At 38.7% G+C, this 57671-nt stretch carries 53 protein-coding genes and 8 pseudogenes (1 of these 61 running past the window's edge); 43 read left to right on the top strand and 18 right to left on the bottom strand.

All coding sequences use genetic code 11. The annotated features are described in order from the left end of the window. Positions 1-893, top strand: a pseudogene (locus tag AWH49_RS10655) (IS4 family transposase) (its annotated part extends 213 nt beyond the left edge of the window); the annotation flags it as partial. A gap of 240 nt (positions 894-1133) precedes the next feature. On the opposite strand, the pseudogene AWH49_RS19210 reads toward AWH49_RS10655, so the two are convergent. Then, positions 1134-1586 (bottom strand): annotated as a pseudogene (locus AWH49_RS19210) (Tn3 family transposase); the annotation flags it as partial. Positions 1587-1598: 12 nt separating this feature from the next. Then, positions 1599-2102 carry an RrF2 family transcriptional regulator gene (locus tag AWH49_RS10645; protein WP_063965680.1) on the bottom strand — a complete coding sequence of 168 codons (504 nt, stop codon included), beginning with the start codon at positions 2100-2102 and terminating at the stop codon, positions 1599-1601. A gap of 222 nt (positions 2103-2324) precedes the next feature. On the opposite strand from AWH49_RS10645, the gene AWH49_RS10640 reads away from it, so the two are divergent. The 10 genes and pseudogenes from AWH49_RS10640 (at position 2325) to AWH49_RS19205 (ending at position 10712) form a co-directional block, all read left to right on the top strand. Continuing rightward, complete coding sequence (locus tag AWH49_RS10640) at positions 2325-2768, top strand: carboxymuconolactone decarboxylase family protein (protein WP_063965679.1); 444 nt, start codon at positions 2325-2327, stop codon at positions 2766-2768. 243 nt (positions 2769-3011) lie between these two features. Then, complete coding sequence (locus tag AWH49_RS10635) at positions 3012-3251, top strand: pirin family protein (RefSeq protein WP_063965678.1); 240 nt, start codon at positions 3012-3014, stop codon at positions 3249-3251. After that, positions 3248-4168, top strand: a complete 921-nt coding sequence (locus tag AWH49_RS10630) for an EamA family transporter (protein WP_063965677.1) — start codon at positions 3248-3250, stop codon at positions 4166-4168. The genes AWH49_RS10635 and AWH49_RS10630 overlap by 4 nt, the downstream gene beginning before the upstream one ends. Before the next feature lie 721 nt (positions 4169-4889). Next, complete coding sequence (locus tag AWH49_RS10620) at positions 4890-5345, top strand: carboxymuconolactone decarboxylase family protein (protein WP_063965693.1); 456 nt, start codon at positions 4890-4892, stop codon at positions 5343-5345. 75 nt (positions 5346-5420) lie between these two features. After that, positions 5421-6134, top strand: coding sequence for a YjjG family noncanonical pyrimidine nucleotidase (locus AWH49_RS10615; RefSeq protein WP_063965675.1), 714 nt, complete (start codon positions 5421-5423; stop codon positions 6132-6134). Between the two features lie 243 nt (positions 6135-6377). Then, positions 6378-6917, top strand: a pseudogene (locus AWH49_RS10610) (IS3 family transposase); the annotation flags it as partial. Positions 6918-7008: 91 nt separating this feature from the next. Then, complete coding sequence (locus tag AWH49_RS10605) at positions 7009-7572, top strand: TetR/AcrR family transcriptional regulator (protein WP_063965674.1); 564 nt, start codon at positions 7009-7011, stop codon at positions 7570-7572. Between the two features lie 208 nt (positions 7573-7780). After that, positions 7781-8959 (top strand): MFS transporter, encoded by a 1179-nt coding sequence (locus AWH49_RS10600; protein WP_063965673.1) that lies wholly within the window; start codon positions 7781-7783, stop codon positions 8957-8959. 77 nt (positions 8960-9036) lie between these two features. Beyond that, entirely contained in the window at positions 9037-9849 is an 813-nt protein-coding gene (locus AWH49_RS10595; protein WP_063965672.1) for an SDR family NAD(P)-dependent oxidoreductase, read from the top strand. A 156-nt stretch (positions 9850-10005) separates the two neighbouring features. Continuing rightward, positions 10006-10712: pseudogene (locus tag AWH49_RS19205) on the top strand (IS6 family transposase). A gap of 691 nt (positions 10713-11403) precedes the next feature. Here the strand turns inward: AWH49_RS19205 and AWH49_RS10585 are convergent. From AWH49_RS10585 to AWH49_RS10570, 4 genes are all read right to left on the bottom strand, one after another. Then, positions 11404-12003: an NADPH-dependent FMN reductase gene (locus tag AWH49_RS10585; protein WP_063965671.1), complete on the bottom strand. Its 600-nt coding sequence runs from the start codon at positions 12001-12003 to the stop codon at positions 11404-11406. A 186-nt stretch (positions 12004-12189) separates the two neighbouring features. Beyond that, positions 12190-12639 carry a MarR family winged helix-turn-helix transcriptional regulator gene (locus AWH49_RS10580; protein WP_063965670.1) on the bottom strand — a complete coding sequence of 150 codons (450 nt, stop codon included), beginning with the start codon at positions 12637-12639 and terminating at the stop codon, positions 12190-12192. 65 nt (positions 12640-12704) lie between these two features. After that, the gene (locus AWH49_RS10575) at positions 12705-12926 is read right to left on the bottom strand and encodes a hypothetical protein (RefSeq protein WP_063965669.1); all 222 of its coding nucleotides are present in this window, start codon (positions 12924-12926) and stop codon (positions 12705-12707) included. Between the two features lie 294 nt (positions 12927-13220). Beyond that, positions 13221-13577 carry a DoxX family protein gene (locus tag AWH49_RS10570; protein ID WP_063965668.1) on the bottom strand — a complete coding sequence of 119 codons (357 nt, stop codon included), beginning with the start codon at positions 13575-13577 and terminating at the stop codon, positions 13221-13223. Positions 13578-13888: 311 nt separating this feature from the next. Between AWH49_RS10570 and AWH49_RS10565 the strand changes: the two genes are divergently transcribed. The 5 genes from AWH49_RS10565 to AWH49_RS10545 all read left to right on the top strand — a co-directional run bounded on the left by AWH49_RS10565 (position 13889) and on the right by AWH49_RS10545 (position 17192). Beyond that, positions 13889-14068, top strand: a complete 180-nt coding sequence (locus tag AWH49_RS10565; protein ID WP_063965667.1) for an NUDIX domain-containing protein — start codon at positions 13889-13891, stop codon at positions 14066-14068. Positions 14069-14154: 86 nt separating this feature from the next. Continuing rightward, positions 14155-15078: a LysR family transcriptional regulator gene (locus AWH49_RS10560; RefSeq protein ID WP_034298530.1), complete on the top strand. Its 924-nt coding sequence runs from the start codon at positions 14155-14157 to the stop codon at positions 15076-15078. Positions 15079-15194: 116 nt separating this feature from the next. Further along, positions 15195-15833 (top strand): HD domain-containing protein, encoded by a 639-nt coding sequence (locus AWH49_RS10555; RefSeq protein ID WP_063965666.1) that lies wholly within the window; start codon positions 15195-15197, stop codon positions 15831-15833. Positions 15834-16248: 415 nt separating this feature from the next. Further along, positions 16249-16380, top strand: coding sequence for a sporulation histidine kinase inhibitor Sda (sda, locus tag AWH49_RS19200; protein WP_244886804.1), 132 nt, complete (start codon positions 16249-16251; stop codon positions 16378-16380). A gap of 623 nt (positions 16381-17003) precedes the next feature. After that, positions 17004-17192 carry a hypothetical protein gene (locus tag AWH49_RS10545; protein WP_063965665.1) on the top strand — a complete coding sequence of 63 codons (189 nt, stop codon included), beginning with the start codon at positions 17004-17006 and terminating at the stop codon, positions 17190-17192. A gap of 8 nt (positions 17193-17200) precedes the next feature. Here AWH49_RS10545 and AWH49_RS10540 read toward each other — a convergent pair whose 3' ends face one another. Genes AWH49_RS10540 through AWH49_RS10530 form a run of 3 tightly spaced genes read right to left on the bottom strand, consistent with a single transcriptional unit; the run spans position 17201 to position 21072 of the window. Beyond that, entirely contained in the window at positions 17201-18283 is a 1083-nt protein-coding gene (locus AWH49_RS10540) for a GerAB/ArcD/ProY family transporter (RefSeq protein ID WP_063965664.1), read from the bottom strand. Between the two features lie 24 nt (positions 18284-18307). Next, positions 18308-19468, bottom strand: coding sequence for a Ger(x)C family spore germination protein (locus AWH49_RS10535; protein WP_063965663.1), 1161 nt, complete (start codon positions 19466-19468; stop codon positions 18308-18310). After that, positions 19465-21072, bottom strand: a complete 1608-nt coding sequence (locus AWH49_RS10530) for a spore germination protein (protein WP_063965662.1) — start codon at positions 21070-21072, stop codon at positions 19465-19467. The genes AWH49_RS10535 and AWH49_RS10530 overlap by 4 nt, the downstream gene beginning before the upstream one ends. Before the next feature lie 1217 nt (positions 21073-22289). Between AWH49_RS10530 and AWH49_RS10525 the strand changes: the two genes are divergently transcribed. From AWH49_RS10525 to AWH49_RS20740, 12 genes and pseudogenes are all read left to right on the top strand, one after another. Further along, positions 22290-23111 (top strand): urease accessory protein UreD, encoded by an 822-nt coding sequence (locus AWH49_RS10525; RefSeq protein ID WP_063965661.1) that lies wholly within the window; start codon positions 22290-22292, stop codon positions 23109-23111. Beyond that, a complete protein-coding gene (locus AWH49_RS20020) occupies positions 23098-23511 on the top strand; it encodes an urease accessory UreF family protein (RefSeq protein ID WP_082862780.1) in 414 nt (137 codons plus the stop codon). The genes AWH49_RS10525 and AWH49_RS20020 overlap by 14 nt, the downstream gene beginning before the upstream one ends. A 136-nt stretch (positions 23512-23647) precedes the next feature. Next, on the top strand, positions 23648-24193 hold the full coding sequence (locus tag AWH49_RS10515; RefSeq protein WP_063965659.1) for an urease accessory protein UreF: 546 nt from the start codon (positions 23648-23650) through the stop codon (positions 24191-24193). Between the two features lie 27 nt (positions 24194-24220). Beyond that, positions 24221-24622, top strand: a complete 402-nt coding sequence (ureA, locus tag AWH49_RS10510; protein ID WP_063965658.1) for an urease subunit gamma — start codon at positions 24221-24223, stop codon at positions 24620-24622. 19 nt (positions 24623-24641) lie between these two features. Beyond that, a complete protein-coding gene (gene ureB, locus AWH49_RS20970) occupies positions 24642-25025 on the top strand; it encodes an urease subunit beta (protein WP_063965657.1) in 384 nt (127 codons plus the stop codon). Between the two features lie 245 nt (positions 25026-25270). Further along, the gene (locus AWH49_RS19190) at positions 25271-25444 is read left to right on the top strand and encodes a Spo0E family sporulation regulatory protein-aspartic acid phosphatase (RefSeq protein WP_018393314.1); all 174 of its coding nucleotides are present in this window, start codon (positions 25271-25273) and stop codon (positions 25442-25444) included. 358 nt (positions 25445-25802) lie between these two features. Then, entirely contained in the window at positions 25803-27521 is a 1719-nt protein-coding gene (gene ureC / locus AWH49_RS10500; protein ID WP_425305706.1) for an urease subunit alpha, read from the top strand. 16 nt (positions 27522-27537) lie between these two features. Beyond that, positions 27538-28062: an urease accessory protein UreE gene (locus tag AWH49_RS10495; RefSeq protein ID WP_063965655.1), complete on the top strand. Its 525-nt coding sequence runs from the start codon at positions 27538-27540 to the stop codon at positions 28060-28062. 22 nt (positions 28063-28084) lie between these two features. Beyond that, a complete protein-coding gene (ureG, locus tag AWH49_RS10490; RefSeq protein WP_063965654.1) occupies positions 28085-28708 on the top strand; it encodes an urease accessory protein UreG in 624 nt (207 codons plus the stop codon). A 465-nt stretch (positions 28709-29173) separates the two neighbouring features. Further along, the gene (locus AWH49_RS10485) at positions 29174-29803 is read left to right on the top strand and encodes an AmiS/UreI family transporter (protein WP_063965653.1); all 630 of its coding nucleotides are present in this window, start codon (positions 29174-29176) and stop codon (positions 29801-29803) included. Between the two features lie 461 nt (positions 29804-30264). After that, positions 30265-30981, top strand: a complete 717-nt coding sequence (locus AWH49_RS10480; protein ID WP_063965652.1) for an urease accessory protein UreH domain-containing protein — start codon at positions 30265-30267, stop codon at positions 30979-30981. A gap of 75 nt (positions 30982-31056) precedes the next feature. Continuing rightward, positions 31057-31343, top strand: a pseudogene (locus AWH49_RS20740) (ATP-binding cassette domain-containing protein); the annotation flags it as partial. Between the two features lie 403 nt (positions 31344-31746). On the opposite strand, the gene AWH49_RS10475 reads toward AWH49_RS20740, so the two are convergent. Both AWH49_RS10475 and AWH49_RS21260 read right to left on the bottom strand, forming a co-directional pair. Then, the gene (locus AWH49_RS10475; RefSeq protein WP_063965651.1) at positions 31747-34650 is read right to left on the bottom strand and encodes a transporter substrate-binding protein; all 2904 of its coding nucleotides are present in this window, start codon (positions 34648-34650) and stop codon (positions 31747-31749) included. A gap of 676 nt (positions 34651-35326) precedes the next feature. Beyond that, positions 35327-35508: pseudogene (locus AWH49_RS21260) on the bottom strand (IS6 family transposase); the annotation flags it as partial. 532 nt (positions 35509-36040) lie between these two features. Between AWH49_RS21260 and AWH49_RS21255 the strand changes: the two are divergent. From AWH49_RS21255 to AWH49_RS10460, 4 genes are all read left to right on the top strand, one after another. Continuing rightward, on the top strand, positions 36041-36235 hold the full coding sequence (locus tag AWH49_RS21255) for an ATP-binding cassette domain-containing protein (RefSeq protein WP_157723708.1): 195 nt from the start codon (positions 36041-36043) through the stop codon (positions 36233-36235). Positions 36236-36288: 53 nt separating this feature from the next. After that, positions 36289-36558: an ATP-binding cassette domain-containing protein gene (locus AWH49_RS21090; protein ID WP_342341787.1), complete on the top strand. Its 270-nt coding sequence runs from the start codon at positions 36289-36291 to the stop codon at positions 36556-36558. A 500-nt stretch (positions 36559-37058) separates the two neighbouring features. Further along, complete coding sequence (locus AWH49_RS10465; protein ID WP_063965650.1) at positions 37059-38420, top strand: MATE family efflux transporter; 1362 nt, start codon at positions 37059-37061, stop codon at positions 38418-38420. Positions 38421-39184: 764 nt separating this feature from the next. After that, positions 39185-39589 (top strand): PBECR3 domain-containing polyvalent protein, encoded by a 405-nt coding sequence (locus tag AWH49_RS10460; protein ID WP_063965649.1) that lies wholly within the window; start codon positions 39185-39187, stop codon positions 39587-39589. Positions 39590-39659: 70 nt separating this feature from the next. On the opposite strand, the pseudogene AWH49_RS10455 reads toward AWH49_RS10460, so the two are convergent. Together AWH49_RS10455 and AWH49_RS10450 are read right to left on the bottom strand one after the other, a co-directional pair. Continuing rightward, positions 39660-40312 (bottom strand): annotated as a pseudogene (locus tag AWH49_RS10455) (IS6 family transposase). A gap of 123 nt (positions 40313-40435) precedes the next feature. Next, positions 40436-41716 (bottom strand): APC family permease, encoded by a 1281-nt coding sequence (locus tag AWH49_RS10450; protein ID WP_063965648.1) that lies wholly within the window; start codon positions 41714-41716, stop codon positions 40436-40438. A gap of 131 nt (positions 41717-41847) precedes the next feature. On the opposite strand from AWH49_RS10450, the gene AWH49_RS20730 reads away from it, so the two are divergent. The 3 genes from AWH49_RS20730 (at position 41848) to helD (ending at position 45676) form a co-directional block, all read left to right on the top strand. Continuing rightward, on the top strand, positions 41848-42042 hold the full coding sequence (locus AWH49_RS20730) for a LysR family transcriptional regulator (protein ID WP_082862778.1): 195 nt from the start codon (positions 41848-41850) through the stop codon (positions 42040-42042). A gap of 53 nt (positions 42043-42095) precedes the next feature. Next, positions 42096-42743: a LysR family transcriptional regulator substrate-binding protein gene (locus tag AWH49_RS10445; protein WP_244886803.1), complete on the top strand. Its 648-nt coding sequence runs from the start codon at positions 42096-42098 to the stop codon at positions 42741-42743. A gap of 623 nt (positions 42744-43366) precedes the next feature. Beyond that, positions 43367-45676 (top strand): RNA polymerase recycling motor HelD, encoded by a 2310-nt coding sequence (gene helD / locus AWH49_RS10440; protein WP_063965647.1) that lies wholly within the window; start codon positions 43367-43369, stop codon positions 45674-45676. Between the two features lie 170 nt (positions 45677-45846). Here helD and AWH49_RS10435 read toward each other — a convergent pair whose 3' ends face one another. After that, the gene (locus AWH49_RS10435) at positions 45847-46512 is read right to left on the bottom strand and encodes a helix-turn-helix transcriptional regulator (RefSeq protein ID WP_063965646.1); all 666 of its coding nucleotides are present in this window, start codon (positions 46510-46512) and stop codon (positions 45847-45849) included. A gap of 176 nt (positions 46513-46688) precedes the next feature. Between AWH49_RS10435 and AWH49_RS10430 the strand changes: the two genes are divergently transcribed. From AWH49_RS10430 to blaOXA, 8 genes and pseudogenes are all read left to right on the top strand, one after another. Next, positions 46689-48065, top strand: coding sequence for an MFS transporter (locus AWH49_RS10430; protein ID WP_211268392.1), 1377 nt, complete (start codon positions 46689-46691; stop codon positions 48063-48065). Between the two features lie 178 nt (positions 48066-48243). After that, positions 48244-48393: pseudogene (locus AWH49_RS20365) on the top strand (AAA family ATPase); the annotation flags it as partial. Between the two features lie 145 nt (positions 48394-48538). After that, positions 48539-49171 carry a LysE family translocator gene (locus AWH49_RS10425; protein ID WP_034290602.1) on the top strand — a complete coding sequence of 211 codons (633 nt, stop codon included), beginning with the start codon at positions 48539-48541 and terminating at the stop codon, positions 49169-49171. Between the two features lie 536 nt (positions 49172-49707). After that, entirely contained in the window at positions 49708-50586 is an 879-nt protein-coding gene (locus tag AWH49_RS10420) for an alpha/beta fold hydrolase (RefSeq protein WP_063965645.1), read from the top strand. Positions 50587-50923: 337 nt separating this feature from the next. After that, positions 50924-51385, top strand: a complete 462-nt coding sequence (locus tag AWH49_RS10415) for a hypothetical protein (RefSeq protein WP_063965644.1) — start codon at positions 50924-50926, stop codon at positions 51383-51385. Between the two features lie 100 nt (positions 51386-51485). Next, entirely contained in the window at positions 51486-51863 is a 378-nt protein-coding gene (locus tag AWH49_RS10410) for a hypothetical protein (protein WP_063965643.1), read from the top strand. Positions 51864-52080: 217 nt separating this feature from the next. Next, positions 52081-52527 carry a hypothetical protein gene (locus AWH49_RS10405; protein WP_063965642.1) on the top strand — a complete coding sequence of 149 codons (447 nt, stop codon included), beginning with the start codon at positions 52081-52083 and terminating at the stop codon, positions 52525-52527. 616 nt (positions 52528-53143) lie between these two features. Next, entirely contained in the window at positions 53144-53947 is an 804-nt protein-coding gene (blaOXA, locus tag AWH49_RS10400; protein WP_063965641.1) for a class D beta-lactamase, read from the top strand. A gap of 415 nt (positions 53948-54362) precedes the next feature. Here the strand turns inward: blaOXA and AWH49_RS10395 are convergent, their stop codons facing one another. The 4 genes from AWH49_RS10395 to AWH49_RS10375 all read right to left on the bottom strand — a co-directional run bounded on the left by AWH49_RS10395 (position 54363) and on the right by AWH49_RS10375 (position 57541). Continuing rightward, entirely contained in the window at positions 54363-54644 is a 282-nt protein-coding gene (locus AWH49_RS10395) for a hypothetical protein (protein ID WP_018393056.1), read from the bottom strand. A 10-nt stretch (positions 54645-54654) separates the two neighbouring features. Beyond that, positions 54655-55044 (bottom strand): SHOCT-like domain-containing protein, encoded by a 390-nt coding sequence (locus tag AWH49_RS10390; protein ID WP_018393055.1) that lies wholly within the window; start codon positions 55042-55044, stop codon positions 54655-54657. Between the two features lie 15 nt (positions 55045-55059). Further along, the gene (locus AWH49_RS10385; protein WP_063965640.1) at positions 55060-55425 is read right to left on the bottom strand and encodes a DUF2089 domain-containing protein; all 366 of its coding nucleotides are present in this window, start codon (positions 55423-55425) and stop codon (positions 55060-55062) included. A gap of 646 nt (positions 55426-56071) precedes the next feature. Continuing rightward, a complete protein-coding gene (locus AWH49_RS10375; protein WP_425305705.1) occupies positions 56072-57541 on the bottom strand; it encodes an IS1182 family transposase in 1470 nt (489 codons plus the stop codon). Positions 57542-57671 lie beyond the last annotated feature (130 nt).

Genomic DNA, 57671 nt, shown 5'->3' with positions numbered 1-57671 from the left:
TCGACAGGTGTACTCATGAGCCCAGAAGGGCTGAATCAACGTTTTAATATCGAAGCTGTCGCCTTTCTTCGAGAAGTATTTACTTCGCTCCTGACGCAAAAACTATGTGCGACACAATCGCTCTCTTCACACATGTTTTCTACCTTTGAACGTATTCGTATTCTAGATGCCACCGTTTTTCAGCTACCTGATACGTTCGCAACCGACTATCAAGGCTCAGGCGGAAGCAGTAACACCGCGGGTGTGAAAATTCAATTAGAATACGATTTACTAGGTGGACAATTTTTAAACGTACAACTGGGTCCAGGGAAAAACAATGATAAAACATACGGTACGATTTGTCTTAAATCCGTTAAAGCACGTGATTTGTGCTTACGTGACCTCGGCTATTTCGATTTACGTGACTTACAAGCCATTCAAGACAAAGGGGCTTACTATATTTCTCGTTTGAAGTTGAATACACGTATTTATATCCAGAATCCTGAGCCGGAGTACTTCAAAAACGGCACGCTCAAAAAGCAAACGGAATATATTCAGCTCGATATGGTACACATGATGAGTGAGTTAGCATATGGGGGGAGACGGTGGAAATTCCAGAAGCGTATATTGGTCAAAATCAGAAGCTCAGGGCACGTGTCATCATTCATCGGTTAACAGACACTCAAACGCAAAGACGTCTGAAAAACCAAACAATACGTGAAAAGAAGAAAGGCATCATCATGAAAGATAAAAGCAAGCGTTTGATGGGGATGAATGTGTATATGACGAATACATCGCCAGAAGAAGTGTCAACTGACTATGTGCATCCTTTGTATTCATTACGTTGGCAGATTGAGATGTTGTTTAAAACATGGAAGTCGTTCTTTGAAATTGACGAATGTAAAAACATTAAAGACGGTGCATCAAAGACGAGCAGCCTAGCGAAAAAAGTGCCTTTTTACAAGGCTTCTTTGTCATGTCTATTTTTCTAGCACTCGCCAAATTCAATGCAAGAATCATTGCGTCGCTAGCCGTTTACGTTGTTAGCTTGATGGGCATGGGGTACCACCAACATTTTGACATAAAACCCATTATGAGACATTTTTTACCATAAAAACCGATATCCCTTACTCTAAGGGTACCGGTTCAGGATTTTATCGATCTAAAGGTCTTAAAGAGTTGAGTCCCGTCATTCTTTTTATATCAAAATTGTACTCTCCTAAAAAGTTAATATGCTCCCAGGCTAATGGCGAGATATGTTTTAACATCTGATCTTGTAATATCCCCTTTTCACTCATGACTTTTGTTGCTTCGGTGAGGTAAACCGTGTTCCAAACGTTTATCGCATTAATTAATATGTATAAAGCACTTGCTCATTGAAGCTGGTCTTGTAGTGCTCTTTCCCTGAGTTCGCCTCGTTTTCTAAAAAATAAGGCTCTGGCTAAGGCATTCATAGCCTCACCTATGTTTAATCCTCGTTGAATTCGACGACGTATCGTTTCATTTGAAATATAGTCTAATATGAAGATAGTTTTTTCAATCCTACCCATTTCACGGAGTGCTGTAGCCAAACGATTTTGCCTTGAATAGGATTCCAACTTTCCCATTTAAATTCACCATTAAACATTGTTGCTATTAGCAAAATATTCACGAGTATCTTTGCGCGATTGTGGGGTTAATACGCGATCAAGCTCTTCATTCAACCAAGTAAGTGACTTGTTACGTAGAACATTGCGCATGCTATCTTCTGCTTCGAGCATAGCTAAATTAATCACACAGGGAGAAGCTAGAGCGCATGCTGCATAGTCTTCATCACGGCATAGATAGCTATTATTTTTGATGTTCTTACATTGAAAAATGGGGGTAGCACCTTCAACAGCTTCAACTACATCCCAAAAAGAAATATCTGCAGGAGACTTAGCTAATTTATAGCCTCCTTTTACACCCGAGACAGAACTTACGATACCGGCTTTTGTTAATTTACTAAAAATCTTCGAAAGATAGGTCTCGGAAACACCTTGAAAAGCGGAAAGTTCTTTAATCCCAATTGTAGAATCAGGAGGAATATCAATTAAATATACCAAGCAATGCAGTCCATATTCAACGCCAATACTATACTGCATCCAAACACCTGCTTTCTAGATATAAAGGTTGTTATTAATCATCTTAGGTGGATTTAAAGCCTTTGTCAAATATGGGTATTTTCAGCTAAATGACTCATGATTTTTGGTTGACAGCCATAAATTAAAGAGTTATATTATAGTCATAGTAAATCGTCGATTCATATTGTCGACGATATGCTTATAGAGGCAAGATCAAATTTATTATTCACGGAGGAGATTACTATGAAGGTTAGATTAAATCATATCAGTGCAAGCCCAGGTGCTTTGCAGGCGATGATGAAGCTGGAAGGGTTTATTAAGACAAGTGGGTTGGATGCAAAGCTATATGAATTCATTAAAATCAGAGCATCACAAATTAACGGGTGTGCTTATTGTATAGACATGCATACACGGGATTCGCGGAAAATGGGCGAGACGGAGCAGCGGATTTATTTACTTAACGCATGGCGCGAAGCACCCTTTTATTCCGACAAAGAAAGAGTGGTGCTTGAGCTTACGGAAGCTGTAACCCGTATTTCCGAGCAAGGTGTGCCGCAGGATTTGTATGAAAGAGTTCGGGCACACGTGGATGAGGCAGAATATGTGGCAATCATTATGGCAATCAATACCATTAATGCATGGAATCGAATCGCCATCTCCACGGGGATGTTCCCTGAAAAGGAGTAAAGAGAAGCTTACTGAGAATAGTAAAATTCTATAAGAAAAGCTTTAGAATAGCTCTTACAATTGTATGTCCATTGAAGATACCGCGGCCGGTCTTCATGGCAAACCGATGTTATTTATATCGAGAGTATGGGAGCTGCACCAGATCAAGCACTTACGATTAAAGAAAAAGCCATTCAACAAGCGCTCGAACTAGCCAAAAGCTTCTAAAGTTCGTGAAGTAAAAAAAAGGAATGGGGTGTGACAATGATTCAAATATTTCCAGTATCATCCCGGCACCATGCTGTATTTGGTTGGTTAAAAAGTAACTGGAGTTTCTCATTTGCAGATTACCATGATCCTAAAACGACGAGTTTTGGACTCATGCGGGATTTGAATGATGACTTTGTATTAAGTCTTCGTGTTTTTGGGATACACCTCCACCAAAACATGGAAGTCGTATCTATCGTTCTGGAGGGCCAGTTAGAACACAAAGAAGCATCATGAAATACATTTTATTTGTTTTAGCTGGGGCATGTAGCTTCGGTTTATTATCTACTTTTGTAAAGAAGGCTTATGAGTCTGGTTTCCATGTCGGCGATGTCGTCGGCAGCCAAAACCTTTTCGGTGTAATTATGCTGTGGACGTTGGTATTCGTGGCCGCGAAATCCGCCAAGCAACCCGCAGCGTCGCAAACATTTAATGTAACAAGTCGTCAAGCGCTATCGCTCATGGCCGTAGGAACGACGACAGGCTTAACGGGAATGCTTTATTATGCAGCGCTCCAGTATATTTCAGCTTCATTCGCGATTGTCTTGCTGTTTCAATTTACGTGGATGGGCATCTTGTTGGAAGCAGTAGTTGAACGAAAACGTCCTGGTAAAGATAAGATTTTATCGCTCATCATCTTGTTTGTGGGGATTATTATGGCAAGCGGCTATTTGGGCGGGGGCCAGGAAGCAGTTTCCTGGATAGGTGTTACGCTTGGCTTGTCGGCTGCTGTTACCTATGCGTTCTTCATTTGGTTTAGCGGAAAAACAGCCAAACAAGTCGTTCCGATCACACGAAGCACGATTATGCTGTCTGGCTCGTTTATTCTCGTTATGTTGGTGTTTCCACCGCATTTTCTTATAAATGGCTCTTTGCATGAAGGGCTTTTGCCTTGGGCGCTGCTGCTGGCTCTCTTCGGTATCGTCATTCCACCGTTGTTCTATGCCATTGGCGTACCGCGTGTTGGCGGCGGACTAGCTACAATCTTGAGTGCAGCTGAACTGCCGACGGCCGTCATTATGTCGTACGTCGTACTGAATGAGTCCGTCAACTGGCTGCAATGGCTTGGTGTGGGGATCACGATGTTCGGCATTGCCCTGCCTGAGCTTATGAAGCGCAAGAAGAGTCAATCCGAAATTGTCTGCACACTGTAAAGAACTGATCAAGCGTCAGGAACAATAAGGCGACGGCTGGCGAAGCGGCATTAAGCCGATTCGACGCAAGATCGCCGTAATCAGGAGGAGATTGGAAGATGACTGCAGACAACCACTATAAAATTATGTCCCAGGAGCCGATCCCGGCGTGATCGTAACCGATCTGTCGCGCCACCTGTCGGATGAAGAGATGCGCGCCATGGGGGCGCTCGATGAGCAGGGAAGACGCGTCGCCTCCGATCCGAGCCGTGAGTTCAAGACGGTCGAGCAGGGCACTGCGACAAGCGTCTGGTGCGCGGCGAGTGCGCGGCGAGTACGCAGCTGGGCGACAAGGGAGGCGTGTACTGCGAGGATGTCGATATCGCCAGGGCCGTGCCGGCTGATACTCCGCTATACGGGTCGGGCGTAGTGTCTTGGGCTATCGACCCCGATATAGCGGAGCGGCTGTGGCGGCTCAGCGAGGACATGACCGGCGTGAAATTCGCGATCTGATCCTATATTGCAATTACAATGGTTAATCATTTATTTTGGAATTCTACCGAATCATGCAAAGTGCAACAGGGGATACTCGGTTAGAAAGGGTTAAAATTTGCGTTACTATGTAACAAAAAAGTAAGTGCTTTTCAATTTGTTACTTTTGAATTTGAAATGACTCTTGTACGGTGGACGTAAGGAAGTAATAAAGTATTCATTAAATTAAGGGGTGTAATGACACGTGGAAATGAGACTGAATTATATGAAAGTGCAACCCGAATCTTTACAAACACTTTTAAAATTGGAAGGATATGTGAAGAAGAGTGGTCTTGACCACAATCTGTGGGAGCTGATCAAAATTCGTGCCTCGCAAATTAATGGCTGCGCCTACTGCCTTGATATGCATACGAAAGATGCGCGTGCGATGGGGGAGACGGAGCAGAGATTGTATATGCTTAACGCATGGCGGGAAGCTCCGTTCTATACGGAAGCGGAGCGGGCCGCATTAGCATTAACGGAAGCTGTGACCAAAATTTCGGATGATGGCGTGCCACAGGAATTGTATGAGCAAGTCCGCAAACATTTCGACGAGGGCCAATTTGTCGATTTGTTAATGGCGATTAATGCGATCAACTGCTGGAATCGAATGGCGATTTCAACGGGTATGGTACCTGGAGAATATCAGCCGGCCGCACGTAAATAACAAAATTTTCGCAGGCGAAATCCCCGTACATTGACATTGTACGGGGATTGGCTGTAGTCAAAAACGGGAGGAAAAATGAGCTATAAAATACTTCTATTTGATTTAGATGATACATTATTGGATTTTGGCGCTAATGAAACTGATTCGTTAAACAAATTGTTTCAGCAATACGGATATACTTTATCGGATGAGTTGTTTCGAGTATATAATTCCGTCAACAAACAACTATGGGCTGATTATGAAAATGGAAATATTGTATTAGATGTTGTGCTAAACTCAAGATTTTCAGAAACTATGTTGAAAATGGGAAATGTTGTGGATGGCATTGAATGGGAAAATCTGTATAGAGAACTATTGGGCAATGGAACTCAGCTGCTTATGGAAGGAGCTTTAGAAGTCTGTCAGCGCTTATCTTTATCCCATAGACTATTTGTTATCACGAATGGGATAACCCAAACTCAGTTAAAGCGATTGAAGCAGTCATGCTTATTTAACTTTTTTGAAGACATTTTTGATTCTCAAAGCATTGGATTTCAAAAGCCATCGAAACAATTTTTCGATTACGTGATGAGCCATATTAAAGATTTTAATAGAAAGGAAACACTTATTATCGGGGATTCATTAAATACCGATATTAAGGGTGGCCTTCTGTCAGGTATTGATACCTGCTGGATTAACAGAAATGCACAAAAATGCTCTGCAGAAATTCAAAGCACATACACGGTCACAAGTTTAGTGGAAATATATGATATCTGTACTCCTATAAAATTGAGCTCAATGGGTGATTAAGTTAATTCATATTATTGGCGATATCGACATTCTCTCAGTAAACGCCACCAGTCTTTTTTCAAAAGGTGGACGCGAAATTGTAAAGATTTCGTTGTAATCAAGTTTACAATGGTTAATCATTTATTTGGATTCTCAGAATCTTGCAAAATTCAACAGAAGATACTCTGATAGAAAGGGTTGAATTTTGCGATCTAAAGCTGGCAGAATATTTATCTCATGGAATTGGAGCGTATAATCTCAATCTGTAATGAATCCGTTCAGGCGAATGAACTAAACCGCGCGTTCACCCAGAATGAAGCGAAAAAGGTAGTCGTAAGTGATTTAACATACGTCAGGGTGCAAAATAAATGGCATTACGTATGTGTCTTTGTCGATCTCTTTAATCCGGAAATCATTGGCTTCAGCACCGGTCCACACAAAGACGCGAACCTTGTCGCACGGGCTTTTTCCTCGATTCAAGGTGATCTGCGTGACATCCAGCTGTTTCATACCGACCGTGGCAGCGAGTTCAAAAACCAATTGATCGACGAGACGTTAGCCATCTTCAACATTGGCCGATCCCTCAGCATGAAAGGCTGTCCGTATGACAATGCCGTGGCGGAAGCCACGTTTAAAATCATCAAAACAGAGTTTGTTCGTCAGATAAAGTTTAATAGTCTAGCGCATCTCACGCTCGAATTTAGTGACTACGTTAACTGGTTTAACAAGCTGCGCATTCACGGAACACTAGGCTACGTCAGTCCAATTGAATACAAACGATTGTCCCTTAAAAGAGTTGTCTGATTTAGTGTTGACAATCCATCAAATCCTTTTTTTGAGGTAAGAAAATTAATCTCGCCTTGACACTTACCTATTAGTAAGTTAATGTAAGGGCATGGAAAACAGAAAAAAACAAATTGTAGACTTAGCAATAAAGTTAGTACAACAAAAAGGGTATGTAGGGTTCAGCTATGATGACATCTCTAAACAACTTGGGGTAACCAAGGCAAGTATTCATTATCACTTTGAGAAAAAGGAGGATTTAGGAGTTGTAATTACCGAACGTCTTTCAAAAAGCCTACAAAACTCTTTGTTGTTAATTGAAAATTCGTCGGTTTCTGCTGAAGAGAAACTTAAGCAGTTCATTCAGCAACGAGCTGAAAGGTTCGAGTGTACTGAAATTTGTCCAATCTCTTCGTTGCAGGCAGATTTCGAATCTTTGCCATATATCGTACAAGAAAAGATTAAGGAAGTCAGCAGACTGGAACTCACGATAATGAAAGAAATAGTTGCCGAGGCACAAACTGAAAAAATCATAAGTGGATCTGAAGACGTTCAATTTTTAGCGGTAATGATATTATCAAGTGTTAAGGGAGCATTATTATACAGACGTGTTCTAGGTGACGATGTATTAGTCGAAGTACTAAACCAGTTAAACCGTTTCTTAAGAAGTCCGTAAGAACGGTTTTTTTTAAAAAAATAAAACTTACCTTCTAGTAAGTAAGTTTTATTTTGTATTAGATTTAACTTTGTTTATAATTTTAATGGATATTTAGAATTTCGTTCCGTTTTATTAACCATAACCTTTAAAAAATTTTATAAGTATCTCTAATCGCTTATATAAAAATTTTTTGGAGAATAAATTATAGAAAGTTGGGATTATCGTAATGAAAAGAATGCTTTTGGTTTCTCTTTTGATGTCGAGTGGAACTACCTTTATTACTCCATTATTTCCTTTGTATAGTGAGACTTATCAACTGAACAGTTTGCAAATCACGATCTTGTTTGCCATTTATGCTGCTTTCTTGTTACCGACTTTGTTTGTCACTGGAGACAAAGGTAGCACTTGGGGATTAAAAAGGGTTGTTCGCATCAGCATATGGATCTCCATCATATCTACCTTGTTTTTCCTGGGAAGCATAAATGCCTGGATGCTCTATGTCGCCAGGTTATTGGAAGGCATCGCTTACGGAGCCTTTACAGGTACAGCTGTTGCTTTTCTAATGAAGCAAACTCCTCCAAATAAAGTGAGCACAGCTCTCAAGTTATCAGGAGTCACGGTCCTCGTTGGTTTTGGTCTGGGACCAGCTATCGCAGGTTTAATTTTGCAATATATACATCTTCAGCCACTTCGATTGCCATTTTGGATTCTGATTGTCCTGCTCATCGTCTCGCTCATCTTACTGGAAACAATTCCAAAAGATGTTGTTTCCCTTAAGCAAATACGTATAAAAACTAAGATATCACTTGGTGTACCTAGCAATATTCGTTCTCATTTTTGGTCAATGGTCGGATTGCCTATCTTCACTGTTTTCACAATAACAGGAATAGCGTTATCTCTTATTCCTACTTTCGTCAAAAATGTCATTCACACGTCTAACCTCTCCGTTTCTGGATTGATCATTTTCGTGCTTCTTAGTGGAGCGGCTTTGGCTCAGTTCATACCTTGGCCGAGCCATCCAGTTACACGTATCCGATTCGGCATCCTGTTTCTTGCGATCGGGTCATGGGTTATTGTTTCTTCTGGTTTAACATCAAGTTTGCCATTACTCTGGACAGGGATTTTTATCCAGTCTATCGGCGGTGGATGGACCTTTCAAATTGCGTTACGATTTGCCGGACAGTTACCGGAACCAGAAGCACGGCCACGAGTCATTTCGGCTTTTTATTTGTGCGCGTACTCTGGATTTATCGTTCCGGTTATTGGAGTCGGAGCGCTTACTCAATTTTTCAATTTGAACCTTTCGCTGATCGTGCTAAACTTGTTTGCGGCACTCATTGTTGTTTACGTGTTGATGTATTCCGTCAAATTTAATCACTACTATTCAAATCACTTTAGTAATTGAATTAATACAATTTTACATTGAAAATATCCAAAATACATTAATTAATAAAAATGAAGAGAATAGGAGAAATTAGAGTTATGAGTAAAGTATGGTTTATTACAGGAACTTCAACTGGATTAGGTCGTCAATTTGTGGAGCAGTTACTACAAACAGGTGATAAAGTCGTCGCAACAGCACGCAAGATCGATGCAATTTCGGATTTTAAACAAATATCACAAGAGAACGTTCATATCGCTACGCTGGATGTGACGAATAAGGATCAAATCAAATCAGCCGTTCAAGAAACAATCGACGTGTTTGGTAAAATCGACATTGTCGTGAACAATGCAGGCTACGGGCTGTTCGGGATGCTGGAGGAATATACAGACGAACAAATCCGGAGGCAGTTCGATGTTAACGTGTTCGGGATGCTGAATGTTATCCGCGAGACCTTGCCTGTCCTTAAGAAACAAGGTTCGGGACATTACATTAATATTTCATCATTCTTCGGAACTTGGTCCATGCCTCCGTACAGCATTTATTCCGCATCCAAATTTGCCGTAGAAGGCTTCTCCCAATCTTTGGCTGCAGAGCTCGCCGGCTTCGGAATTAAGACAACGATTGTAGAGCCTTCCGTTTACGGAACTGATTTCTTTGGTCACTCCATGGACCAAACAGAGAAGAAACCGGAATACGCTCCGTTGTACGAAGCTTACGAAAAGGGTGTTTCAAACTTAAATATCGGCGATCCGGCGAAAGCGGTAAAAACGATTATCTCTATGGTCAACAGCGATAATCCTCCACAGCATTTCCCGGTAGGCTCTTTCGCTGTACACACGATTCGCGATGCATTTTCAAAACGAATTGATGAAATCAATACATGGGAAAAACTCTCTTCGCAAGCTGATTAATTGATATCGAAATAAATAATTCTGCTATAATCCTGATTCGAATGACGGCTATGTACTAGCAATTGGTTCTGGTGCAAAAACTTCAAGACAGTTGCAAATAATCTTTAAATCTTGGACATACTGATACTATTATTCTAAAAAAGGTGCGTGATCAGTATGGAAAAGCAACATTTATTCAAGTGGAAACATTATCATCATGATATTATTTTACAAACAGTAAGGTGGTACCTACGGTATAACTTGAGCTTTCGTGATTTGGTGGAAATGATGGAGGAACGGGGTTTATCCGTTGCTCATACAACGATCATACGTTGGGTTCATCAGTATGGTCCTGAATTAGACAAACGAATCCGTCGTCATCTCAAGCAAACCAATGACTCTTGGAGAGTCGATGAAACATATAACAAAGTAAAATTCAATGGTTGTACCTGTATCGTGCTGTCGATTCGAAAGGAAATACCATCGATTTTTACCTAAGTAAAACAAGAGATTACAAGGCCGCAAAACGCTTTTTCAAGAAAGCTTTGCGGTCTTTTCATGTTTCGAAACCTCGTGTCATAACAGTGGATAAAAACCCTGCTTATCCTCTAGCCATCAAAGCCTTAAAAGAAACAAAAAGCATGCCGACAGGCATGCAACTCAGACAAAAGAAATAGTTAAACAATATCGTAGAACAGGATCATCGTTTTATCAAGAAGCGAGTTCGTTCTATGTTAGGATTGAAGTCCTTCCGAACGGCTAAACGGATTATTTATGGAGTGGAAGCGATGCATATGCTGAAAAAGAAGCAACTCCTTCTGAGGGATACCTCTGTCCAAAATCAAATAATGTTCATCCATCAATTGTTTGATCTATCAGCTTAACTAGTGATTCTGATAAGGTTTCATACGTCTTTTTTTAATGAATACCATATTTGCACCAGAACCGTTCAAAACAACCTCAAAAATAATTTAAATAGTCTTTGCTCTTATTATGCTAACGGGGCAGGTTAGTACAATAAGAAATTAGAAGAGGTGTATAAATATTAGAATTTTTTATTTTGCACTAACATTATTTATTATATTTTGGGTAACTTGTTGCTCAAATAATCAAGATGATGTGAATGCTACAAAGACAGGTATGATTACGCAAGGAAAACTGCATGGAATTTCGTTAAAGAACAAGGTTGGGAGGACAATGCCAAAGATAAAGAGAATTATTACATTAGTGTACCCTTAATACTAATTGACCCCAATACCTACAAAGTGATTGGCTATATGCTGGGTGAATAAAAACTTTTTGTTGAACTAACGGCGCTTAAGTTTAATAAGGATCAAAAAAATGATTAAACTTTTTTATAAAAGAATAATCCAATTAATTTTGTTAAGAGCATGTTTTGATCAATCTTTTTTCAAAACATGCTCTTTCTGCTTGTTCATTTATCAAGGTTATTAGTATTAATCTGATCAAACTTTATTTCAAAGTAACATCAGCAAATAAGGAGCGTTTTTAATTTAAACTAAAATAGAAAAAGGATTGTAGAAATTCTACAATCCTTTCCATCAACATTTTAAATTAACCACGAATTGTTTTTAATGCAGTAGACCAAGCGATAACTTGATCTAACATTCCATTAACATTATCAAGGTGTAATTCAGCCGGTTTGAAAATACTTCCGTTTTCAAAATCTGTAAATAATGATAATGTTGGATGTACACGAACATCCGCAACGAGTAATTCTCCTAAAATTCCACGTAAATGTTCAACTGCACGAGCTCCACCTGTTGAACCATAGCTTACGAAACCTGCTGCTTTATTGTTCCATTCATCACGTGCTGAATCAAGGGCATTTTTTAATGCTCCTGTAATGCTGTGATTGTATTCTTGCACAATAAATACGAATCCATCTAAGCTTGAAAGTTTTTCTGACCATGCTTTTATTCCAGGTTCATCGCCAGCCGTTGTAAATACAAATGGTAAATTGAAGTCTAAAATATCAACGATTTCATAATTCGCATCTCCACGTTTGTCAGCAATTCCTTTTACCCATTCTCCTACTTGTGGACTTACACGTCCTTGACGTGTACTTCCTAAGATAATTCCGATATTTAATTTTGTCATTGTTTTTTCCTCCTCAGTAGTTGATCCACCAAATAATTTATCTAAAAAACCCATTTTTTGCACCATGCCTTGTCTCGAAATTGTGAATTTCGTATTACGATTAATCACTCTTCACATGTTTTATTCTTATTTTGTTCAAGTAATTGCTCTGTTTAATAAGATAAGGTTACTATTTTTACTAAATAATCAAAAAGAGTTAGTAAACTAGGTTGATTTACAAACTCAATTTGGATTTTTCATTTATTTAAGCTCGCTAGCACCCATCCCAATCTTTTTCATTAGCTCCATTAGCTGTATTTTTTCCTCGTTACTTATGAAAGACAAATTTTCGGATATTACTCCTACGTGTTTAGGAAAGATCTCTTCAAATAAACTTTGTCCTTTATCAGTAAGAACCACATTTGAAGCTCTACGGTCTGTTGGACTTGGTTGTCTTTTTACATATTCTTTCTTTTCAAGCTTATCAACAACATAAGTGATACTTCCGCTAGGAATAGACAATTTTTCACTAATTTTTTGGATGGTATGAGGTCCTTTATTGTAAAGAAGTTCAAGAATCATAAAATTCTCAGGACTGATTCCATAGCTTTCTACATCTTTTGTAACATTACCAAAAATTGTTTTACTCGCCTTTAGCCAGATTCGGAAAAGCCTTAAATCAATCTTACTTAGTTCATCTCCTTGATACATTCACCGATCCTCCTATTACTTCAACCTGACATAGGTAATAACAGTCGTTACCTTGGTTTTCTGTATCAAGGATACTCAACTTCTGTCGGCACTTCAATTAAAAAAATTCTAAGTTCCTGATCTGTAGCTTGAATGGACATTTCTTCGCCCTGTCCTGAATGAACGATAACAAAATCTTTATGCGCAAAACTGATCGATTGATTTGTAATTAACAAATATGAACCATTGCTCTTAATGGCTAAACGAGCTAATGTCCGATTTGAAGAAAGGCTATGGGTATATACCATTTCATTTGAAATGTCCCCACATTTGAGCACCTGTTACAATTTTCATTAGTCAATGGTTACCGAGAATCGTTTTAACCATTACACCATCCTTGTCTGTCATGGGAAAATTTTCAGAATCGTATTGTAAGTAAGCCGGATTATGCTGAAGCGTCTCTTTTAAATACGATTTGAACCAGATTTAAAACGTTTCTGATGGTTCTTTTAAAGCTTCTGTATGATACACACCTGATCCAGTGGTTTTATAATTTTAAATTACATTTAAATCACTCCTTTCTAATTTTATTTATTTTCTATTCATCCAAGCAATGAGCCAAAATTCAATAGTAAAACTACCAATCCTAAGATTAACAGAATGATCGGCATCATCATTTGTTGTACATTGTCTTTTATTTTAATATGAGTAAATATGGCTCCGACCATCGTTGCCACAATGAACAATCCACCCCAAGCAGCCAATGTCTCATTCCAAATACCTGCAATAACTAAAGCAGCCGAAATAACTTCTACCAATCCTGTAACTACTCTAAACCACCCCGGATAACCATATTGCTTAAATCCCTCCACCATTTGTTTTGAACCGAACTTCATAAATCCAAACATTAGGAATCCTAATCCTAATATGACTTGAAGAATAATGGATAGAACACTCATTATTGTCCCCCTTTACCCTAATATTATTTATCCTTATATCAGGATAAATTTATACTAACATTAGGATAAATGTCTGTCAATAAAAAATAAACCAATTTAGTTTTGAAGTTGTTGCTATTTAAAAAAGTTTGATAATTTATAAAAAAGTCTGATCGTTTATAATAAAGATTGATAATTTGTAATAAAGTTTGATCAAACTTATCAGAAGCTTAGTTGAAGTATATTAGTCCAATAGCAAGGGATGTAAGATATGAAGAGAGTAAGATGTTGTATATGCGTTTATTTATGACGAAATAATAAGAAAAGTATTAATGGTTAATAACAAGCATTCAACTTGGTCACTACCGGGTGGGGCAGTTGAAATAGGAGAAACCTTAGAACAGGCAGTTATTCGCGAAACAAAAGAAGAAACGGGTTTAGTAATTGAAGTGGGAAGTATTATTGCAGTTATAATGAAGCGTTTTTCTCAAAACAGGGACATCACGGTTTAATGATTACAATTGGAGCAAAAGTTATTAATGGAGAATTAACAATGTAGAGTGCTAATAATAATTTCATTAGAAAGGGTTGAAATAATATCGAATTACGACATTTAGAATATTTTTTAATGGTTAGTAAAGAACTTCATTTTACAAAAGCTGCTGAAAAATTAGGTATCTCCCAACCAACTTTAAGCCATCAAATTAAAATGCTTGAACAAAAGGTAGGATATGCACTTTTTAACCGTATAGGTAAGAAGATTGAACTTACGAAGGTGGGAGAAATTGTACAACAAGAAGCATTAAATATTCAAAGTTCCCTACAAAGTATATCCTCTCAGATTGAGGCATTTATGAAAGTGGAAATTGGAGAATTGAAAATTGCTGTGTTACCAGGAGAAATAACTGATTTGGTATCTACTTTGTGTATTCAATTTAATCAATTATATCCGAACATTAAAGTATTCGTTCAAAGTACTGATCAAGTGGAAAAGACTGTCTTAGAGAATCAAGCTGATTTCGGTATTGGTTTTCAATTCAATCGATATGATATATTACAGGTGACGAAATTGTATGATGAAGAATTTTATCTGATTAGTAATCAAAGTAATGGAGAGCAGAGGATCTCATTTTCTTCTGTTTTAGATGGCCCTCTTATTTTATTTCCCGGTATGCATCAATGTAGAAAAATACTTGATAAAACGAGCCATGAGATTGGCAGGCAATTAGAGCCCATTGTAGAAACGTCTAGTATTGAATCTATCTTGAAACTAGTTCGAAGCGGGATTGGTCGTAGTATTGTTTCACGTACATTGTATGAATTTTATGATACAGAGGATTTGTTTTTTCAATATATTGAAAATCCAGTTTTGACTAAAGAAGTTTATCTTGTGTTGAAAAAGAATTGCTTTATCAATTATGCGGCACGTAAGTATATTGAGTTATTAGTACGTGAAATCGAAAAGCTTCGTTTTCACACAGAGGAAGATGCCATAGCTTCTTTACAAAATTCTATATTATAGTTTTTTTCTATCATTACTATAGAAATAATTGAATAGGAAAATAACAAAACCATCTTTACAATGAAGACAAGCTCATGAAGATGAGTACTATCAAAATGTAAAGGGGATGTTCAAATATGTTTCAAGAAATAGCAGGTATTAAAATTCCGGATTCTCAATTGGCGAAAGATGCAGCAGATATTTTGAGAGAGCATGGGGACGATTTGTTGTGGAATCATTCAAATCGTGTATTTTTATTTGGTGCAATCAACGGAAAAAAAGCGAAGCTGAATTATGATTTAGAGTTGCTATATGTCAGTGCATTATTCCATGATTTAGGCTTAACCAAAAAGTACAGTAGTCCAGATTTACGGTTTGAAGTAGACGGTGCAAATGCAGCGAGAAGTTTTTTACAGCAGTATCAGGTTCCAGCTGAGTCGATTCGTCTTGTCTGGGATACTATCGCATTACATACCACAATTGGTATCGCAGAACATAAAGAGTCTGAAGTGGCACTACTCTATTCAGGCGTTGGTTTAGATGTCATGGGGGACGGTTTTGAACAATTCCCAGTCGCCTTGCGTGAAGAAATTGTAAAAGCTTTCCCACGTAACAATTTCAAACAAGAAATTATTCCAGCATTTTATGAAGGTTTTAAGCATAAGCCGGAAACTACTTTTGGCAATATTAAATCAGACGTATGTGAGTTCTTTATACCAAACTACAAACGAAAGAATTTCTGTGATTGTATCTTACATTCACCATGGTCAGAATAAGAAACAGAAATGACAACATAACGAGGTAGAAGGTTTGACCATTTATAAAAAGTCTGATAACCCTATATTCATTTATACAGGGTTATTTTTTGGATTCTTAAACGTTGTAAATCCGTATTTTCCTGACGCTACCCCAACATTAAAGTTGTTTTAACCTTGCTGTATCAACGTTTTTAACAATGAGCCAAATTGTCCTTATACAAATTCTATACGTTAGTGGTTCTATTGTCTTTTTGGGCCTGTTTTATCTTCAATTGGTACAGTTTTTTGCATAAACGCAGGCTTTTTTTGTGAATGGAATATGCAAAAAAAACACCCAATGAAGTCGGATGGCGGAACATCTATGTTTTACACTACTTACACCGTGGTAGTAACGAAATTATATTATTAAGCAAGGAGTAGTTATGAATAATTGATGCACATCACAGATAAAGACTTAATAGGGGCATATAATAGAGCCCTTGAGCTCAATGTAAATAAAGAGTTTATTTCTCTCCTAAAAACAGAAATTCAAAAGAGGAATATTTCTATTTCTAGAAAATTATAGCAAAAGTACTTCCTTTTTTTCAATGTTTCGCGTACATAAGTCGACTACCTTTTATCACTTTGTTAATCAAAAAAGAAGTCTCATCATGCTTGCTCCTTTTTTAATGGCTGGTATTGTTCGGAAATGATGAATTCATCCTCTAGTAAAACATAAGGGTGAGTCTCCAACAAAAGTGTTTGGAGATAGTCTGGCATTTTCTCTCCATCGTACGCACATCAGTCATAGTAGCCCACTCCACATGTGACCATGCCCGGAAAGAGAGTTTATTTTCTAGGTATGGTTGTACCGTTTTATTAAAGCAATCAACGATCGTGGAAGGATGATAACTGCGGGTTGAATAATAGAAGTCGAAATTATTAATGTGGTGAATAAACTCCATTTGATCTTTCGTTAACTGCATGCTTAGTTCTTTGTGAATAATAGAGTAAAGACGTTCATTTTCAACTTATAGGTATACACTACATGAACACTCTTTTGATCCTCAAACAACTGGTTTATTTTGCTTTTCAAATGATCACCCCAACTTATACCAAATCATTTCTATGAATATTTTTCATCAGTTGTGCGAAGATTATAAATATCTGTACCTAAGCATAGATATTCTTGAAAGGGTGATGTCATCGATGTTGAAAATCGTTATCCTTGTAGTAATTTTCGCTGGAATCGTTTATTTTGAAGTACCAAAGCTGGTACGAGCTAACGCGCGGGCAGAACTTTGGGCATTTTCGATCATATTGCTCATTGGATTCGGACTTTCCGTGTCATTTGCTTTAGGATTCGTTTTCCCTATACCTCCATTGCCTCAACCATAAAGAAAGACTTAAGATTCATCTAGCTTCCTTATTACTGATACTACCCAGACAAAAGGTATCAATAAGCTCAAGGGTAGTATCACATATGGATTCTTTAGAGTATCCACTTTAAGGACCTCGATCACATTGGATGGTACGGTCGCCAATGCGATGATGACAATGGTCATTGGAATAATCAATGGCTTGTAATCCTTCAGATTTAACCATTGGGCCAATCCAACAACAGGGGGATAAAAGAAAACCTGCAGTGCCAAATAGGCGGTCGATAACCATAAGGTCATAAATATAGCTTCGAATCCTGCAAATGTGTTTGCGATTTGAATATAGCTAGATATATAAAATACAGGATATAGCTGTTTAGGCGTCAATTCAATTCCGGCAAAGGCAATATTCACAGCCACTAGAGCAGTAAGAAGTATCCCAGAAATCAACATACCAATAAGCAAGGCCTTTGTCGCTTTTTTTCCGTCATTTAAACAAGGGAGCCAGATTGCCATAAATAGGATGGTCTCAGCCGCATAGGGAACTTGAGTCCGCAATCCTTTAATAACAGGCATCACGCCGTTTTCCATGACAGGAGCCAAGTTTGCCCATTCTAGATCCGGCAAAATGAAAAGTATGAGGATGAAGATGAGAACAATCATCGTGATTGAAAAGAATTCAGCGGTCCTGGAAAAAACCTCAAAGCCCTTTTTCATTACATACACCATTAAAATGGACATAAGTATGCTAACATAAACGGAGGGGGTTTCTGGCAAGAAAAACTTCATCAACTCAAGCGCTACTCGCAAGATATGCGCGGTCATCACCCAAAAAGCGATAATATAGAACAATCCTGCGATTTTTCCAGGGATTTTCCCTATAACGATCGGAAGGTACTGAACAAACGTTTTATCGGGAAATCTCTTCCCCAATTGAATCAATGTAAGGCCGATGAGAGCCGCAATACCATACGCCAATAGGACCGAAATCCAACCATCTCTTCCGGCATCTTTAATAGCCGGTACAGCTATAACGACAAAAATGTTTCCCACACCACCTGCCAAAACTAACATCAGAGCTTGATTAGCGGATATTTTCTCCTTATACAAGGCGATCCCCTTCTTTCAAAGTGCTTAGATAGGTTCAATAAGCATGCCAGTGTTTCTGATTTTTATTTTAACGTTAACCTCTACATCCATCCCAGGAAAATAATCATCCCAATGCCCCTCAATTTTTTCCCATTCTTTTGGGTATTTACTGTGGATGGCTTCCCCGAAACCAAAGATGTCAGTTTTTAATGTTTTTTGCGCTTGTTTAAGACAGTTTTCAATTTCATTTTTGACTTCAGTGGATATATTTTTTTCTAAATTCCCAATAACTTTCTGAGAATTCAACGCTACGTTTCCTTTCAGTTCTTCGATATTTCCTTCCCCTTTCACTTCGATAGTCATGATCATTTTTCCATCCTTTAATTTAGGTTTCAATTCGGTACGTGACTTGATCATTTTTAAAATAATGTTTTCGTTGTTCATTTCGGGGTATCCGGTTTCAATGATCCCGGTACCAAATTCATTATTGATCCATTGCATCCCTTTGCTTTCCTCTAAATTCAACCATCCTACTAATTTATCCTTTTTAAAAGCTGCTGTCTCGGTAACTTTAGCTTCTTCTTTTCCGCTCTCCTCATTTTTTCGAATTTCAATCCCCGAGGTATAAGGTGAGGTTGTATTACCCGAAATCTTAACCATAAATTCATGAATATTCTCCGTCGAGGTCATGGAAAAGATATCTTCTCCATGTACTAAGCCCTCGATGTAATCAGCTGGAATCTTTTTCACATCACTTTGCCAACGAAGAATTTCGCTTGCGTTTCCTTTGGAAACTAAAATAATAGATCGTTCTGGACCTTCCCTCGTTCGCATAAAAAAGTTCAAATAAGGAGTAACTCCTTCTTTAGCCGCTTGTTCGCCGATAACGAGTATGCGATTATGCTGGAAATAAGGTTTCTTCATTAATTCAAATTTTATGTATTGGAGTGTTTCATAAACGGTACTCCCTTTGGCAGAAACAATCTGTACGGCTGCATTTTCCCCGCCTCCTTTTTTTGTAGCTGTGTCAATTTTTTCAGGTACGATGACTTGTAACGTAGTCACCATTTTCCCACTTTCTTGATCCTTATCAATCCCAGTGGCAATAATGAACGCACGATCGTTTAATTCAACTCGATCCCAGCATCCTGTCACGACGATGAATGACATTATGAGTAACAAAATAAAAGCCATCCTCTTGATCATGATTTATTGTCACCTACAGTCTTTTTTGAGGGTGGTTCAGGCTTTAGATCTTCTTTCTCCCTTAGGGAATTTCTCCAGCTGATTGCTTGGGGTCTTGTCTTCATTAGCCACCAGGGGACTCTTATTAAGGCATCCTTGAGATCTTTTAAAGTCAACGGCATGAGCGGCGACATGTATGGCGCACCAAAAGAACGAAGTGAAACAAGGTGAATGACAATAAAGATGTAACTCCATATGATACCAAATAACCCGAATGTAGAAGCTAAAATGAGAATTGGAAATTTTAACAACGTAACCGGATCGGTAAGCGGCAGTATAAGAAAACCCATAATCGCAGTTAACGCAACAACGATAATCATAAAAGGGCTAACTACCCCGGCGTTAACCGCTACATCACCTAATATCAAGGCTCCAACGATACTAACAGCTTGCCCTACAGCTAATGGCATACGAATTCCGGCTTCTCTGATTAATTCAAACATAATCATCAGCAAAAATGCTTCTACGAGAGCAGGAAAGGGGATATTCTCACGAGTTGTTAATATTGTGAGCAATAGCGGTTTAGGAATAATATTGGGATGAAAGGTGGTCAATGCAACGTAAATCCCCGGTAAAAATACGCTGACATGTAATGCCAAAAATCGAAGCAATCGGGATTGCGATGAAAGAAAAGAACCGGAATAATAGTCCTCTGCGGTTTGAAAACATTCAACAAACAAGAAAGGTACTGTTAAAGCTGTTGGGGTACCATCGACCAATATGCCAACTCTACCCTCTAATATTTTAGCAGAGAATTTATCGGGTACCTCTGTGTTCCCGATTGTCGGAAAGATAGAAAGTGGCGCATCCTCAATAAACTCTTCAATGTAGCCTGATTCTAGGATCGCATCGGTGTCGATTGATTTTAACCGTCGCTTTACTTCTTCCACTATCTTATCGTTCGCAAGATTATGGATATAAATAATCCCTATAGTGGTTCGGGTACGCCAACCGATCTTCATCTGCTCTATCTTCAAATTCGGGTCTTTAATTCTTCTTCTAATAAGTGACGTATTGACACGTATGGATTCTGTAAAGGCTTCGTGAGAGCCTCTTACGACTCTCTCAGAAGCCGATTGTTCAACATTTCTGTGTTCCCATGCACTTGTTCCAATTTGGAGGGCCATGTTTTCCTCATCCAAAAAAAGGACAGTATCGCCGTTTAATATACTTTCAATGGCCTCTTCCATATAACTTATTTTTGATACATCATTCATGTTTAAAGCGCCGTCTTTAATACTGTCTATACTGAGTTCTTTGTCATCAAACGACTTCCCTACATCCCTCATTAATGCACCCAATATGTTTTCATTAATAGCGGTCGCTGCACTCATTCCATCAATGTTGATAATAAACGCTTCGGTTTTATTTTTACCAAAGGTAAACTTACGAATAATAAGATCAGCATTAGAGCTTAAAATATTTTGAATGTGATGGAGATTATCCTGCAAATTTTTCGAAATCGAGATGGACTGAGGACCCTTTTCATCTTTAGGCTCCGAATTCTTTTTATCCTTCATCATTTTTTGAAATTTGATTTTTTTTATCAATTTTTGCAATATCATAGTCCAGCACCCTATTATGTTTATTTTTCCTATTATTTGTTGAACTGCGATATTTTATTCAATAAATGTTGTATCACATCAACAAGATGTTCATTTACCTCTTTTTATCCTGTGTTTGCGATTTATGATAGCGACGCTGGTATTAACCCCATCTGGACTCCACAATGTTTGAACCCTTCCTAAACCTTTCCAAAATCGATCATGGTTACACCTTATATCCAGACTGAATGCAAAAAAGTGTTCAAAGAAGTGTTCAAAAAAAGTGTTCAATTGTTCAACGAAAATGTGTTCAACTGAACAATTTTGATAAAGTATTTAATAAATTTATAATATAAATAAAATGTTGATTTACGATTTTCTAATAAATAAAATAAATTTTTTTTATGGTATGAGATAGGAAAAAACTTCTCTAAGTCACTAATTAAATAATATTACTCTTCATAGTCCTAAAAAAGATTGAATAGTTTGTCAGTTTGGCACGATAATTGCATATTAAAAGACAAGGGCGATAATTCATTATAGGAGGTTGGTCTATCCCTTGCGGTTTAAAAGATGTCGTCCGACAGAGGATTGATTAGGTTGTGAGAAAAACAAGAAGTAATTGTTGCGAGGCTTACGAGCTTTCAAACGCTGCTCCACTTCGTAGTCCAAAAAGATTGAATAGTTTGTCGGTTTGGCACGATAATTGCATATTAAAAGACAAGGGCGATAATTCATTATAGGAGGTTGGCCTATCCCTTGTGGTTTAAAAGATGTCGTCCGACAGAGGATTGATTAGGTTGTGAGAAAAGCAAGAAGTAATTGTCGCGAGGCTTACGGGCTTTCAAACGCTGCTCCACTTCATAGTCCAAAAAGATTGAATAGTTTGTCGGTTTGGCACGATAATTGCATATTAAAAGACAAGGGCGATAATTCATTATAGGAGGTTGGCCTATCCCTTGTGGTTTAAAAGATGTCGTCCGACAGAGGATTGATTAGGTTGTGAGAAAAACAAGAAGTAATTGTCGCGAGGCTTACGAGCTTTTAACGCTGCTTCACCAGGATAAGATTGATAGCGCATACAATCCAATGGGATAAGATTGATAGCGCATACAATCCAACAAGAGCTGGAGTAGGGTAACGGGATACTTACAGCAGACGTCCCGATGGAAGATGACAAGAAGTAATTGATCATCTAAGATTCATCTTCATCGGGTGGCAGCGAAAGGAGATAGAACATGCAGGAGGGTATGTTGGAACTCGCTATTAAGGTTGACCAGAATGAAAAAAGTTACGTTTCCCGGATGAATTACAGATTTCCATTAAAGATCATGCGTCCATTTTATTTGGACGATATGGGTACTGCATTCGTGTATGTTTTCGATACAGCAGGGGGAATGTTGGCTGGAGATCGTGCGGATTATTCCATACGTGTGGAAGATGGTGCCCGTCTTTATTTGACGAACGCCTCAACTTCCAAAATCTATCAAATGCCAGAAGGCAAGGCCTATATAAACCAACACTTTCATGTAGGTGAGAATGCCAGCTTTGAATGTTTTCCCGAGGCGATCTCTTTGTTTCGACAATCGGAACTAGAGACACAAACTTGGATTGATGTACATCCAAACTCTGTATTAGCTTACTGCGAAATGTACTCCAGTGGCCGTAAAAGCGCGGGAGAGTCGTTCGATTTCAGAAGTCTCTCGAATCGGTTTCATTTATATATCGGAGGGAAGCTGGCGATTTGGGAGCAATATCGATTGAACATGGAACGAGAACAATTCGCGCGGCTTGGTTATTTAGAAGGATACTCCCATTGGGGAAACTTGTACTTATATGCCGGTCAAGGTAAGGCCGATAACATTGCAGGGCTTCAGGAGTATTTATCAACAAAGGACAGATCGAGTGTTCGTTCAGGGTGTTCACTGCATCCAAGTGGTGTCATTACGATCAAAGCACTTAGTTCGAACTACGAAGAGATGACAGAATTGTTTAATGACGTTTGGTCCTTTATGAGACCGCTAATGTTGAAAGGGGAGTTGCCCTATATCCGGAAATAAGCAAACATCAAGTTTACCTACATGGTCGCAACTGTCTGGAGGAGCATTTCCAACAGATAGCTTTAACCACTCTTACGATCTTGAAACCTATATTCAGACCTACCGTATCAATACAGCGGCAGAAGTAGAGAGTGTTTTGCAAACTATACTTGAAGTAAACATTCGTCTAGACGCTGCATTTGTCAAAGAGGCGTATAAGGCTACTTTACAGGATGATTCAGTTAGATTGGCCAAGCTTCAGGAATTGTATACGGCTGGAAAACCTGCCAAGTTATTCGAGGCTAGTATGAAAAAGGGTAGATCGCTATTGATCGGTGTGGAAAATTTACATGACGACAACAATAACAGCTCCATTTATGAAAACTTGTTGAAAGGGGAGTTGCCTTATATCCGGAAATAAGCAAACATCAAGTTTACTTACATGGTTGCAACTGTCTGGAGGAACATTTCCAACAGGTAGCTTTAACCACTCTTACGGTCTTGAAACCTATATTCATACCTACCGTATCAATACAGCGGCAGAAGTAGAGAGTGTTTTGCAAACCATACTTGAAGTAAACATTCATTTAGACGCTGTATTTGTCAAAGAGGCGTATGAGGCTACTTTACAGGATGATTCAGTTAGATTGGCCGAGCTTCAGGAATTGTATACGGCTGCAAAACCTGCCAAGGAGTTATTCGAGGCTAGTATGAAAACGGGTAGATCGCTATTGATCGGTGTGAAAAATCTACAGGTAGGCAATGAAGCTTCCTTTTATGGAAACTTGTTGAACAATTCTTTACAGTATCACTACGCGATAGGCTATGGCGTAGTGGCGGCAAAACTGTCTTTACCTTTATGGGAGACTGTGCAGACGTTTTTGTTTTCTGGATTGGTCTCTTTGGTATCCGTGGCGACCCGAATTATGCCACTTGGTCAGAATGAGTCGCAGCTTGTGCTCTACAGACTTGGAAAACGATTGGAAAGTTATTCGATGAGAGAAGAAGACTTTATGATTGAGAACGTAAATAGTTTTTCTCCTGGTCTTGAGATTGCTTCAATGGAACATGAAACCTTATATACAAGGCTCTGCATGTCATAAAAATAAGAATAGGTGGTGGAGGAAAAAATGCATTTAACTCCAAGGGAAAATGAAAGGCTGCTAGTATTTACTACAGCTGAATTAGCAAGAAGAAGATTGAAAAATGGACTGAAACTCAATTACCCAGAAGCGGCGGCAATTATAAGCGATGAGCTGATGGAACAGGCCGTTACAGCGAACAAGCGGTTGGCTGATATTATTTCTTTCGGCACACAAATATTGTCACAAGAAGATGTCCTACCTGGAGTGAGAGAGCTAATCCCAATCTTACAAGTGGAAGGAATGTTTTCTGACGGATCAAAGTTAATCACTATACATGACCCAATTCGTCTCCCGACAAGAGCAGAGATAGGGAAGGAAAACTATTTTACATTGGATGATTCGATTTTTACTTCGACAAGATCCGACATCGTGAACCAAACTGTTTAATATTTTAGGAGGTGACAGAATGATGAAAATTAATGGAAATATAGGAGAAATTCGTTACGAAGAAGAATCTATTACGCTACGTCCAGGGTCTCACAGAGAGGTGATTCGAGTTCAGCATTGTGGTGACCGTCCAATTCAGGTAGGATGCCACTTTCACTTTTTTGAAGTGAACAAAGCCCTGCAATTTGACCGTGAAAAAGCATTTGGTAAGCATCTAGATATATTGTCTGGTACAGCTATTCGGTTTGAACCTGGTGAAGAAAAGACCATTCAGTTGGTCGACTTTAGAGGGAAAAGGAATATATTCGGTTTTAATGGGTTGACGATGGGTTCTAGTGAAGATCAAACCATTCGAGAAAATGCCTTCAAAATGGCTCGAGAAAAAGGGTATATGAAAGAATGACGAACGATGGGCGGGGATATTGACGCAAGTAAACACCCTGCCCAGAGTGAAAGAACGGGACCTAATCGTACAAGTGACGGGAAATAAAGCTAATTAACATGTGGCTGTGTTAAAGAATAGTATCGATTTCTGGTTTTAAAGAAGTAGAGCAATGGATTATAAAATCTTTTAGTAAGTTTCTGAGGTTTTCTTAGGATTTTTAAATTAAAAAACTTCACAAATAGCGGAGAGAAAGGGATAAGTTAATGGTTTGTAAAAATTTACTAGATCTAAAGAATAGTATAGATGACGATCGACTAGTTATGTATGAATTGGCAAAGAATAAAGAACTCTCTGATCCCGATGTAATAAATATCAGTCATAAAATAGACAGAAAAATTATAATATTACAAAAAATGATTCATGCAGCTTGTTCCTGATAAACAGGATTGTCTGGTTATCAGGATTCAAAATAAGATTGACCGAATATCACTTATGATAGCTTAACTAGAAATATCAACATCTAATATTAACAAATTCTAATATTTAGTAGATGATAGAATATTCCAAAATAATAAGTGAACCGGATCCTTCCGCTATATCCGGATTTCCGAATAGAAACGATCTGAGTCCGGCATTGCGGCGGTTGTCCGACGGGTTGCTTTCGCAGGAAAGGGTAAATTAATTGGTTTTAATGGATTGACGAAAGGTTCTGTTGAAGATCAAGCTATTCGGGACAGTTCCTTCAAAACGGTTCAGAAAAAGGATACATGAAATAATTATAATGATGAAAAGGGGATAACCATGGAAATAAGCAGAGAGCATTACGGTGAATTATACGGTCCAACTGTTGGAGACAAGATCTCGCTTGCAGATACAAATCTTTGGATTGAAATTGAGAAGGACTATAATGCTCCGAACTATGGAGACGAAGCAGTATTTGGCGGTGGTAAGACATTACGGGAGGGGATGGGACAATCATCTATTCCAAATAGTGAAGGTGCACTAGATTTTGTCATTACGAATGTCATCATAATGGATCCTATTCAAGGGATTGTCAAAGGCGATATTGGCATCAAGGAAGGCAAAATCGTGGGCATCGGAAAGGCTGGAAATCCTAACACGATGGAGATTACTCCGGGTCTGATCGTTGGTCCCGGTACGGATATCATTTCCGCTGATCCAGGAATGATAGCTACACCAGGTGGGATCGATACCCATGTACACTTTGACTCAGCCCAATTGGTTGAAGAGGCACTCAGCAGCGGACTCACGACCATGCTGGGAGGTGGAACAGGTCCAAAGACTGTAGGTATCGAAGCGCCCGGTGCTTTTAATATCCAACGAATGATTGCTGCTTTTGAGGCGTTCCCTATGAACATGGGCATGCTTGGTAAAGGTAATTCGAGTGACAAAGCGGCATTGGTCGAACAAATCAAAGGAGGAGCGATTGGACTTAAAATTCATGAAGACTGGGGAAGCACGCTGTCAGTGATCGATACAGCCCTTCAAGTGGCAGATGAAATGGATTTTCAAGTTCAAATTCATACCGACACGCTGAACGAGTCGGGCTTCGTAGATGATACATTGGAAGCAATCAATGGACGTACCATTCATGCCTATCACATCGAAGGAGCAGGCGGAGGTCACGCACCGGATATACTAAAGGCGGCAGGCTATCCGCATATTATTCCATCCTCCACTAATCCGACAAACCCATATACCGTCAATACGGTAGATGAACATCAAGATATGATTATGGTTTGTCATCATTTGAATCCGGCAGTACCCGAGGATGTCGCCTTTGCAGATTCTCGTGTTCGAGCAGAAACGATAGCTGCGGAAGACGTTCTTCACGATATGGGGGCTATCAGTATTATGGGTTCCGACTCTCAAGGTATGGGACGCATTGGAGAGAGCATTTTGCGTGTATGGCAGCTTGCCTCGAAAATGAAACTTCAGCGGGGGGCGTTACCTGAGGAACAAGGAGACAATGACAATGCTCGTGCGCTTCGTTATTTGGCCAAATATACAATTAATCCTGCTACTGTATTTGGCATTAAAGATTATGTCGGTTCTTTGGAACCTGGCAAGCTGGCAGATATAGTTCTTTGGCGGCATACCTTATTCGGTGTGAAGCCCGAGACGATTATTAAAGGTGGTTTTATTGCATGGTCAACGATGGGAGAGCCGAACGCTTCGCTCATGACTTGTCAACCTGTGCTGTACCGACCACAGTATGGATCTTTTGGAAGCAATCCGAACAAACTGTCCTATATTTTTGTTAACCAAGCAGCTATAGATAACGGAATCGCCGATCAGCTCCCAGCATCTGCCGAGAAGTTCGTACCGGTTCGAAATACGAGAAATCTTGGTAAAAAAGATATGATACGGAACGATTATTGTCCGAATATTAAAGTGGATCCTGAGACATACCGTGTAGAAGTAGATGGGGAAGTGGTGACCTGCGATCCGTTGGAGGAAGTACCAATGAGCCGCCTTTATTTTCTTAGATAAGAAAGGATGATGTGTAATGATTTGCAATCAAATAGTAGGAAATGCATTTGCTGAGGGGCTTACTCATGAGAACGAGGAGTTACGTGGATTTGAAACTGTTGAATTGACATGGGATGAATGTGCTAAACGAATTCTTCGCAAGAAGACGAATCGCGGCAGAGAAATAGGCATTTCCTTGCCACTGCAGCCACAGACTTCACTTCGCCATGGAGATATTCTGACAAGGGAAGGGAAAGGGAAAGTTCTTGTATCCCTTCAGCCTTGCGATGTTTTCGTTGTGTTCTCCGAATCAACGAAAGAGCTTGGGTTGATCGCCTATGAGTTCGGGAATAGACATTTGCCTCTTGAAGTGACGGATAGCGGGGAAATTGTTCTACTAATAGACGACCCGACGAAAGTGCTGTTGAACAAGTTACATGTACAGTATGAGACACAATGTAGACGCTTCCAACCTATTCCGAAGGGGGGCGGACATCACCACCATGATCATGATCACCACCATGATCATGTAGATCAAAGTTTGATGGGCAGCAAACAATAAACTTTTAGTGGAGGTATGTAAAATGGGATATGTCAGATTAGGTATTGCAGGACCAGTTGGTTCAGGAAAAACGGCACTGGCTGAGCGTTTGACTAAACACATGGCGAAGGAATACAGTATGGCCGTCGTCACGAACGATATTTATACGAAAGAAGATGCAGAGTTTCTCGTTCGTTCAGGGGTACTTCCTCCGGAACGAATCGTTGGAGTCGAAACGGGCGGGTGTCCTCATACGGCCATCCGGGAGGATGCTTCCATGAATTTGGAGGCGATTGACGATCTTGCTACGCGTTTTCCAGATGTCGAGCTTATTTTGGTAGAGAGTGGGGGCGACAACTTGTCGGCCATCTTTAGCCCAGAGCTAGTCGATGCTTTCATTTACGTTATCGATGTGGCCGAAGGAGATAAAATTCCACGCAAAGGCGGTCCAGGTATTACTCGTTCCGATTTGCTAGTCATTAACAAGATCGATCTTGCTCCTTACGTTGGTGCAGACTTGGAGATGATGGACCGTGACACTAAACGTATGAGAGTGGATCGGCCATATTTGTTCACCAATATGGTAACAGAAGAAGGTCTGGATGAAGTTATTAGTTGGATCAAGAAGCAAGTACTTCTAGAAGATCTTTCTTTAAAGAGTCATTGAATTGAAATCAATACTGGCATCAGGTAAATTATTCAAAAGAATTGGGGAAAACTTTCTTTGATAGATATTGCTTTTGTCTTCATGCGTCTGCTACCTCTGATCGTTTTTGAAATGACAAAATGTGGACAAGGTCTTTTTATTCAGTATATTACCAAGAACGAAGTACATGTTCAAAATAGGAAGCTGGCTTCCCGATTTACTATAAATCTATACTTATTGTCTTAGTAACTGTGGGTTTAAAATTAAACCTGATTATGTTGGAATGCTAGACTATTAGGATATCATCACCAAAGTAAAATATTAATAAACGAGCGTAAATGAATTTTGAGGCATTTACGCTCGTTATATATTATTGAAAGTGTTAAATTTCTTTGAATTTACACGGAGAAAAAAGAACACTATAGTCTGGATTCTATCCCTAAAAGAAGTGATGTATTCTACTGATTCTTAAAGGAGGCTAAAAAAGTGAGCTCGGTTGGACTAATGTATGTAGGTGCTGTATTATTTGTCAACAGTCTAATGCTGTTCGGTAAAATCAATGGCAAAAGCGCAGGGGTGTTTAATCTCTTTGTTGGTGCTATACAGGTGATCTCTCCTTTCTATTTAATTTTCACAGCAAATGGGGATTCTTGGGCCATTTTTAATGCCTCTGGTATTTTTCTGTTTGGTCTAACGTACCTTTACGTGGGTATTACAAATCTGAAAAACTATGATCCATCAGGTGTAGGCTGGTACTCCTTATGGGTAGCTATCCTCGCATTAGGCTATGCGGGTGTAAACTTGATCCATTTTAATGATGTCAAGTTTACTATTATTTGGTTGATGTGGTCTTTTCTCTGGACATTGTTCTACCTATTACTAGCCGCAAAGAAAGATATTGGGATCTTCACCGGATGCGTGGCCCTCATTCAATCCTGGATTACGGCGGCTATTCCTGCTTTTCTTATCTTAATTGGTCAGTGGGATGCAGTGGGGCCAAAAACAACATGGGGGGTAACAATACTTACAATCCTACTTTTCGTAGTTGCGTATTGGTCTACAAAGCCCTCAGCATCTTCTAAGGATCAGGCTTCTAATATAAAATTAAGGGCTTAACGTATGATGGCCAGACAGGCATAGCGCCTGTCTGTTTTTAAAATTAAACTTTCTTTGAATGAATAATAATTGTAGTTTCTAAATTAATTAATAGCTACCTGTACAATCTTATTCGTGATGAAAGCAGTTCCTAAAGCCTATGTAACGGTATTGGTGAGTTACGAATCTATGCACACATATTTGATTTTACTGGGATTTTTTATTGATTCCAAAATTAAAGGTAAACTTTCTTCTCGTTTGTAGGATAGGTCAATAACCTACTGTATAACATAGCCTAGATACTTACTCTTGCAATGATTAACAACTTTATTATTTTTCTATGAAATTATAATCTAGTAGTGGCTAAGTATGAATGAAAAATTTGTTTACTTATAATGGAATCGATTTCATAATGCGTACTTTTTAAAATCATAAAGAGACAGAATCGTAGATGATATTTAAAAAACGAAGGAGGTATATCAATGGAGGTAAGTTATCTATCCATTCTAGCTTTGGGATTTGTACTTGGAATCAAACACGCAATTGAACCAGACCATATAATCGCTGTATCGACAATAGCTAGTCAAAGTAAGAAGTTGTTGCGATCCTCTTTAGCAGGAGTGTTTTGGGGGATAGGCCACACTGCAACATTATTTATAGTGGGGATTATTTTCATTCTTATGAAAGATGAAATACCGGAAGAATGGGCTATGTCATTAGAATTTTTAGTAGGTATTATGCTTGTTTATCTTGGTGTTACAACGATCCTTTCTTTTAAAAATATTCATATACATGAGCATGAACACCATACAGAAGAACATAAACACGTTCATTCCCATGAAAACAGTGGTAAACATGAGCATAAACACTCCCATAAAAATGTATCATATCTAAAATCCGTGTTGATTGGCTTAGTTCATGGCCTTGCAGGAAGTGGGGCAATGATTCTATTAACGATGAGTACTGTAAAGAGTGTTTGGGAAGGCGCTATGTATATCCTTATATTTGGTGCAGGAACAGTCATTGGTATGCTTTTCTTTACTACAATTATTGGAATTCCATTTGTTTTTAGTGCGAAAAAGATAAGTCTGAATAAAACACTTACCCAAATTACTGGGGTGATTAGTACAGTGTTTGGGATTTATTACATGTACAACTTAGGAGTAATAGAAGGATTGTTTAAACTTTGGATACAGTAAGACCAGTTTACTAACGCCTGATTTTTTCAGGCGTATTTTTTTTAAAAAAATTACTGAGACAGAAAAAATGTGAAGGCGATTACGAGTCTTGATATCACGATGCATGAAGGAGAAATTCTTGCCGTAGTCGGTTCCAGTGATTCAGGGAAAAGCTTGTTCGCCCATGCCATTCTAGGGATTTTGCCTAGCAATGCAAGAGTGAGCGGCACGATAAATTTTTAGGAGACGAACTTTCGCCAGTACGGCAAGCTGCCTTGCGCGGGAGGGAAATTGCATTGGTTCCACAGTCGGTTAATTTCCTTGATCCTTTAATGCGTGTGGGGGCACATGTTCGTATGTCTGTACGTAATGATAATCCTGTCGTTGTTGATTTTAAATAAAGAGGATTAATTAAATATAAAGTAGAGGAACTTTCTATTTTGAACGTACCTCTTAAGTTACTTTCAATATTCATTAAGGACAACATCCCGCCCTTCTCCGGTCCAACTAGTATTTCAGCATTCGAAGAAATCCCTGCATACTAGTTGGAAATTGAAGGACACCTTAAACGAAGGATGGGACCCTAATGATAATTTGCTTTTTCTCTTGGTATAGGATATTCAAATTTTTATACAAGAATATAATAAGCAAGAGTTCTTGTGCATATTATCCAGGGTGAGAATCCCTGTCAATTATAATTTAATGGAGTTAGCTGCTTAATCTCAAAGTTAACAGGTTAATGCAGTTTCATATTTCTAGTGAATTATTATCGAACCTGAATCTTCCTCATTTAACTCTTTCATTTTGAATGTTATGCTCTTTAAGTTTAGAGTACAAGGTTGTGCGAGAAATGCCTAGGTGTTTGGCTGTTTTTGAAATATTTCCTTTATAGTCCATTAAAGCTTTAATGTAAACCTGTCGTTCGTGCTCATCGCTTTTCTGTATACTCTCTTCAATGTTCGCCACATCCGGAAGAGAATCAACTAATATGTCCCGCTCGTTTACTCGCGAGACATTAGAATAATGAACAATAAATTGAGGTAGGTGATGTGCCGTAATGAAAGGAGATTCCCCTGCCAAATAAAATGCTCTTTCTATGACATTGTTCAACTCCCGAATGTTTCCGGGCCAATTGTATTTTCTTAATAGTTCGGCGGCTTCCTCTGAAAGATCCTTCCTCGGCTGTTCCATTTCAGCACTAAGTTCCTCCAAATAATAGCTGCTCAACTCGATAATATCTTCAGTTCTTTTACGGAGTGGAATCAGTTCGATTGTAAAAACATTCAAACGGTAATACAAGTCGCTCCGAAAAGAGCCACTATAGGCTATTTCCTGAAACAAATTTTTGTTCGTTGCGGCAATAATACGTACATCCACCGGAATAGGCTTATGGCCGCCGACTCGTACGACTTCCTTCTCCTGTAATACTCTCAATAATGTTGTCTGAAGATCAATGGGCATATCCCCGATCTCATCAAGGAAAAGTGTTCCCCCGTTTGCAATTTCGAATTTGCCCGCGTTCCCTCCTTTTTTGGCTCCTGTGAACGCTCCATCTTCATAACCGAACAGTTCAGCATTGATTAGTTCTTTTGAAATGGAAGCGCAGTTTATCGCCACAAATGGTTTATCCTTTCGTTTGCTTTCATTATGAATAGCACGGGCGAACATCTCTTTCCCGGTTCCACTTTCTCCTAGCAAAAGGACGTTTGCTTTCGTTTTAGCAGCGGAACGAGCAAACTCAATAGTTTGCAAAAACAATTCGTTCAAGCCAATTAAATCATTAGTTGTTAAGCTATGCCTCTCTTTCAAAGAAAAACGATGCATTTGACGAGGGAGCGGTTTGAAATATATGAAGTACATAGAATTTTTATAGATCACTTTAACTTCATAGCTTTCTTCTGAATCCTCCCGCCTTAGAGTACGAACGATGTTTTCTATACTTTCTTCTTCTTGTTCTGAAGAAAGCTCCAGCAGAACGGAGTTGACTAAATCCCGTTTGCGTTTGAATAGTGTATCGGCCGTTTGATTTTGAAACAGGACCCTTCCTTCTTTTACGACAAATAGGCTCTTCGTAAGTTGAGCAGATACTCCATGCAGTACATCGGATAATGTACGCTGTTCCTCTTCGATATCTGCCATGTTGGCACATACATGGATGATACTCCCTATACTTGTGAGCAGGGGTTCAGTAGATTCCGGAGCAGTGTCAGGAATCCATACAGCTAACACACCTTTGCGGACGCCGGAGTTCCCGATGATGGGGAAACCTACTGTCGTCAACCCAAATGGGGATTCTCCAGTCCCCAGTTCCCTGGTCACTTCATAAGAAGATGAGTATTTGCGCAGTGCAAGACCGATTCCACTGTTGCCTAAAGATGCACTATAACCACTGTCCCCAAGCTTCAATTCATGAAGGTGAGCAGGAATCAAAGGTGAATTGAAGATCTCTAGCATCACACCGTCTTCATCAAAATAAGCAAATGGAACGGGCATGGTTGCCAAAGATTTTTTCAATATGGACAAAAGAGGATCATGCCGCATAATTTTGGACTTCAAATAGTCAGCGTCATCCACAGGATTGAAATCCAGAGTTGGATCTAATAACTCATGTTCCAGAAATGGAATGGGTACAATGGGCTTTCCCGATTCCCATACAATGGTGAACCGACCGGATTTATTGACCTTTCCGATCCTAGAATTCAGCCATAAATGCTGAGTCGAACTATCAAATATGACTTTTCCTTGCGGAGTTTCGAGTGAAAGTCCGGATAAAGCGCTGCGAATGGAGTCGGTCGAAATTGTATTGGTCCTCTTTAAGGCTTCAGCCAGTAATAAAACGCTATTGTAAGCGCTCTCCATCATGGAACTGATTATATCGGTGCCATATGTTTGTCGGAATTCAGTGATGAACTTTCTATTACTGACACTGTCGATAGAACTGAAGTAGGGAAAACAAGAATAATGGCCTAAAGCCCTGTAGGGATGAAGAGCCACAATTTCCGTTTCAGCCGAAACGGTGCTGGCAATTGGTTGATGCATCTTGTATTTCTCATGCTGTTGGTAAAAGCTGAGTGCACTGTCTCCGACCAACGTCGAGAAGATAACATCGGGATTCATTCCGCGAATTTCATTGAGTGTCTTAGCAAAATTCTGGTGTCCTAGGGCTACATGTTTTTCGCCATACACGGTACCACCATTGGATTGAATCAATTGGCGAATGTGACGGTTCGTCTCCAAAGGATAAATATAATCGGACCCAAGTAAGTAAAAGGATTTTCCAACATTGTGGATCAGCCAAGGAATAAAATCAAGCAACTGTTGATTGGGCAACGAACCACAGTAAATGACATTCGGATGTTGTTCCGAACCTTCGTAAAAAGTAGGATAAAACAGCAGAGCATTATGTTTTTCCAGAACAGGGATAACTATTTTCCGACAGCCAGAAGTATAGATCCCGACAATGGCTGTCACTTGGTCTGAAATGATCAGCTTTTCGGCTTTTCGGGCAGCTATATAAGGATCTGAGGCAGCATCTTCGACGATCGGCACCAGAGTTTTCCCATTAATTCCACCACTCTCATTAACATGGCGTATGGCTAATAAACTGGCTTGATGCAGTCCTTGTTCAGTAATACTTGTCGTACCAGTCAATGAAAATAGAATCCCGACTTTCAGCTCATTGTTTTTCACTTTATAGCCCTCCTTAAAAGGAAACAAGTATCATTACAGTGGTTAAAATGATTTATTTAACTATATTGTCTCCTCTATCTATCTTAATTTAGCCACGTATTCAATGGTTTTATTTACGCAAAGATAAAACGGACGATCAAATTAGAACACGCTAATAGATAAATCAAATAAAGGCATAATTATTCCCATCATTAATATGAAAATAATTACGATTCTATTATTTTTTTATTTGTTGGCTCGCCCTGTGACCCTAACCATTCTTCATGTTTTCGTCTACGCAAAACGATAAAGGAGCTAGTATCTAAGTCAACTAGCTCTATACTAAAGATAATGAATACGATAATTTGATTGGCTAATCCGAACAATCATGCTTTATTTAGTTTGATTTTCATCATATTGGCTCTTATAGGAAATTTAGATCAAACATTAGGAGGGTATGTTTCTTTAAATATACCATAATCTTGCTATATATAGTAAAAATCAGACCCGATTTTAAACAGTAAAATGAAAAGTAAATCTATTATTACGGAGTGAACAGGATGCTTGTAAAATTACTTACCATTATTTTGTGCATTTCGCTACTGTTTCTTGCTCTATGTTCGTCCGATAATCAAACTTCTAAGGAATCCGCTCCTGCAAATAAATCAACTTCTACTACGACAGATGCTCTTATCCATTGAGGTCCATATGGATGAATCCAACACATAATGGTGACATCTGCAATAGATAGACCAGTTCTTCTATCATATCCACAAGATTTCTAAAATTGAGGTTTTACCATAGGTACTATCTTACCGTTCATAAAATAATGTCAGGCTGATGGTAGTGCTTCCACTTAAATAAATTTTCATTTGTCATACGGATCACGCATCTTTTTGAGAGTAGTAATATCAGTATGTCCAAATTTCATAGATTTTTTGCACCAGAATCTTATTTTGATGGCTCAGTATTTGCTGTACAAACTGAAGCGAATAGAAATAACTGAATGCAAAAAAGTGTTCAAAAAAAGTGTTCAAAAATTGTACAGTTGTTCAGAACGAAAGTGTACAACTGTACAATTTTGATAAAGTATTCAATAAATTTATAATATAAATAAAATGTTCATTTACGATTTTCTAATAAATAAAATGAAATTTTTATGGTATGAGTATAGAAGAATAACTTCTCTATATCACTATTTAAATAAATAGTACTCTTCATAGTCCGAAAAAATATTGAATATTTTTTCGGTTTGGCATGATAGTTGCATATTAAAAGACAAGGGCGATAATTCATTAAAATTTAACTTCTGGTTGTTTGTTTGAACATCGTTGTGAAACTGCGACACGGGAGTGTGGCCTTGTACAACCTGAAATATGGGAATTACGAAGCGGAATGGTGAGGTGTATACATGCAACTTGAGGCATGTAATATAGGTTTTCGTTATCGAAAGGGTCCTTGGGTGTTTCGAGGGGTTAACCTGACAGTTAAACCAGGAGAAATCGTTGGACTTATAGGTCCAAGCGGTTGCGGAAAAAGCACACTTGGGCGTGTACTATCGGGCTATGATATTCCAGATGAGAGGAATCTCACCATTCATTACTGACCACCTCTTACTCATCTCTGGTCCAACTAGTCTTTCAACATCCAGAGAAAGCCGTGAATCCTCGGTGGAAGATGGAGGACATCTTAAACGAAGGATGGAAACCCGATGAAAAATTGCTCTCTTCCCTTGGAATAGAAAAAGAATGGTTTCGTCGATGGCCTCATGAATTATCTGGCGGGGAGCTGCAACGTTTTTGTATAGCTCGATCGTTTGGTCCCAATACCCGCTTTCTCATTGCTGATGAAATGACGACGATGCTAGATGCGATTACTCAAGCTCAAATTATGCATGCTGTCTTGAATATCGCTCAAAGAGAGAGTTAGGTATTCTCATCATAAGCCATGAATGGAGTTTGATTCAGCGGCTTTGCAACAGAGTAATTCAGCGGGACACTCAAAAGTTAAATTTCTATGAAACCGAGTTTCCAAAGGTTTCTGAACAATTTGCTTAGGTTAAAAGGATAGACTAGACGAGCAGATGGAATGAAGTGAACGAATTAAAGTCAGCCTATTGATAAAAGCGGCTGACTTTAATAATAAGAGCCCAATGTGGTATCGAGGATGAAAATCCTTGGCAATTATATTTAAAAGGGAGTCGCTGCTTAATCTCAAAGTGAACAAATTATTGGTTCAATATTTTTAGTGATTGATTTTGAATACCTGAACCTTCCTTATTTAACTTTTCTAATTGTCCCGATACGCAAAGATAAAACAGACGATCAGATTAGAATACGTTAATTGATAAATCAAATAATGGCATAATTATTCCCATTATTAATATGAAAATGATTATGATAATTTGATTGCCTAAGGAAGGGGTTAGCATGTCTTCACAAAGACTAGTGGAAAACCGAACAACGAAAGAAAAAGTGTTTGCTATTCTTTTATTAGCTATTCCAGCCATGATCGAAAACATCTTGCAAACAGTTGTTGGTTTTGTAGATACTTTATTTGTTGCTAAGCTTGGGCTGGTAGAAGTAACGGCAGTCGGGATTGCAAATGCTGTTTTAGCCGTGTATATGGCTATCTTCATGGCCATTGGAGTTGGTGCTTCATCCTTAATTGCCCAAAGCATCGGGGCAGGAAATATAGATAAGGCAAAAGCAGTTGCAAAACAATCCACCTTTATCGCCATCATAGTCGGAATATTTTTTGGACTGATCACTTTATTTTTCACTGAATCGTTACTTAACCTTATGGGAGCTGAATCTCAAGTTATATCAGAAGGTGCTGTTTATCTCCGAATCATCGGTACCCCCTCTATCTTCATTTCCCTGATGATTATTTTCGGAAGTATCTTACGTGCATCTGGCAATACCAGAACCCCAATGAATGTGGCTTGGTGGATGAATATCCTGCACATTGTCCTTGATTATCTGTTGATTTTTGGATTAGGAAGTGAGATGGGGTGGGGAATTGCAGGGGCAGCATGGGCAACAGTCATAGTCCGTGTACTTGGAACGCTGGCTCTATATTATTACATCAGAAAGTCCAATGTCTCGTTCTCCCTTTTTGATTCATCCGAATCAAAGTCATTGTTACCCTTCATTATTAGGCTATCTACACCGGCTACCATTGAACGATTGATTATGCGCTTAGGTCAAGTTCTTTATTTTGGACTGATCGTCGTTGTTGGAACAGAGACATTCGCCGCCCATACAATTGCAGCGAATATCGAGACGTTTTCCTATATGCCAGGTTATGGATTGGCGATAGCAGCAACAACCTTGGTCGGCCAGTATGTTGGAGCTGGTCGGTTTAAAGAGGCCTATCATTATGGGATCCTTACTACAGGAATCGCCATTGCATTCATGAGCATCATTGGGGTTTTCATGTTTTTGTTTGCCCCTTGGTTAGCCACGTGGTTTACAAATGATGCAGCAGCTATACAGATGGTTACTGTAGCCTTACGAATCGATGCTTTTGCCCAGCCTGCTTTAGCAATCGGACTAGTCATAACCGGTGCATTGCAGGGAGCAGGGGACACCAAGAGCCCAATGTACAGTACGGCCATAGGGATGTGGCTAATCAGAATCGTCGGAATCTATGTCCTAGGTATTTACTTCAAAATGGGAATTGCAGGGATATGGATTGCTATTGCTTTGGATATCCTTATTCGTGCAATCTTTTTATCCTGGATATATCGCTACCTCTTCAGGCGTTTAATTCAGGGGGGAGGAAGCTAGCATAAATGAGGAACAAAGGTGTATGGCTTCCAAGTAAAGACAGAAATCAAAATCCGCAACACCCTAAATACTCCCAAACCCTGAAAATAAAAGTCGATGAAGCCTTTAATTTGAGTACGTTAAAACTGGTATTAGTAAGGATGACACAATGAATTTAGATGAGAAGTATCTGTTGAATTTATAAACTCGCATACGCCAATTATTTTGTAGCCATAAAGCCTATAGTAAGACAGTTTTTAGCAAAGGAACTAATCATAAGAACCGCTATAATTTGATTGTTTACGAGTGTTTAGAGTGCAGACATTATTATGTACGGCGGGATAAAAAGGATCGTATTGACGAGAAAGTCTCACGTAATAACAGTTTAATTTCGAAATAAAAATGTGAATAGGTACTGATATTCAAAGATAATCAACAAAAAATGAAGAACTCTTACTCATAAGATTTGATTAATATAAAACTCAATCATAATAGCTTAAATTTAATTAGGGAATAAGTGGAAAACAAAGAAGTGAATGTTGCTTTGAAAAATTGATAAGCCTATCGTATTTAAAAATCCATGTAGTTTTAATGACTCAATTATAACCAGAATCACTTTACCTTCACCCTATCGCATCCAATGTAGGACAACCGTATTTGATCTTTTTAATTTAACCAAAGAACTAACTGAGACTGAAAAATGGAAAATAAATGACCACGAATAATTGGCTTACGAAAACGAGGCTACTAATCATGAATAAAAGATGATAAAGGGGGAAGAAAATATGAGACGACAAGAAAAAATTGGTTTAATTAATGAAATTGTAATCAACATATTAAATTTGCCTATACAACGAAATACTCCTATTTTTTCAGGAGAAACCAACCTTATAAATATAAGGAAGGACCACTCAGAAGATTTTGAGAAATACGGAGATTATCTAAGAGAGATAATCTTTTCACCCGATTACATTTCCCAACATTCACCTAAAAGATCTATTGAGTATATTAAGCTGTTTTATGATGGAGAAAAGGAAGAACACGTTCTCGTAGCCGTCCGCAACAGCAAAAGTGGCGTTTTTTATGTCCGTTCTTTATATGTTATGGATGAGGCTACTGTGCTAAAGTACCAAAAAAATGGATCTTTTAAGGAGTATAAATATAAAAAAAAGACCTTAACCTATTTTTAATTAGTTCAGTTGGTTCTGGTGCGAAAATAATTTGATAAAAATAGAACCTACATTACCTACTAACTTGCCGTTATGATGCTATTCCGAACAACTGATGTATGAATTCAACTTCATTTTGGGCAGACTTCACCCCTTGGTGAACCTGCCTTTTTTTTATCATATGCATCGCTTCAATGCCATTCAATATATAAGTGGCTGTTTCATACGACTTGAATCCCAACATAGAGCGCACATGTTTTTTAATGAAACGGTGATCTTGTTCTACTATATTATTGAGATATCTTACTTGCCTTATTTGTATGCCTTCAGGCATACGTTTCTCTTTTTTTAACTCTTGAATCGCTACAGGATAGGTTGGATTTTGTTTACTGTTATGACACGGGGTTTAGAAACATGAAAAGACCGCAAAGCTTTCTTGAAGAAGCATTTTGCAGCCTGTTTGTCTCTGGCTTTACCGAGATAAAAATCAATCGTGTTTCCTTTGGAGTCCACTGCACGATACAGGTACATCCATTGCCCTTTTACTTTGATATACGTTTCGTCGACTCTCCAAGAGTTATTTGTTGGTCTGAGATGATGCCGGACTATATTGATGAACCCAACGCATAATGGTTGTGTAGGCCATTGATAAGCCGCGTTCCTCGATCATCTCCACTATGTTACGGTTAACAAAATAATGTCCGGTTGATAATGTTTCCACTTGAATAAATGGTGCTTTCCCATACTGATCACGTCCTTTTTAGAGTAGTTTAGTATCAGTATGTTCATGAGTTAGAGATTACTTGCAATTTCCTTGAATTTTTTGCACCTGAACCATCCATTTTAAGGATTAGGATCAAATTTTGATCAATCTTTTTTACAAAGCGACAATTCAACCTGCCTCAACATATCTTTCCGCTTATTCTCGATTCTCTGTAACCAAACAAAATAAATCGAAACCCCTGTAATCCCTGCCAAAATAAAAGAAGAAGAAAATAATAAGATACAGAGAAAACATATGGAAAGCAACAATGCCCCCGCTTTTAAAAGCGGTGAAGCAAACAAGCGCAGGCATGCCAATACGCCAAGCAGCGCATTACATAAGAAGAAAGCGTTGGCGATGGCGACAAGCTGTTGGATGCTTATGATGTGCATCGTGTAGAGAACAAACATGCCGGAATGGATGCCAAACATAAGAAGAAGTGCTTGGGATGGAACGTTGTTTTCATTTTTAAAGGAAAGCCGTGACGGTAACACGCCGTTTCCTGCTTGGTCACGGATAAGTCTTGTGACAGCACCGATGACCAGTAATACAGTACTGAGGCATAGGGCGATAGTGATGGTGGAAATGAGCGGGGTTGCCCAGCTTCCGAATAAACCTGCTAGTAAGGGCGCTAAGGATTGATCATCTGTGCCACTGTTACCTGCGTGTGTCCATTGAAATGCGAGTGCGACGGTCAAGCTGACTATGGCGATGATCGTAAAACTTAGGGCTACAGCCTTTGGAATGGTGCGTTCTGGAGACTTTACCTCTAATGAATAACTCCCAATTACTTCCCAGCCGATCAATGCCCAAAACAAGAGAAGCAGACTTTGACCAAAGTCATATACGGTAATCGGTTCTGTCAGACTGATACCTCCGTCCGTCGTGAACAAGGTATGTAGGCTCCCAATAAGCAAGGTGCCAACAATGAAGCTAGACATAAAGAACGCAACTTTTCCTACCGATGTGATGTTACGCGTCAATATAACGTACACAATGCACAGCAAACCGAATGTGAGCGATTCCTCTTGCACAAATGTTTGAGCGGTCAGAAGTTGTAGGTAATGACCGGCCGTTCCGATGACAGCGACAGGACCAAAGCAGACGGCGAGAATGAAGAAGATGGCCGATAGATTTTTGATGTGCGATCCGAATGCTCGCTCTACCGCGAGTGCAACGCCCGAATCACCTGGAATGATAAGGCTTAATTTGCCAAACTGATAAGCAAATAACATGCTCAAACATAGCATGAACACCCAAGCAAAGATAGCATAGTTTCCGGCCGTTTCGTATACGGCCGGTGGGAGAATGATAATGCCCGATCCAAGGACGGGACCAATTATCAAGCCGCTCAGTAGGACGAATCCAATTTTTTTGTTTTGCATAGTATCACCTCAAAAGTTCTTGAAACGAATAGTAATCTCGTATACTTTGATTATATGTAGAACTTTCCCATCGGTAAAATGAATATTCATGATGATAATCATCGGAAATAATGATGAAGGGAAGATGAGCAATGGAAATACGGCACTTGATTACATTCAAAGCGATTGTCGATATGGGAGGATTTACGCGCGCTGCCACGTATTTAGGATATGCCCAATCAACAGTTACAGCTCATATCCAGGCACTCGAACAGGAAATGGGTGCCCCTTTGTTTGATCGGATTGGCAAGAAGGTTCAACTTACAGAAGTAGGTTCACAATTTTGACGCACGCTTCGGAAATGATCCAGCTTTATACGAAAGCAAAAGATGTTTTTCATATGGAAAAAGAAATGACAGGAACGTTGCGCATCGGGGCGCCGGAGTCCCTTATGATTTATCGTCTACCGCTCATTATCCAAGCATATCGTAAGCGTTACCCTAAAGTGAATCTGATTATGAAATCGGGGTCTTGCTGGGACTTGCAGGAGGAACTTCGCAGAGGGGGACTAGATGTGAGCTTCTATTTACAAGCTCCGCATGAGGATCACGAGCTGCATACGGAAACACTCGTGGAAGAGACCTTGGTTATCATCCTATCTCCAGATGCCGATGATACAAGAACTCTTGCGTTATTTGCTTTGCAGGACAATGAAAATATTTTATTTACGGAACAGGGGAGCAATTGGGATTATTTCGAAGCATTTTTAAGAAGCAAGGGCATCGCAACAGAGGCAGGCATGGAGTTTTGGAGTATTGAGGCTATCAAACAATGTGTTATGTGCGGTCTTGGCATTTCTATTTTGCCTCTTGTGACAGTACAAAACGACCTTGAACAGAACAGGATTCAGTCCATCCCTTGGGATTCCGGTTTGGGCAGCGTTTCAACGATTATGTCCCATCATAAGGATAAGTGGCTGTCTCATGCAGCGCGGGAATTTATGAGTATGGTGAGGGAGCATGCAGTAGGATGGAGGACGCAAGAATAGGGAGTATCTTCAATATTCATCACCTGCTTAAAGTTGTCTACCAACCTACATTAGCACCAAAAGCGGTTTTAGTTATTAAAAATGGAACTTTATTTTTTGGAATGAGTTTTGGTTCTATTAATTAACCAAAATAGGCTGTTTCCTGATAAAACGATTATTAGTACCGTAAACGTCCGTTTATGGTACCACTTTTATTGAACTAAGCGCAGGATGGTGAAGAGAACTTTTTTGTTCCGCAATAGGGCCATTTAATGGAATAACGAAAAAAAGCCCAATTTCTTAATATTAATGCTAAGAAATTGGGCTTTTTAATATTGGAATTTCCTTAACGTTGTAAACGCGGTTTCCTGACGCTACAACTAAATGATCGTATATTTGGATATCATTTTTTGTGAGTCATTTGTCTTGTGAAATTAGGGTTTTTCTTCCTTTAAATTTGCAACAATTATGATCCATCATAGCGTTGGTCGTGTAAATACATTGATAAAATTGAGAAACTGTGGTAAATTTATATAGATACACCATTAATGGATTTTTTGTATAAAATATCCCTATTTTAATTATAGGTCATAAAATCCTTTTCAGTCAACCCCTATTTTTATTTTTTTAAAGGAGTGTTTGATATGAACATGGAACTTCGCCAGGAGCAAGAACGAGTGGACAGCGTAATGGAGAAAATTACAGAACAAATCAATAGATTGGAGGACGAAACTTCCAGGCGTCGGATGGAAGTTGTGAATATCCGCAAACACTTTTGGGATGAAGTAAAGGTTAATATTGATACCTTCGACGATTATCTTGAGACCATCATCGGCTTGAGACAAGAGGCTCAAGCTCTGTCCGTAAGTCAAAGCACCGATAGATATGCATCCAAGAGATTATCTGCCCTGCGGCGTATGCAAGAGGCGCCCTATTTTGGTCGAATCGATTTCATTGAAGAAGGAACTTCAAATGTGGAACGAATCTATATCGGCATCTCTACGCTCACGGATACAAGCGGAGAAAATTTCCTTATTTACGACTGGAGGGCTCCGGTCTCGAGTGTCTACTACGACTACCAGCCTGGTCCCGCCAAGTACGCTACACCTGGAGGCGTCATCCATGGCATACTGGAGAAAAAGTGGCAATATCTCATCCGCGGCGGCATTATCCAATCTATGTTCGATACCAGTCTCACCATTGGTGACGAGATTTTACAGCAGGTGCTTGGCAAAGGTACAGACAAACATATGCACAATATAGTGGCCACCATTCAACAGGAGCAAAACCGGATCATCCGGCACGATCGCGAGCGGATACTCATTGTACACGGCGCTGCTGGCAGCGGCAAGACATCGGCTGCCCTGCAGCGGATTGCTTATTTGCTTTATAAATATCGAGATACGCTGAATGCCGATCAAATCATTCTTTTTTCGCCAAATTCGTTGTTTAATAGTTACGTTTCCAATGTGTTGCCAGAACTCGGCGAAGAGAATATGCAGCAGGTCACATTTCAGGAATACTTGGACCGTCGGCTGAAAAGTGAGTTTCAAGTTGAGAATCCTTACGATCAATTGGAATATGTTTTGACTGCAGTGGATAACCGATTATACGGAACAAGGATTGCGAGCATCCGATTCAAGGCTACCGCCCGTTTCTTTAAGGCGATCAAATCATACAGGGATTCGCTGGAATTATCTGGAATGGTATTCAAAGGGATTATCTTCAGAGGAAAGCCAATCGTTACTGCTAAACAAATCACGGAAAAGTTTTATAGCAGCGACACTTCACTTCGCTTTCATAGCAGACTTGAAAAATTGAAGGATTGGCTAATTAAGCAAATAGATGAAGCCGAGAAGCTCGAACGGACTAAGCCATGGGTACAGGAGGAAATCGAACTGCTTAGCAATGAGGATTACCATAAGGCATATACCTACTTAGCGGAAAAACGCGGCTTTAAAGGTGAGTCGATTCATGATTATGAAATCGAGCCTGAAGCGTTAGCTCGCTTGATTGTTCGCCAGAAGTTAAAGCCGTTGCGAAAACGGATCAAGGCGTTTCGTTTCGTCAACATTAAGGGAATATACAAGCAGCTTTTTACCGATCCCATCCAGATCAAACAGTGGATGGACCGGGAAGCACCCGAGGAGTGGCCGGATATTTGCCTCTCGACTGTGAAAATGCTGGACGAAGGAAAACTATTTTACGAAGATGCTACTCCGTTTTTACTTATGAAAGAGCTGATTCAAGGCTTTCAGACGAACAGCTCGATCAAACATGTACTTGTAGACGAGGCGCAAGATTATTCTCTGTTTCAATTCGAGTTTTTGAAACGTTTGTTTCCTTCGGCAAGAATGACCGTGCTCGGTGACTTTAATCAGGCAATATTCGCCCATGCCAGCAAAATGGTCGATTTCCACACGCTTACCGGCTTATACGGACCGGATGAAACAGTTGCGATCAACTTGATCCGCAGCTACAGATCCACAAAACCGATTGTCGAATTTACACGCGGACTCGTACCCGACGGCGAACGGATTACCGCTTTTGAACGCGATGGCGAGAGGCCTGTGCTGACACAATTGTCCAATCGCGCCAAACTGCACCGCTGCATTGCTTCCAAAGTCGCAGACTTGCGGAAGCGGCGGTATAATACGATCGCGATTATATGCAAATCCGCTGCGGAGAGCACCGCCGCATACGAGGGCCTGAGCAGCGTCGAAGAAATTAAGCTCGTGAAGAGCGGCTCGATTGAATACGAGCAAGGCGTTGTCGTCATACCGGCGTATTTGGCCAAAGGTATCGAATTCGACGCGGTTATTATTTATGACGCATCAGCGGAAGTATACGGAGATGAGAGCCTGCGTAGATTGTTTTACACTGCCTGTACCCGGGCTATGCATCACTTGCAGCTTTACAGCATAGGCGAACCGAGCTCCTTTTTGCGCAACTAAATTTAATTTAAATCAAAAAACACCTAGATTTCAGTGAATCTAGGTGTTTCAGTCAGTAGACAAAGTCTTCGGTTTGAAGGCGATGTTTATTGACGGTAGATGATATAAAATAAGGACATGCTTGACCCCAGGGAATGTCCTTGTTCAGCATGTCTATTCTTTTGCACATTTCACTTTATACGTTTAATCGAATAAACACAGCGGTTGCCACTGGTTAACATATGTGCTGTTCTCTTAACTTCAACATCTTCACCCAAGACCTGCTGAAACATTTCCAGCTCCTTATTGCAAAAACCCGAGCATACCTTCGCAGCCTCGCATATCGGACAGTGTTTCTCTACTAAACAAAAGGATCCATCCTTATTTTCGGTAATTTCCGCCATATATCCCTCGGATGTCCGAGATTCTGCAAGAGCCTTTAATTTTTCGTTTAACGGAAGGTTGGACGGTGCTTTATTCTTGTATTGAATCACCTGTTTCTGATTGCGAATCTCTAGCAGCTTTTCCAATCCATCTTCATCAAAGGCTTCCTTCATGGACTCAATTAAACTGACTATAAGGTCAGCATGTCCATCTGGAAACAATCGATTGGCTTCAGACGTCAGTCTCCACATTTTGGCGGGACGGCCCATAGACCTTGGTTCTTCCTCAAATGTGACCAATTGTTGCGCTTGTAGATTATATAGATGCTGCCGCACTGCCATTCCAGATACACCAAGCTGTTTCGCCAATTGAAGGGCATCCAGAGGACCTTCCTGTTTCAATAACTTTATAATGGTCCGCCTAGTTCTTGTAGCAATACCTTCTTTACTGGCATTTGTATCCTTCTTTTTCATTCAACGACACCTTCTTCTTTAGTACAAATGGGAGAGAATACTTAATTACATTGTAAAGAAAAATATTGACTAAGTCAAAATAAAACCGTATGTTATACTTTGTAAAGAAAAATGTTTACAAAGTATCCGGATACGACGTATACATAAACTGGAACATAATATGGAGGTTAAATATCATGTCTACAACTCAAAGTATTTTTGGACCGCGTTACCTTGCTTTGTCTATTGGAATCATTTTAGCTGTAATGGCTGTCGGATTTGAAGGATTAGCTGTAACCACGATCGCTCCGGCCATAGCCAACGATTTACAAGGAATTACACTCTACGGTTGGATTTTCAGCGCTTATTTGCTAGCCCAAATTATCGGAACGTTAGTAGTAGGGCGTCAAATAGACAGGAAAGGACCTGCGTGGCCTTTTACCATCGCTATTATATTGTTTGCAATTGGTTTAATTGCTGCTGCTCTTGCTACTAATATGATTGTTTTGATAACCTCCCGAGCATTACAAGGATTCGGCGCAGGTGCAATGATGACTTGCGTATACACAGCCATATCCTTAAGCTACCCTGATGAGCTTCGAACTAAAATATTAGGCGCTTTCGGCACAGCCTATGTACTGCCTTCCATGATCGGACCTTATGTTGCTGGCGTTATTGCACAGCAGTTTTCTTGGCGGTTCGTATTTTGGGGTGTCTTACCATTTTTGCTTCTGGCAGCTCTTCTCAGCTTACCCGTATTCCGTAAATTAAAAATTCCGAACGTCCATAAGAAGAGTGAAACAGGAGCCACTTGGCTATCCATACTCTTGGCTATCGGTACCGGACTTTTCTTGAGTGGCCTTGGTATGCTCCCAGAAGCAATAGGAATCGTTTTATTGCTTGTCGGTTTGGTTCTTATGGTCCAGCCACTTCGCAAGTTGCTGCCTGCGGGTACGCTGATGCTTCGTTTAGGTTTGCCTTCTCTCATCGCTTCGCGCGGGTTATTTTTCGCTGCTTATGTTAGTACACAAAACTTTTTGGTGCTTGCATTGACGGAGACTAAAGGACTAACGGCGGATATAGCAGGGCTAATTGTGGCAAGTGCTGCACTTAGCTGGTGCGTTGTGTCCTACATGCAATCACATTGGGATACTGCGGATCAAGGGCGAGGCCGAAATAAAAGGATCAGAATTGGCGTGTTATTTATGATAGTTGGAATTGGGCTTGTCGTTTGGGTCCCTGCAACTAATATTGTATTGGCGGTTGTTGGTCAAATGATAACAGGAATCGGAATAGGATTGGCTCATCCAACTAGTGGTGCTGTTGCTTTTGCTAATGCGAAAGAAGGAGAGTCTGGCGAAATCTCTGCAAACCTCCAATTCGCAGATTCCTTTACACCCGGTATTGTTATCGGAATCGGCGGTGCAATTATTTCCGTTAGTCATGCAACGGGAATGATCATGGAAATTGGATTATCTGGTGCTATGGCAATTAATCTTGTTTTGATTCTCATTAGCTTGTTTGCGAGCACACGGTTGAAGATAGGCAAATCGGTAGGAAATTCGATTGTATAAATAGAAAGTAAAACTAATTTTAAACTGATATAGTAGACACCGTTAATCAACCCAAAAAAGGCAAGCTGGAGTGCAGTCGTACATGTTTTCCACTTTGCTTGTTTTGGTTGTACCCTAAATAGACATTGAATGAAAAAGGAGAAACAATGGAGGATAATCCAAAAAAGGAAGTGACAATATCATCAAAATTACTGGTGGCAACTTTAGATTAATTCAACGTTCATTTTTACAAATTGAACGAATTATGCAAATTAATAGACTAGAAAAGATAACAACAGAAGCAATCGAAACGGCACGGGACATTTTAGTCATTGGATCGAACGACTAAGCAAAATGGATAGTCAGTACAAAATCTGATGTAGCTTTAAAAGTTTGATTAAATTAACGATATTAATCTTGATATGAGAGCAAATATAATACAATATAAGAATTACATACTCAGAACTTATCATAATCAGAAAGGTGATAATAAAATGGAAAACTATTATCTGTTTGTCCTTATGTGTATTTTTTTAATTATTTTACCCGGTCCCGATACTGCAATTGCTACAAAAAATACTGTCACCGTTGGAAGAATCGGGGGTCTTAAAACAGCCTTAGGTAATTGTTGTGCCCTTCTTATCCATACTTCTGCTGCTGTATTAGGACTTTCAGCCATCATTGTGAAATCAGCGTTATTATTTTCTGTCTTCAAATACGTTGGTGCTGTTTACTTAATTTATCTGGGTGTCAAGACATTATGGTCTATGAAGAAAAAGGAAGAAGCAGCAAGCGTTGCGATGAACACAAAAAGCCAGTTTGTAAACACATCTTGTTTTAAACAAGGGTTCCTTACAAATATCCTAAATCCCAAAGTTGCTGTCTTTTTCTTAACCTTTTTGCCTCAATTCGTGGACTCTGGAAGCAATACCTTTTTACCGTTTCTTATAATGGGTATTACTTATACGGTATTGACTGCCGTATGGTTTTTACTTTATATCTATTTAATTAATCAGATTAGTGTTTTTATGAAAAAACCTAAAACACAAAATATTATTGAAGGAATCACAGGTACTATACTGATAGGTTTTGGTATAAAACTGGCTCTTGAAAAGACTCATAATTAGATTATTTTTTTATAAGGTAAGACCCTTGATTCCTCTAAATCGAAGGGTCTTATTTTTTGCCGTAATAAATTATCTTTATCAATCTTGTTAAATCTAACTATCCCTTTTGAATGCAATTTAGCGTTTAAAAAGTTGTAGATTTGAAATAAAGTCACGATGTTTCTATAGTCTTTTAATAATAAATTAGTTAAAAATAAAAGACTACATACTATACGCGAAAGAGTATAAAGCAGGGGATTTATGTATAAGGGGTTGATTGGTTTTGAATAAAGTCGAGATGTTTACAAAAAAGTTGCGACGTTTTGCCCCTTTAGATAGAGGTCCAGCCGACAAAATGCGGATATTATAAGCTAAGTGTTCATGAATAATAAAGTTCTTTAAAAAAGAATAAAGTCGTTTCAAAGATAATAAAGTTTTTTAAATCAAAATTAAACGACATTATTATCTCTATATTATTATCTCTATACGGTAAGATGAAATTTAAATTTCTTTATCCATTAATAGTAAAATGATTTAATAAAGATGGAGGTGCTATTATGGGTAACGGAACTATTTATAAAAGTGTAGAGGGACAAGAATATATTGCACAACACTATGAAAATTATATAAATTCATTTAAGTTTGATGTCGAACGGATTTATGTTGACACAAGTTATGGTAAAACTCATGTTATTGTAACAGGTCCACCAGAAGGTAAACCTGTATTTATATTCCAAGGTGGTAACTGTGTAAATCCAATGACATTATCCTGGTTTTCATCATTGATAGACGAGTATAGGATTTATGCACCAGATACAATTGGTCACCCTGGTTATAGTGATGAAAATAGGATTTCAGCGAAGGATAATAGTTTTGCTCAATGGATTGAAGAACTAATGAATAATTTTAATATTGATCGTTGTACATTTATTGGTCCATCCTATGGTGCTGGTATCATTTTAAGATTAGCATCATTTATGCCAAATAAAATTGATTGTTCCATATTAGTATCGCCAGCAGGAATAAAGTTAGGTTCTAAAATTAAAATGATTAAAGATATTTTACTGCCTTTAGTCTTGTTTCATGTTACTTCATCAGAAAAACATCTTAATAAAGTTACAGGCGTTTTGTCAGATAATAGTATGAAGGAAATTGATAAAAAAATTATTGGAGATGTATTTAAATACACCAAACTCGAACAAGAAATGCCGAAATTAACCAAAAAGAATGAATTAATAAATTACAACTCACCTACTTTAATCATAGCAGGGAAAAAAGATATATTTTTTCCAGAAGATAGAATAAATAAAGTTGCTAAAGAAATTATCTCAAATTTAACAGCATTCAAAACCTATGATATGGGACATTTCCCTTCAGAAGAATACTTAATAAAAATAAATAATGATATTAAGGAGTTTCTAAAAGAACATTACTAAAAACATATATCTTATTAAGCTAACGGGCAGCGTTAGTTGTAGAAGGAATATAAAACGATCAAACTTTTTTATAAAAGAATCATTGAATTTAACACAGGAAGAGCATGTTTTGATTAATCTTTTTTCAAACCACGCTTTTTCTGTTTGCTCTTTTATCAACGTTTATAGAGTTAGTTTAATCAAACTTTATTTCAAAGCTATACGAGAAGGCGGGGAATAATGAAATTCCCGTCTTTTTTTAATTCTTTAATATTGTGTATTAATTTTTTTTACCCATTACAATTTATTCTTTTTCAAGTAAACTATTGTAAAATTGTGTAAAGGAGACTATTTTTTCATGAAAAAGTTATTTACTTCATTTGTTTTTTCATTCTTATTATTTGTTCCTATGTTTGTGTCCGCCAAGGAAAAGCCTCAGTGGGAAGTACCACCAGAAATTTATAGCATCTTAAAGGAAAAAGCAGGCTTTACAGTCTATATCCATACCAATAAGCCAGTTGATTTTACGAACTTACGATTGACCTTTAGGGAAGTATATAAGCAAACACCCAATTACATATTAGGCCGCTCGTACTATTCAGAAGATACCTTGTTGATTACAAAAGACGGCTTCTTTGCCGGATTTACATCAAAAGAAAAGGGAGCAGCAATCAATCCCGAAAACGGTTCGAATTTGTGGAGGCTTGTCCAAAACAGTGCATTTGATGATGCTTGGAATAAAGATAATCAATCTGGTTATTTTCACTTCGCCCAAACAAAAGCAACTGATTTAACAAGTACATCGTTTCCGTACTTTTAAAGATGTAAGTAAAAACCACTGGGCACGGGAAAATATTACGTGGGCGTTCCGCACTGGACTTATTCAAGGGTACCCAGACGGCCGTTTCCAGCCTCTGTCTTTGCTAAAAGAAGGCGATTTCATCGTCATTGCCGCCCAATATTTTGGTTTTCAGCCAGGAACTCCTTACGGCCACCGAACGCAGCAGTACTATGATTTCTTTAAACCACACAATTTGCCGCTGAAAGGCTACACAAATGACACAGGTAAAAATGGAACGGTCACGCGTGGACAATTAGCGCAAGTGATAGCCGCTTCGCAGGGAGCTGCTTACGGACCAACAGCAGCCGTTAGCTTTATGTACAAATATAACTTGTCATCCGGCACAACCGGCGTAAAAACGTTTGAAGATTATCATTTCAACGAGCCACTGACCCGTGCGCAAATTTCAGCATTCTTCCAGCGCATGGAAGCAGCCGGTATGACAACGTTAAAATAAGCCGCTAAGTACTTTAGCAGTTTTTTAGGGATGTAAAATTAATTATTCAACTTATACAAGTACATAATTTGGAGTTAGTGTAGCTTTTGAATAAAGTTTGATAATTTATCAAAAAAGTATGTAAGTCTAATTGAATATAAACGATTGTCTCTTATGAAAGTTGTCTGATTTAGTGCTGGCAATCTAAATTCAAAAAAAGATAAAAGGAGATACAAGTATGTATATTTGGAATATAAAAGAGTTGGCAGAGGCACTAAAAGAAAGACGAATTGCCGAAAAGTCGAAAAGAACATATTTGATTGTAGGGATTGCTTTGCTGGCATTGGGAGTGCTATCGTACCCGTTCCTGCTGGAAACCGAAGGGGTCAACACACTGGACACGATAGATACGATGATTAATATAGTGCTCACTCTTATCGGGATATACGCCGTGTACAAGATCAATCAGAGAGGGGACCGCCAAGAATTTTGGCTTCGCTACTTGAGTTTATTTATCCCCTTGACACTTCGGGTTATTCTCATTGTGTTTGTGCTGACGTTCATCGGTTACATGGTACTTCCTCTTAGCGATGAAACAAACTGGTTCGACCTTTTCGTTTCCATCGGGACGGAGCTTTATTTTATAGGGATGATGGTGAAGTATTTTAAAGTAATCAATAGGTGAAAAAATTAGTCGTGCTGATAAATCAACGTCTATAGCCTATCATTTATCAGACTTTTTTATAAATCTGTGGATTTAAAATAAAGTCACGATGTTTATAAAAAGGAGTAATTTTAGTGGAGAATTTGCTTGGAAAAAGTGTTGTATATAGTTTTTTTATTGGAATGGGGATTGCTTCTATATAATAGGATAAAATAATTTAATCTATATTCTTGAACAAACGGGTGCAATAGTTTAGCAAGCTAAATTAAAAAAGTCGATTCTCTTACAGGAAATCGGCTTTTTTAATGGATAGATGTTGGTTTGAAATAAAGTTTAACTGTTTATAAAAAAAATGATCTACATTTCGGTTTTTCTTATTGAACTAAAGGGGCAGTTTAGTTCAATAAGTGCATAGTATGGTCGGACTTGTTCACGAACAATAAAGTTGTTTGAAATATAATAAAGGCATTTAAAAAACAATATAGTTCTTTAAAAATGGGGGCCGACACCAAACCCCATCTATTAATACAAGATTTTGGTGTCGGCTCTTCTTCCACTATTGGTTGGCAAAATATAGTATAATATATAATAGGCGAATTATTAAGAATAATCCGATAATTAAAAAGGAGATGCAAAAATGAAAGTGATTAGGGCTACTGTCATTTTATTATTTTCAGTTATGCTGGGTTTCATAGGAACTATAACGGTGACTAAAGCACAGCAGGAGCAAACAAATGAACTAAAAATTGAAAAGCTATTTAACGGAAAAGAGGGCACTATGGTGCTTAAAAATCTAAAAAAAGATAAAGTTTATATGTATAACAAGGAAAGAAGCTCAAAAAGGTTCACTCCTGAATCTACCTTCAAAGTACCGAATGCCTTAATTGGGTTGCAAACATCAGCTGTATGGGATGAGTATGAAGTCAAGCGATGGGATGGGGTAGTAAGAGAGTTCGAAAGCTGGAACCGTGATCACTCATTGGCTTCTGCTATGAGGGAATCTGCTATTTGGTTTTATCAGGATATGGCAAGAGACATTGGGGAAACAAGGATGCAAGAGAAGATTAGAATGCTGAGATATGGAAATCAGGACATAACAGGCGGAATCGATTCTTTTTGGCTGGACAGCAGCCTTAAAATTTCAGCGCTTGAGCAAATAAATTTTATTGAGAGATTAGTCGAGGAAGAACTTCCATTTGAAGAAAAATATCAAATAACGGTTAAACGGATGATGATACAGGATGAACAGGATGACTACACACTTCATGGAAAGACAGGGACAAGGCTATCCGATTTTGGGCTGGGATGGTACGTTGGCTTTATTGAAACCAAAAAGGATACCTGGGTTTTTGCAGTGAATATAAACGGTTCTGGAACTGAAGCAAAAAATGTAACACTCGAAACATTAAAGCAGATGGACGTTATAGAGAAAGGGAAATAGACCTCGTGTCCTTCTACCATATATTTATTTATTACGCTAACGGGGGCATTAGTTCAACAAGAATTAAACAACTTTATTATTCATTTTTGAAGGTAGGTATAATTAGATTGATTTAAAATTAAACAACCTTTAAAGCCTTGCTATAGATGAAGTGTAGTAAGGCTCTTATTTTTCATAATCAAAATTAAACAATATTATTGTCTTTATACAACTTTGTTGTATCCCCAATATGTGGATTTATTGAATAAACAACTATATTTTTAACCCCGTCCTAAATTTAGAACGGGGTTATGCTTGTTTGAGCTTTTAAAATTAAATAACTTTATTGTCTTTTTATAATTTTCTCGGTATTGTAGCGAGAAATTAGGCTTTTTCTTCAATATGTCAGTCAGTGGTCGGTGTATTCTATAATAAATTATAGTCTAACCTTAACCTCAGTACCGTCCTTAGCTTTGACATCTACTAGCACGATCCCCTTATAATTTTTCAGTTCCTTGACGATAGGCTTTAGCGTTTTTTTGTCTATTAGTGGAAAGGTAAAGTCCAGTTTTTTTCTTTCGAAGTGCTCTTTTGTCCATTTGTTTGCATTTTGCTGAAAAAATTTTGAAGACAAAATTGAAATAACAATGTTTAAAATAGCATATGGAATTGGGATGGTAAACCGAACGTCTTTTGCTTTCACTTTTACATGCATCATAAGCAAATCACTAATCAATGATGACCGAAACGGTATCTCCGTTTGCCGATTTAATATCAACAATTTGGCCATCTAATTCGTTTTCGATTGCTTCAATAATAAGGCTTATGTCTATATCTTTAACGTATTTTTCCGATTGAGGAATACTCGCTGCGATGCTGTGTCCAGCCATTAATACTACCTTGACAAGTTTTATAGGCAAATTGACCGTGACGTTATCATTTTCGGCTGATACAACACGAATTTTTAATGTTTTATCTAAATATTTAGTCGGTTTTTCAAAAAGCTTATTACCTGTTTCTTCTTTCTCTTTTAATACTTGAATCAGTTCTGATCCCTTATCTGCATCAATCTTCCCTTCTTGAACCATTGTTAACACTCTTGTAATTTCCTCTTTCATATGATAAATTCCTCCCTATTCCTCTTTTAAGAGCTTAATGGCTTCTTCTGGTGTGATTTCGCCATTTTCCAACATGGTGACAACTTTTTTCTCGTCTACTTCATTTTTCTTCTTCTGCACATATCCAAGGGATGAAATGATGTCTGTTAGCTTGCCTCGAACCGTTGGATACGAAATCCGCAGTTCCTTTTCAACTTCTTTGATATTCCCTCTGCATGTTAAAAATACTTCCACAAAATGAAGCTGATCCTGTGATAAGGATGCCAGCTTAGATAATTCAAACTCATTTTCAATCGTAGTGTGACAATGAGAGCACTGCAACTTTGTAATTTTCAATGTTTTACTGCAGACAGGACAATTTGTGATTACTTTATAAGCCATAATGAAATTCCTTCCTTTTAGTTAATTCGATTATATAACAAGGAATTAAAAATATAAATAATAAAATTTAAATTTTTTAATCATAAAAATCAATAATGTTAATTTATTATTTAATATTATTAATTATCTGTTTTCATTATTCATTCAAGTATTATATTTACCATAATGGTTGAAATTGTAGACATTCCTCTTGGTGAAAATACCCAGTTACATAATGAGCACGATTACTTAGACTTTGAGATGCTGATTAATAATCCATGGATATTTGATATTAATATTCCAACTGATGATGATTCAGCAGTCGTTAGCATTGATGTATTATTTAATGATTTAGAACTTGAAAATTATTAAGCTTACGGGTTGATTAATCTCCGATTATGCAGTGATTTGAGGACTTAGTCTATATTTTAGTTATTCCAGAATAGGGCGCTATTGTTGAATAAAACTTAGATTTTTAAACGACTTTATTGTTATATTTTTAAGTACAGTGAAGTATCTTATATCGAAAATTAAACAAGCATAACCCCGTCCTAAATTTGAGAGCACTGCAAAAGTAGATGCTTGACTGGAAAGCTTCAAAAAACAGCCCGATCCGCTGGTTTTTGACGGATCGGGCTGTTTTTATTGCCAAGAAAAGCCGCCTTCTTCAGGTGGCGGGCTCTTGGAGTTTGATCATTCTCTTCACATTTACGACGAAGGCTGTCAATCCCAGCTGTATCTGCATACCAAACAGACCACGGTATTTTGCCGTAGTCAGCCCATGAAACCTTTTCATTTCGGCATTTTTATGCTCAATCCGCAAGCGGATTTTTTTGCGCTGGTGATACTCCTCCGTTTCCAGGTACGCCATTTGATCCAGATGTTCTTTTGATTTGATGGAAATGGAATACGTTTTTTGTTTTGTGCCTGTATAGCACCCTTCCTTCATCGGACATTTTTGGCAAAGAGACGTATCAAAATAAAACTTATATCTCTGATTCCTTTGGCTGTTTTTCTTTCCTGTTTTCGCTTTCCGGATACTCCAGTGGCCTGCGGGGCACATGACCTTATCACTTTCTTTGTCGTACTGGAACGGATCTTCTTCTTTCAGTCCGTAAACAACAGGATTTAGTGGAATTGAGGCTTTCATCTCCTGCCCATGGATCAGCTTCAGATTGTCTTTCGAAGAATAGGCGGTATCGGCCAAAATTTCTTCTATTTCCATAAATTCTTTAGAACCTTCAAGCAATCCTTTAAGCTGTTTCCCATCGTCCTCATTTCCAGGAGTAACGGTGATCTTCGTAATAATCTCTTCTTCTGTCATCGCAAAATGATTTTTATATCCCATAAAGTTCTTCGAACGGGACTTCCATCCAAACCGAGCGTCCGGATCAACAGCTGATTTGATGCCTTTCTTTGAAAGAAGACGTTCATCTTCTACAATCTGCTTAGCAATAGTCAGTTTTTCTTTCATAGAACCTTCGGCATCCGGAAGACGATTTTCAATATATTCTCCCAATTCTGCGAGATAAGAAAGGGCAGACAGGGCCTGTTCCTCTTCTGTAAGATTCTCCAGTTTTGGTTTTTTCGGAAGAGAAGCATACAGCTTAGAATATGATTTTTTAACCGAACGTACCAGCCGAATGGCAGCTTTCTGTAACACTTCCAGCGGTGTCTGTTTGGATGCATTCATGTGCGTGTGAGTCGAATCAATGATAATCGCTTTAGAACGAATCAATCTTTTCTCAACACATTGTTTCACAATTGCCTCCATCACTTTCTCGACATTCCCGGCTCCGAGCCGATGGCGTCTGAATCGACTTAACTGCGAAGAATCCGGAAGAGAGTCTTCCGGGTTTAATCCCAGGAACCATTTATAAGCCAGGTTGACCTGTGCTTCGGCGATCATCCGTTCATCGGAAAGATCGTAGAGAGTCTGGAGAAAGAGCAATCGAAGCAGCAGTTCCGGCTCATTCGCTGGGCGTCCATAATAGACACAATAGGATTCCTGCACAATCTCTTGAATGAATGAAAAATCGACAGTTTGATCCACTTTTTTCAACAGATGGTCTTCCGGAATTAACTCGTAGAGTTCTGAATGGAAAGACATCGCTGTTTGTTTTCCGTTTCTTAACATGGTCATCACCTGTATCCCACATGGTTTCGTTAAGAATAGCTTACTAAAAAAGAATCAAAAGAAAAACACCCGAAAGAGAAATCATTCTTTCGGGTGCTCCCTTTAAATGTAAGTGTTTTGCAGTGCTCTC

The organism is Domibacillus aminovorans, from assembly GCF_001643235.1.
GTDB classification, from domain to species: Bacteria; Bacillota; Bacilli; order Bacillales; family Domibacillaceae; genus Domibacillus; species Domibacillus aminovorans.
Note: the sequence above shows the minus strand (reverse complement) of the source record. Positions and strands in the feature narration are given on the sequence as shown.

Excerpts from the sequence above, each read along its gene's own strand:
- AWH49_RS10645 (WP_063965680.1), bottom strand. The coding sequence starts at position 2,102 with ATGCAGTATAGTATTGGCGTTGAATATGGACTGCATTGCTTGGTATAT.
- AWH49_RS10640 (WP_063965679.1), top strand. The coding sequence starts at position 2,325 with ATGAAGGTTAGATTAAATCATATCAGTGCAAGCCCAGGTGCTTTGCAG.
- AWH49_RS10635 (WP_063965678.1), top strand. The coding sequence starts at position 3,012 with ATGATTCAAATATTTCCAGTATCATCCCGGCACCATGCTGTATTTGGT.
- AWH49_RS10630 (WP_063965677.1), top strand. The coding sequence starts at position 3,248 with ATGAAATACATTTTATTTGTTTTAGCTGGGGCATGTAGCTTCGGTTTA.
- AWH49_RS10620 (WP_063965693.1), top strand. The coding sequence starts at position 4,890 with ATGAGACTGAATTATATGAAAGTGCAACCCGAATCTTTACAAACACTT.
- AWH49_RS10615 (WP_063965675.1), top strand. The coding sequence starts at position 5,421 with ATGAGCTATAAAATACTTCTATTTGATTTAGATGATACATTATTGGAT.
- AWH49_RS10605 (WP_063965674.1), top strand. The coding sequence starts at position 7,009 with ATGGAAAACAGAAAAAAACAAATTGTAGACTTAGCAATAAAGTTAGTA.
- AWH49_RS10600 (WP_063965673.1), top strand. The coding sequence starts at position 7,781 with ATGAAAAGAATGCTTTTGGTTTCTCTTTTGATGTCGAGTGGAACTACC.
- AWH49_RS10595 (WP_063965672.1), top strand. The coding sequence starts at position 9,037 with ATGAGTAAAGTATGGTTTATTACAGGAACTTCAACTGGATTAGGTCGT.
- AWH49_RS10585 (WP_063965671.1), bottom strand. The coding sequence starts at position 12,003 with ATGGGTTTTTTAGATAAATTATTTGGTGGATCAACTACTGAGGAGGAA.
- AWH49_RS10580 (WP_063965670.1), bottom strand. The coding sequence starts at position 12,639 with ATGTATCAAGGAGATGAACTAAGTAAGATTGATTTAAGGCTTTTCCGA.
- AWH49_RS10575 (WP_063965669.1), bottom strand. The coding sequence starts at position 12,926 with ATGGTATATACCCATAGCCTTTCTTCAAATCGGACATTAGCTCGTTTA.
- AWH49_RS10570 (WP_063965668.1), bottom strand. The coding sequence starts at position 13,577 with ATGAGTGTTCTATCCATTATTCTTCAAGTCATATTAGGATTAGGATTC.
- AWH49_RS10565 (WP_063965667.1), top strand. The coding sequence starts at position 13,889 with ATGGTTAATAACAAGCATTCAACTTGGTCACTACCGGGTGGGGCAGTT.
- AWH49_RS10555 (WP_063965666.1), top strand. The coding sequence starts at position 15,195 with ATGTTTCAAGAAATAGCAGGTATTAAAATTCCGGATTCTCAATTGGCG.
- sda (WP_244886804.1), top strand. The coding sequence starts at position 16,249 with ATGCACATCACAGATAAAGACTTAATAGGGGCATATAATAGAGCCCTT.
- AWH49_RS10545 (WP_063965665.1), top strand. The coding sequence starts at position 17,004 with ATGTTGAAAATCGTTATCCTTGTAGTAATTTTCGCTGGAATCGTTTAT.
- AWH49_RS10535 (WP_063965663.1), bottom strand. The coding sequence starts at position 19,468 with ATGATCAAGAGGATGGCTTTTATTTTGTTACTCATAATGTCATTCATC.
- AWH49_RS10530 (WP_063965662.1), bottom strand. The coding sequence starts at position 21,072 with ATGATATTGCAAAAATTGATAAAAAAAATCAAATTTCAAAAAATGATG.
- AWH49_RS10525 (WP_063965661.1), top strand. The coding sequence starts at position 22,290 with ATGCAGGAGGGTATGTTGGAACTCGCTATTAAGGTTGACCAGAATGAA.
- ureA (WP_063965658.1), top strand. The coding sequence starts at position 24,221 with ATGCATTTAACTCCAAGGGAAAATGAAAGGCTGCTAGTATTTACTACA.
- ureB (WP_063965657.1), top strand. The coding sequence starts at position 24,642 with ATGATGAAAATTAATGGAAATATAGGAGAAATTCGTTACGAAGAAGAA.
- AWH49_RS19190 (WP_018393314.1), top strand. The coding sequence starts at position 25,271 with ATGGTTTGTAAAAATTTACTAGATCTAAAGAATAGTATAGATGACGAT.
- AWH49_RS10495 (WP_063965655.1), top strand. The coding sequence starts at position 27,538 with ATGATTTGCAATCAAATAGTAGGAAATGCATTTGCTGAGGGGCTTACT.
- ureG (WP_063965654.1), top strand. The coding sequence starts at position 28,085 with ATGGGATATGTCAGATTAGGTATTGCAGGACCAGTTGGTTCAGGAAAA.
- AWH49_RS10480 (WP_063965652.1), top strand. The coding sequence starts at position 30,265 with ATGGAGGTAAGTTATCTATCCATTCTAGCTTTGGGATTTGTACTTGGA.
- AWH49_RS21255 (WP_157723708.1), top strand. The coding sequence starts at position 36,041 with ATGCAACTTGAGGCATGTAATATAGGTTTTCGTTATCGAAAGGGTCCT.
- AWH49_RS10465 (WP_063965650.1), top strand. The coding sequence starts at position 37,059 with ATGTCTTCACAAAGACTAGTGGAAAACCGAACAACGAAAGAAAAAGTG.
- AWH49_RS10460 (WP_063965649.1), top strand. The coding sequence starts at position 39,185 with ATGAGACGACAAGAAAAAATTGGTTTAATTAATGAAATTGTAATCAAC.
- AWH49_RS10450 (WP_063965648.1), bottom strand. The coding sequence starts at position 41,716 with ATGCAAAACAAAAAAATTGGATTCGTCCTACTGAGCGGCTTGATAATT.
- AWH49_RS20730 (WP_082862778.1), top strand. The coding sequence starts at position 41,848 with ATGGAAATACGGCACTTGATTACATTCAAAGCGATTGTCGATATGGGA.
- AWH49_RS10445 (WP_244886803.1), top strand. The coding sequence starts at position 42,096 with ATGGAAAAAGAAATGACAGGAACGTTGCGCATCGGGGCGCCGGAGTCC.
- helD (WP_063965647.1), top strand. The coding sequence starts at position 43,367 with ATGAACATGGAACTTCGCCAGGAGCAAGAACGAGTGGACAGCGTAATG.
- AWH49_RS10435 (WP_063965646.1), bottom strand. The coding sequence starts at position 46,512 with ATGAAAAAGAAGGATACAAATGCCAGTAAAGAAGGTATTGCTACAAGA.
- AWH49_RS10430 (WP_211268392.1), top strand. The coding sequence starts at position 46,689 with ATGTCTACAACTCAAAGTATTTTTGGACCGCGTTACCTTGCTTTGTCT.
- AWH49_RS10425 (WP_034290602.1), top strand. The coding sequence starts at position 48,539 with ATGGAAAACTATTATCTGTTTGTCCTTATGTGTATTTTTTTAATTATT.
- AWH49_RS10420 (WP_063965645.1), top strand. The coding sequence starts at position 49,708 with ATGGGTAACGGAACTATTTATAAAAGTGTAGAGGGACAAGAATATATT.
- AWH49_RS10415 (WP_063965644.1), top strand. The coding sequence starts at position 50,924 with ATGAAAAAGTTATTTACTTCATTTGTTTTTTCATTCTTATTATTTGTT.
- AWH49_RS10405 (WP_063965642.1), top strand. The coding sequence starts at position 52,081 with ATGTATATTTGGAATATAAAAGAGTTGGCAGAGGCACTAAAAGAAAGA.
- blaOXA (WP_063965641.1), top strand. The coding sequence starts at position 53,144 with ATGAAAGTGATTAGGGCTACTGTCATTTTATTATTTTCAGTTATGCTG.
- AWH49_RS10395 (WP_018393056.1), bottom strand. The coding sequence starts at position 54,644 with ATGATGCATGTAAAAGTGAAAGCAAAAGACGTTCGGTTTACCATCCCA.
- AWH49_RS10390 (WP_018393055.1), bottom strand. The coding sequence starts at position 55,044 with ATGAAAGAGGAAATTACAAGAGTGTTAACAATGGTTCAAGAAGGGAAG.
- AWH49_RS10385 (WP_063965640.1), bottom strand. The coding sequence starts at position 55,425 with ATGGCTTATAAAGTAATCACAAATTGTCCTGTCTGCAGTAAAACATTG.
- AWH49_RS10375 (WP_425305705.1), bottom strand. The coding sequence starts at position 57,541 with ATGTTAAGAAACGGAAAACAAACAGCGATGTCTTTCCATTCAGAACTC.